This window comes from Marinobacter sp. B-21, assembly GCF_056857895.1.
The window spans coordinates 1-57,671 of record NZ_JBSXNZ010000087.1; the positions used below are offsets into that span (position 1 = coordinate 1).

Consider the following 57,671-nt stretch of genomic DNA (forward strand, 5'->3'; position numbering starts at 1 on the left):
TCTGACGTAACGGTGTCATGACGGATTCTCCTCTTCTGAAAAGCCCACCTGGGCTCATCAAAAGTATCCGTCAATCCACCTGATCTCGCGGGAAACTCCCCGGCTTACTCGCTACCGCGAAGCGGTTTAGTTCAACAGCAATTAGGCAGCGCGCTTTATCATTGAAGAAATTTGACTGGGTCATTATTACTGCCGGTAAACCATCAATCACGCCACACATAAATCAATGAAACAATAGCTTAGCCAAGCATGGCCATCTCTGCCATGTAATCATTGAGCGCCCGCGATTTGCTCCGCCAATCATACTGGATCAAATGGATGTATGTAAATCAGCAAGTACAGAATAGAGCCGGCCCATCCAATGGCTCAATGTAGCGGTGTCTTTTCGGCCCAGTCTTGATTGGATGTTTTGTTGATGAGGAACTCGACGAAACCCGGCAGGAAAGTCCTTTTCAAGCCTCTTATTGGTGGGCCAACGTAAGGAAGTCTTCACCAACGACCAGCCCATAGCCGAAAGCTTTGAGTGCCAATCGTATTTTTCAGATGGTTGCTTCAGAAGCAGTGTCGAGAGTCTTGCTTCAGAGCCTACGGTATCAACCTCCACCAATGCATAATTCTGGTTTTGATATCTGAACACACGGTAAAGCAAGTATCTTGGGTTGCCATCTGGCAGTCGATATTTCGAGTGACCTTTCAGCGCCGGTAGCGGAATCATTCTTCAGCCACGATTCGGCAACCTTTGATTTCCAACAGGTCGCTCATGGCAATAAATGCTTCAAATTTGTGGGTGAATAGATGTGAATCCTCACTCTGGTCATCAATGCCATCAGAAACACCCGCTGGCAGCTCTCCTCGAACGGTTGGCTCATCAGTACTGACATCCGTTGTGCCGTCAGCCAGATCAACAACGCCTCCCTCTGATTTTCCCTTTCTGGCAGCAGACTTACGTCTGCCATCCGAAGGCTTGCGGGTAGTGTAAGCAGGCTCGGAGAACTCCAATTCTACTTCCGGGACCTCCAGCACGTACTCATCTGCACCGGTAGTTGGCAGCTCGTCATCATTAATCTCCGGTGGGCCATCCGTTCCCCCTCTTTCTGTGGTACTGCCTTTTTTCCCTGCTTTTTGCTCCTTGAATTTCGGATCGAAGAACTCTATCTCTTTCGGGATCTGGCTGCTCAGGTTTGTAAGACTGTGTATTTCATACACGAAAAAAAGCTCAGACTCTTTGGCGTATTGACCTCGCACCTTCATTTTCACGTTTTCTAAAGGCGGGGGATCGAAACGGAACGGCCAGTACCGGCGACCATTTCTAACTTCGCCCTCTGTCAGTTGGTATTGGGCGATGCTTTGAAACGAGTTCCGAACCTTTTTATCCAACAGAAGCCACGCCAGCATTCTGCGTTGGCTGGGGTTACCTCGCACTACCCTAGGCAGTGAGCTACTTGGCAAGATATGGATCTCTGCCCTATTCGGGTTCTCACCCATCTGAACGTCGAATTCCTCGTCTAATCCATTCGGGTTCATTGCTAGGCGAGTCAGGTAGGCAGAATGGAAAAAAAGGGCCCGGGCCATTTCTATTTGTGGCAGGAAAAACTGTGTATCGCCGGCTTCAAAGCTAAAACACCATTGCTGCCGGTCTCCCTGCCTGCGAATGTTTACTATTGGACAGTCGGCTATCCGGCAAGACGACCAGGTGCTGGTACTGTTTATCTTTAAGTCCTTTTCATAACCGGCAACTTTGGAGCCTCCGGCCTTTGTCACATTTAACGCACGCCGCCTCGGTATCAGGCCCAGCTGGGATATGCCAAACTTTTCCTTTTCTTGGGCCGGATCCAGCTTCACCTCGATGTACCAGTTTGGAGTTCGCAGATCACGAACCATTGAGCCAATTTCTTTAACCTGGCTGTTGTCCTTGATTCCCTTGATCGTTGGTGTCTTCTTCGTTCTCTTCGAGGCCATGCAAGTAATCCCGTGCTTGGTCGGTAAGCCGTGTTTCACTTAGCCCGGCGATACGGATCAAACGCCAACGTGGTGGGTACTGAAACTCCTGCTTTAATTCCCACCAAGCGTTTCTCAGCCGCCGTACCTGGTATTCGGGAACGCTTTCGGTATAACGTGCCAGCAGTCGCCGGGTTCGCGGCAACCGATCGAGTGTCTTTTCCAGCGTGGAGAGCTTACCCAGTTGTTTCAGCAAATACGTTTGTGAATGCCGGGGGCCGCGTGGGGCCGCACGCAAAAACCTGAGAATTTCCCGCAGTTTGGTTAAATAATGCCGGTCCCGCTGCCGCCAATCAATTCTCGGTTTTCTTTTAAGAACCTGTGTTCGTGGTTGAGCTTGATTGACCTGCTTCAGCCACAATCGATCGTACCGATACAACCGGGCGTAAAGTGCCGGGGCCGCCACACGGGCCTTTTTCGGTGACCGGTCTGCCAGCATTTTAATCCAGTCGTTCTGATCTGGCGTCAAACCATCTTTAGACCCAATGTGTGCCTTTCCGGTTGACTCTAATGATTCTGGAGGTACGGGCAAGGGCAACTCTCTGACACCCTCAATAACATCGGTAATAGACCAGCACTCAGGGATCAACGCTTGGTGAACAACGATGTGCTGCAGATAGCTAAAGGATTTCCGGTGCTTCCGGAAAATCGCTCGTAGCCAGCAGTAATCCGAATTCCGATCTATTCCCAAACCATATCGGCGCAAAAACCTCGCAGGCCAGTGATCTGAAACAGACTTGGCAATGGCGGCATGGTCAATGTGAGCCTGGCCGCGAATAAAACCAGACTGTTGAGCCAATCGGTGGTAGTGAGAAGACCACTGGTCATAACTCGGTGAAATGGCCGGTCGCTGTTCCAATAGCTCCCTAACCTGAGTCAGAACCATCTTTGATTCGTTACGAGCAGGTTTTTGAGGGAATATCGGACAAGTGGCTGGCGAAGCGTCATGGTAGCGGTGCTGATCGACTAAGGGGCGGGTAATGGCCGTATGTAAGAGTTCGCCGTGCTTCTCACAACAGTCCACTCCGGCTATCTGCCACTCCCGCTTCCAGAAATACTCTCCATAGGTACGTTGTTGCTCTTTGAGGCACCCGGGACAATATCGAACACGGCCAGGCACTTTTACAAGCGATGCAGCGACACCCATCGCCAGGTGGGCCGCACCTCGAGATTTTCCAGCCATCCATGCCAGGCACCGTTTTCGGCGTTCTTCCGGGATAAACGGGGCATACAAGGGGAATAGCGTGTGGCAGTAGGCAATCACTTCAACGCTATAATCAGGGGGCAGCCACCGAGAAATCCTCGACAATTGATTGGGCAAATCCAGCGTTGCAATAACATTGCGGTTGCCATAAATTTCGGTCAGTAATTCCTTGGGGCTGGCAATTCCTTTCCGAATACCTGCCTTGGCCACTGTGCTATATATCAGCTCCTCAGGGTACGGAACCGGGAAGTTCAGCATGGCAGCTAAGCCTGGTTACCAAAACCGAGCCACTCGTCGCTGTTAAAAACCAGACCCGATTGACGCGCGGCATCCAGCATTTCGTCCTCGTTCGCCGCCTGGGAGTGCATAAAGCGCAAATCGTCTGACTCAAGGGTGTGCCATTCTTTCATTTTAATCGATTTGATTTTTTGCTTTCCCGTCACCGGTAGCGTCTTCTCGGAAGACTGGTACCAGTTAAGAATGATGGGCATCAGGTCTTTCAGCTGTAGGTCAGGGTACTCCTCGAACGCTCGTTGAATTAACGGTTCCAAAAGGTCTGATTCATGGCCCATATCAACCAGCAGGTTGTGCAGCCGAATTGCCTGATCGTTGCCGTTGTACTGAACGGATTTCCGGATCTGGTCTTTGCTTGAATCCAGGAGGGTACTGAGCTCCAAAATCTTCTTATCCACATCAGGGATCGTGAGGTCTGAGTATTGGGCTATCTTGCTCGGGTCTCCGGAACGCAGAGCTTCCATCATCGGGTGTATCGGCTTCAGTTCGTCGTGATAAACCTTTTTCATGATATTGGGCGTGATTCGTTCCGTGCCTGTTACAACCGCCCGTATCTGGGACAACACGAACAACTTGATGACGACATCCATGATGCCCTGAGACAAGTCGAACCAAAGATCCCTTAAATCATCCGGCATAGTGTCACTGGCTTTGGTCAGCCACTGGTACTTCCAGAGCTTTTTTGTGAATGCGCCCCATTCGGTTCGATCTACATTTTCTTCAGCTGTGGGCTGGCGCAGGGGTTCCCATAATATGGAGCCAAACCCCGCCCCGCGCCGAGCAGACCTCAGGTCGGTTTCAAAGACAGGTCGAGCCTTTGGTGTTCCGACCATTACCACCGGCACGGAGATCTCGTTTACCAACGTTACGAAGAAGTTCAGCATTTTCTCCGCTCCGCCTGAGGCGCGAACATTCAAGTGCTGAATTTCATCAATGACCAGTAAGCCAATCGCATAGGTGTTTGCCAGCTGCGACATCAACGCAATCATTGTTTCTACGCCGTGGCGTTTTTCTCCGTAGCGCCGGACATAATCTGTTCCTAGAATGGAATCGATTTCCCGGAAAAAGTTATGGCATAGGCTCTTGAGAGCACCATCGTGGGGGCAGTCGATTTTCAGGAAGACAATCTGTGTGAAATTGTGTTCCGGGTGGTGAATCATCTGCGGATACGTTGCCAGAATACGGTTCAGAGAGCTGGTTTTCCCGGAGCCCGAGCACCCGATAAACGCCAAGCTTTTCGCAGTCGACTCAACATGGTCAAACCGGAATGCCTTCAAGTCTCCACTCTTGATGCGCTCATAGCCGTTCTGTAAGTGGGCCGAGAGGTCGCCAGTAGCAATGTTTCGACCCACGTACCCCTGGCGCAGCATGATCGAGATTTTTGCTTCCAGCTCAATATGGCGTGCCAGCGGCTGAAAGAAGCCGTCCAGTAGCTGGGAGATGATATGAACCCGTCTCTGACCGTCCAGATATATTTCGGACGGTCGGAGCTCCGTGGTCTCACTGAGCCCGGCTATGAGCTGTTTACGGTCTGGAATTGGCGGTAAAGCCTCAATCAGTGGATTTCCATGGTATGACGGTATTCCCGTGTCCTGGTAAACAGCAGTTACCATGCCGGAAGGTAAGGTCATTCGTCGTCTCCAAACAGCTCATCCAGTAAATCCGGATAGGCGCCATCGTCGGGTTTGCCATGTAGGTAGGTTACATCAGATTTCGGTTTCCTATTGTCGGGCTGCCGGGCTTTTGTCTGTTCGGCCCTTTGAGCATCTCGCTCTTGCTTGCGATTATCTCGTATGCCCCTGACCGTTTCGGCTTTGGATTGCTGTTTATTGATGGTGGGACGGGAACGCTCGGCGTTTTTGATGGTGTTGCTGACCAGATTTTCCAGGTCCCGTTTACTGATTGTCTCGGCCACTTTTGCGGCGCTCGTGGCTTTTCGCTGTTCTTCCTGGCTGGTCCATAACTCCCACATGGACTTGCCGCGAAACTGGCGTGAGCGATCGGTCAGAGAACACACCCAGTATTCCGAACTGTCTTTTTCCGGGAACAGATAAATATGATCAGCCACTGCAGGATCGTAGGCTGCCTGAAGGTCTGTGACTCTGCGTTCTCCGTTACGGTGGAGCCATCCGGAGGCTAACAACTCCTTCGACGTGTAGTAAGCGCCAAAACAACTAACCCCCAGATCAGAAAGATAGACTTTTTGACGCGGCAACAAAGCAATCCGCAGGGCTTGTTCCGATACGTTCTTCAACCGACCAGTTCGATTCTTTATGCCCCAATTCCAGATATTGAGCGGGGTTAACGCCATATCGTTTGGCATATCCGGATCACGGTCGTACTTCGACAACACGGCATATTGATTTCGGTGAAGAATCGAGGCGACCATGATTTGGGTGAAATCGTCCAGAGTTAGCGTTGCATCCAGCCTGTAGTCCTTTCCGCCCTGCTTTCTAACTTTTGTGCCTGTTACCACACCGGGCGTAAACGGCTTGAATTCTGCTTGGAGGGTTCGGAAATAACGCTCGACAATGCCTTTTGCATCTCCCCGGTATGGCGGGGTGGTCTCAATGCGCACGCCAAATGCTTTTTCCAGGGATTCAATCTGGTGCCCCAGTAATTCCCCACGGTCCGCGAGAATCGCATCTGGCACGCCAACGGTTGGCCACTGCTCTGAAGTAATCTCCGCGCCATAACGGGCACAGAGTTCAGACTTGTCTAACATCGACGTAGACAGTGCATTCATTGCTGTCACATAGGATGGGTTTTCCAAACCGATGTAGAAGCCGGTCACCATGCGGCTAAAAACATCAACCACCACATACAGAGTAGGACGACCGATGACTCGTTGCCGGTCGGCCGATAACAGGTAAACATCGGCAATCGTCGCATCAACTTCATACCTTGAGCCTGGCCCCACCACTCCTGCTGTGGCAGTCCCTATTAAGGGCCGAATATCTTTTTGGTAGGAGATTCTGTTTACTCTAAGGCGAATGCGGTCCGCATTCTCATACTCTCGGTGATAGAAATATCTTATTTGAGCAATTGTTGGATAATCTTCGGGCTGCACATTTGGGTTGGCGGCCTCGAACATGTCGATGAATCGTCTATGGGCGTATGGCAGGGAATGGCCTTTGTCGTTCACATAGTAGCGATCAAGTACCAGACGGAACATCTTTTCGATGGAGGCATCAACGGTAATCCCGGTACCCGGTGAGGTTTTCCGGGGTCGACCCAGTTTCTTCTTGGAAACTTTTTTCTGCCCTTTTCCCCCGGATTTTCGGTAATCCGGCAACAGAGCGTTGGGCATTGCACCGCGCTGCCAGTACTGCCGAAGGTTTTTATAAAGCGATTTCCTGGGTGTGCCAGTTTCATCGCTACGCGACTGAACTAACCGGCCCCTGCCACTACGGTAATAAATTTCTTCATCAGCAAGCAGAGGAGCTATTAATTCATATCGCTGATCCCGAATCACCTGGGCTTTACTGCCTTGTTCGACGATCAGTGCGGCAAGCTCCTGATAGGGATCTTCTACCCGGCGCAGTGATTCATCAAGTATCCATTGTTCGATCTCAGCGGTTCTTACCAACTCCGGCCATGCTTTATCTGAGTCAATATTTATCCAGAGCACATGTTGGTCCGCCAGTGCCAATATGCGATGCCGTTCCTGCTCCAGCTGGAAGACGTCATTGATTCGCAGCATAACTTGCCCTCAGCAGCGCGATGTCCTCAACCACCTGTAAGTCTTGTGATACCAGCTTGATCCAGGGAATGGATATATCAAACGTCAATGCCCTTAAAGCTGCCAGCGCCCGTAATCTTGCGAGCGATGTGCCTGGCTCCAGTGAATAGGAATGGTCAACCATCATGCCGACATCGGATAGCCTGGCATTAGGATTGTTTGCCAACACCTCGACATAGATTGGCAAACTCTGGAATAGGATCTCCAGGCTCTCACTTTGGACCCGGGCCGAGTAAAACAGATCCAGATTTGCCATTACGATAGGAGGCATCTGCTTCTCGGTTATCAGATACCAGGGGATGCCTTTACGTTTCCAATACCGGCGCTCAATTTCCAGTTTTTCGACTGTGCGCGAATCCATGAGGTCGGGCGAGGTTTTCACCTGAACGGCGAATCTCTTTGGCCCGGAAGGCGTGGAAAGGTCAACCACAAAATCGCTGGACATGATCTGATGGTATCCGCCTGCTTCGGGGTGGCGAATATTGGCTTGCTCAGCCACTGAGAGGGTGTCTTCTATTCGGAGAGGAAATTGTTCACGGATGTCGGTGACATCCGGGTTCCATTCAAGTAGCAGGAACGCGGCTAACTCTGTATCTGAGAAGAAATGATGAGTTCGTCCTGTCAGGTGGCCCATCACTCGATGCGAGCGCCCCCTGGAAGATAGATCTCTGACGGTCAGCCATGGATGGTAATCCTTACCGCTGCCTTTACCACGTTCTTCTTTGATCCACTTCTGGGTTTTCTTGTCGAGTTTGTAGTTGGCCATTCCCTATCACTCCCGAGGAGAATAGCCTAACTTTGCCACATAGGCCGCTAGTTACCAACTTTATTATAAAGTTACCAACTCTTTTATGGTGTTACCAACTTTATTATGACCCCACAGGTTGCGCGGGGTGATTACCTGGTGTGTGCAATACCGCAAAACCGTCGTTTTTATCACGTTGGGTTTGCTGGTGATCAGTGCTTTCGGTATGGCAACCCAGGTGCAGAAGCAGTTTTTTCCCAGTTCTGATCGCCCCGAAGTTCTGATCAGCGTCTTTGCTCCACAGGGAAGCGCTATCGCCACCACAGATGAAACTGTCAAACGCCTGGAAGCGATATTGATGGACATGCCGGAGGTGAAAAGCCTTTCCGCTTACATCGGTGCCGGTGCCCCCCGGTTTTTCGTATCTGCCAACCCCGAGCAGCCGGACCCGGCATTTGCCAAGCTGATTGCCATCGGGCAGGACGTTGAAGGGCGCGATCGCATCATCTCGGCGCTGGAAACCAGAATCGCGGTGGGTGAGTTTCCGGAGGCACGAGTGCGGGTAACGCGTTTGCTGTATGGTCCCCCGGTGGCCTGGCCGGTCAGTTTTCGAGTGTTGGGCCCGGAACCCGATCAACTCAGAGAGATCGCGCACCAGATCCGGACTCTTATGACCGGGCATCCGAATATCGTCATGCCGCATCTCGAATGGGATGAGCGCGTACCCACTCTCTATCTTGAGTTGGACCCGGAAAACCTGGGTTGGATCGGCCTGACCCCGGCAGAAGTTGCCCGGCAACTGCAGTTCCAACTTCGCGGAGTGGCCGTCACCGAGCTACGTCAGGGAATAAGGAGCGTTCAACTGGTGGCGCGTAATGCCCGTGGCGAAGTGATGATGCCCGAAGATCTTGAAATCAAGACCCGCGACGGCCGCAAACTTTCCGCACAGCAACTGGGCAAGTGGCAGGTTCGCTATGAGGAGCCCGTTATAAAGCGTTACAACCGTGACCTCTTCCTGGCCGTTCAGGCCGATGTAGAAGGTGCCCAGCCACCGGATGTCACCAAGGAGATCTGGAGTGCGATGACTGGCCTGCGTGAACAGTTGCCGGAGGGTTACCGTATTGAAATCGGCGGTACGGTGGAGCAATCAGCCAAAGCCAATGCGTCCATCCAGACATTACAACCGGTGATGTTGGCGTTGATGCTGATCTTCATCATGCTTCAGATGCGTTCCTTTATCGGCACATTGACCGTTCTGGCCACCGCGCCACTGGGGCTGATTGGCGCTGTGCTGGCTTTGCTGCTGTTTAACCAACCCTTTGGCTTTACCGCGTTGCTGGGACTGATTGGCCTGGGCGGCATCCTGATGCGAAATACCATGATTCTGACCCAACAGGTGCAGGACAACTTCAAAGCAGGGATGGTTGCCCGGGAAGCCGTGGTCGAGGCGGCAGTCCAACGCGCCCGCCCCGTGGTGCTCACTGCCCTGGCGGCCGTTCTGGCGTTTGTACCTCTGACCTTTGACCTGTTCTGGGGGCCGCTGGCTTATGTCCTTATAGGGGGCGTGGCGGTCGGCACTCTGATCACGCTGTTGTTTGTTCCGGCGCTTTATGCACTCTGGTTTCGCTTACAGATAGAAGATTGAAGTAGTCACGGACGTTTACGTGTTGACAGCATAGGCCACTTCTCAAGTTGAGCGGCTGCGCCGCCGGGGCGCAGCGCGATGTGAAGAATCAGGACTCAGTAGAGTCCCTATACCCGGCCATCATTTTCATCATCCAGCCCGGATACTCCTCCGGTATACGGCTCACCTCGTCGAGCGTATTAAGTTCCTCGCCAGACAACCGGATCTGCGCTGCCTGGATATTGGCTTTCAGCTGCTCCGGCCGCTTGGCGCCAACGATAATACTGGATACAGGCTTCTGGTGTAGCAGCCACGCCAGGGCTATTTGGGCTACGGTAACCGGCTCGCCGTCGATCTGCTTTCCGCCGGCAATCTCCCGCATCACCTTGATGACGTCGCTGCCCCGCTCACGGTCGACAGGCGGAAAGTCAAACTTGGCACGCCGGTTTTCCTCGGACACGTCCGGCCCCTCGTATTTACCGGACAGATAACCGCCTGCCAGCGGGCTCCACACCATCAGACCGACGTTCTCAGATTCCAGCATCGGAATAATATCCCGCTCCAGGTCGCGACCTACGAGGGTATAGTGGGCCTGCAGGGATATGATCGGGCACAGGTTGCGGGCCTGGCTGATGCCGATGGCTTTCATCACCTGCCAGGCGGCCCAGTTGGACAGACCCACGTACCGCACATGGCCCTGTCGCACCAGGGTGTTCAGTGCCTCCAGGGTTTCCTCGATCGGGGTGGCCGGGTCAAAACCGTGGATCTGGTACAGGTCGATATAATCCGTTTGCAGGCGCGCCAGGCTCGCCTTGCATTCATTCATGATGTGGCCGCGGGAAGCGCCACGGGCATTGGGGCCCTCGCCCATCGGGCCGAGCACCTTGGTGGCCAGCACGACATCTTCCCGGCGAACGCCGAGGTTCTTCAGGGACTGGCCGACGATGCGCTCGCTGGCGCCGAAACCATAGATGTTGGCGGTATCGATAAAGTTAATCCCCGCTTCCAGGGCGATCTTCACCAGTTCGTCGGCCTGTTCCTGCTGCAACTGGCCGATCAGCCCCCAGATGTCCTCATCACCGCCGAAGGTCATGGTGCCCAGGCACAGTTCGGAGACGAACAGACCCGAGTTGCCCAGCGACTTGTAGCCTGGACGATTGTCATCATTGAACCGCGGTAAACTCTCAGTTGCCATGTTGCACCTCCTCATGCTTTTCGGTTGATGTTCCAGAATTCACTGTAAATACTGCCGGTTTCGGTTTTTTTGCATTCGCTTGTGTTACTCGGCGAAGATGGCCTTATAGAAACGCATGGTGCCATCCCAGGAGCGGGCGGCAGCCGCTTCGTCATAACCCACCGGCATGCCGAACTCCTCGGCGATCCTGTCGGCACCCGGGTTGGTAAATGAGTGCAGCACTCCGGGGAAGCTCACCAGTGTCAGATCGACTTCGGCATCCTGCATCTCTTTGACCAGGCTCGCCACCTGATCCGAGGGGACCAGCTTGTCGGCACCGCCGGTATACACCTGGACCCTGGCTTTTACGGACCCGGGTTCAGCCTGGAGGGGGCTGCCGAGCGCACCGTGGAAGCTGACAACGCCGTCCAGATCGACACCCATGCGCGCCATGTTGAGAACAACGGCACCGCCAAAGCAGTAACCTTGTGCTGCAATTCGGGACCCATCAACACTTTCGTGGTTCTTCAGGATGTCCATCGCCTTCATGAAGCGTGCCTTAACCTGGTCCATGTCCCTGGTGGCTTCCTGCATGAATTTCTGGGCAGTATCGGGATGGTCGGCTTGTTTGCCAGAGCCATACATATCCAGCGCAAACGCTGTATAGCCGGCGGAAGCAAGCCGTTCCGCCTGATTCCGGGCGAATTCATTGTGCCCCCACCATTCATGGACCACCAGAACCCCCGGGCGCTTTTGCCCGAATTCATCATCCCAGGCCATGTAGCCGGTAAAGGTCTCGTCGCCGACTTGATACTCAATGGTTCTGGTTTGCGTTTCTGCCAGTACCTGCGTACTGGCAACAGTGAGTGACAGCGTGGCTGCTGCCAGTGCTGTTTTCAGGGTGCTCATCATCTGTTTGCTCCTTTTCGCTCGTTATGAGTCAATTTGCGTAGCGATTATGTACGGGTAGACATCGACCAAAGCTCACAGGAAATGTCGCCACGTGAGCGAACACGAATTTAATCGCTCGCTCAAAGCGCGATTCCTGTCCCGTCGTTACTGGCAGCGGGCGCGCAGCAGTCGCGTTGCGGCATCAAACACGGCGAGGTCTTCTTCGGTGCGCGCGGCAAGGTGGGCTCCTTCCAGCATCGCCAGGGTCGCCTGCGCTTCATCGGCGGGACCCAGGATGGCCGAGACGGATCCATCCCTGTGCCCCAGCTCAAACGTTGCTGTAATCCACTGCAAGACCATTGCGCGAATGGCGCCGACTCTGGCAATGACAGTGTCGGACAGGCTTTCGCGGCAGGTCGAAAAGGCAACACACAGACACACGGTCTGGCCATCATGTAAGGCCCCGCGGTACAGGGCAATGAGTGCCTTGAGGCGCGCGCCGGCGCTGGCATGGGCTGCATCTATCTCGGTCAGACCCTGCTGCAGACTGGTCTGATAGCGCTCGATCAAGGCTTCGGAGAGCTTCGCCTTGGTGGGGAAATGATAATGGATCGAGGCCTTTCGAATGCCGATGGCCTCAGCCAGATCCGCATAGCTGAACCCGTCAAAGCCCCGTGACCGAACGGTGTGCTCGGCAAGGTCCATCAGGGCTGTTCTGGTATCACGGTTCATGGTTATTCACCTGTTTGCCTTTGCAATCCCGCTATTGCCGGGCCTTATACCCTCGGTGCCCCGGCAAATCGCAGGTGCCCCGTTTTCATCCAGATCTTGGCGCCGCCGTCCCCGGCCGCCACGGACAACCTGTGTCCTTCAGGGAGGCGCAGCCAGTCATGCCTGGCCAGCATCTCGCCATCCCTGGTGACCGAACCTTCGATCACCAGCAGCTCGATTCCGCCGGGCGCCTCAGAGGTCAGTGTCGCCCCCGCATCGAGCTGGCTGTAGGTCACGATCTCACGATCGTCCTCATGCAGCTTTGTGGTGGCAACGCCGCCCACCGGGACCCCCAGCCCGGCCTCCATATTCTTGCTCAACTGGGTCCGGTCGGCCAGGTCGAACTGCCACAGTTTCACAAATATCGTGCAGCCCGTTTCAGAGCCCGGAATATGTGACGTGGTTGGGGGGTTGCGCACATAGCTGCCCGCTGGGAAGTCACCGTGCTCGTCCTGGAACACGCCATCGAGTACGATGAATTCTTCTCCACCGGTGTGGGTATGTGCCGAGAAATGACTCCCCGGCGCATAACGAACGATGGTCGTGGCGCGGGCAACTTCCTCCCCGATCCGGTCCAGCATGCGCCGCTCCACGCCTTTCATGGGCGAGGGCTGCCATTCAATCTGGTCGGAATGCATAACCACCGGTTTGGAGAAATCTGCATTAATCTCCATGATATTCCTCCCTTTTTGGCCTTCATGTTTTCCGCGCTTGCATGAAACCCGAGGGTATCGGATCACCCGGCAATTGAAGGACGGGCTGCGACTTTTGCGCGCCAGGCCTGGAGATTGGTCAGGGACTCGGGAATGTCAACCTTCGCGAAATCCGCAAACCCCAGGCCGGCAAAGGCGGTGATGTCTGCGACCGAGAAGCTGTCGCCTGCGAGAAACTCATTGTCCGCCAGAACGCTGTCAAGGTAGGCCATGGTTGCGCTGGCAATTTCTTTCTGTTTATTACCCCATTCAGCACACTGCCAGGTTTCCAGATCCGGACCAAGCCCCGGGGTCGCGTGATGGAAATAGGCACCCACGGCATTCATCAGACCGTTTTCTGCCCGCAGATTCATCATTGCGATACGGGCACGCTCCGCTGGGGTTGTACCCATAAGGGACGGACCATCAAAGACACCGTCGATATATTCAGTGATGGCATTGCACTGGGCGATGCAGGTGCCGTCGTCAAGTTCCAGCATGGGCACGGTGGCATCCGGGTTTTTCGTCTTGAACGCATCGGAACGGTGCTCCCCGCCCATGACATCGACCGGGACGAATTCCACCTTATTCGTTGCGCCTTTTTCTGCCAGGGCGATGCGAACCCGTAGCGGGTTGGGAAAGCCTTCAGTGTCGTAAATTTTCATTGATTACCTCTGTTGGTCATTAAGCATACGACACGTAATTTACCTATCAGTAGGTAGGTTTGCAAGAGACAAATTGACGAGCCTGCTTTGTTTAGAACCGTTGACAAGGCATTCCAAACGGTGAGAACGGTCCAGGCCCTCCTTTCAGTAACACCGACGGGGGTTGCTCTGACATAGCCAGCGTTTCATTCAGGCCCGGATGAAACCCGAGCCTACTCCTTTGAGTTTATTATGTTTTATTGTCTAGGATTTCAGATTTCAGCTGCTTCAGAAGGTCTCTGGAGCTCTCATAATACAGGGTGTAGAACTGATCCAGATCAGCCAGCTTGGCAAGCGTTTGTTCATTGGTAATGGTTGCCTTGGCTTCGGCAATCACCTCCTTTCTGGCCTCGAGCCGTTTTATCTGCCCTTCCACCAAGGCAGCGTAAGGATGGGGACGAATCGCGAAAAAATCCTGGCGTTCACCCGGCATTGTTCGACGTTCAACAATGCCGAGTCTTTCAAGAAAGCACGTATTCGTACTGACGCTCGCCTTACTGACGCGCAACGTATCCACAAGCTGCGATGAGCTGACGGGACCATCCGACACGATAAGTGTCGCCCAAAGTTGGCCAGCGATGCGGGAAAAGCCTTCAGATTGAGCCTGAAGACCGAGGCGCTCAATAAAACGCCTGTCTGAATCAGTCAGTGTTTGCATAATCAGAAGATTGTAACGAACTCTGCCAACCCCCGCCCAGAGCTCGATACAAATTAACCGTTGACTGCAATTGATCACGCCGCGTTTCCACGAGATCAAGTTCGGTTGTAAACAGGCTTCGTTCAGCGTCCAGCACCTCCAGGTAACTGGACGCGCCCCCCTCAAAGCGCAATCGCGCAAGTTTAGTTGTGCTTCGCAGTGCTGCTACCTGCCGGGCCTGCGCTTCCAAGCGATCTTCGGTACCACGCACCCCGGCCATAGCGTCGAGCACCTCCCGAAACGCCACTTGAATGGCCTGACGATACGCAATCAGGGCCTGGCGTTGACGCGCCTCCGCCTGATTGACCAGTGCCTCGGAACGCCCAAAGTCCAGCAACGGGCCGACTAACGAGCCGCCCAACTGCCAAGTGGATGCGGAGCCCTGGAACAAGTCGCCACCGGAGGCACTTCGCAGGCCCAGCAGGCCCTCAAACGAAATCCTGGGCAGGAACGCCGCCCGGGCAACACCGATTTCGGCGTTGGCCGCTATCAACTCCTGTTCGGCTGCCGCAATGTCAGGTCGGCGGACCATCAGATCCGCCGGCCGGCCGGGACGCTGCCCGGAACATTCATCTCACCAATGGTATCCGCTACGGAAATATCACTCCGTACAATCTGTTGTGGATCTCGCCCCAGAAGCACTGCCAAGGCGTTTCGCTGAAGGGCGTGCTGCTGGCGAAGCCTCGGAAGTTCGGATTCAGCGGCTGCAAGCTCGGCTTCAGCCTGCCGCAGGACCAACTCGCTAACCTCGCCTCCTTCGGACCGGGCCCGTTGCAGGGCGACCGATTCGCGGCGGGATGACACGGTGCGTTCGGTGATGTCGATCTGACGATCAAGCGCACGCAAATTGAAGTAACCATTGGCTACCTCACCAATCACGGCTAGTCGCACGGCCTCGCGATTCGCTGCACTGGCCAGGAGACGTGCCCGGGCTGCTTCGCTGGCATTCGCAAGCCGCCCCCAAAGATCCAGCTCGTACGATAGCACCCCACCGACCTGGATATCGTTGAAGGGTTGACCACCACCAGCGCTGTTGACCACCTCATCACTCGGCCCCTGGCGCACCGCAGAGCCCTCTACCTCCAGAAGCGGATATTGTTCCGCCTGCTGCCCGGTAAGGCGCGCCCGTGCTTCGGCGACCCTGGCAGCAGCAAGTTGCAGGTCGCTGTTGGCACCAAGCGCCTCTTCAACAAGGGTGACAAGCGCCGGATCGCCAAAGCCACGCCACCAATCCAGGGGGAGTTTCTCGTCCGCCGAAAGTCGTGCGGAAGACCAGTTTTCCGGCACCGACGGCTCGGGTTTCTCAACAGTCGGCGCGAGTGAGCAGCCACCAAGTGACAACGCAATCACAGTGGCCAGCAATACCTTAACGATCATCAGCCACACCTCCGTCTGCACGTCCGGGAGCGGCCGCAGCCGAGGCATCCTGGTCTCTGGAGCCACTCAGAAAATCCGTGATACGGCGGACCACCACATAGAACAGTGGAATAAAGAACGTCGCCAGTATCGTTGCCGAAATCATGCCGCCGAGAACCGCCGTTCCTATCGCAATACGCGTGGTTGCCCCGGCTCCACTGGCGAAAGCAAGCGGCAACACACCCATGCCGAAAGCAACCGATGTCATCAGAATCGGCCTCAAGCGCACTCGCGCCGCTTCCTTGGTTGCCTCAATCAGCTTCATTCCCTGCTCCTCGAGTGTTCGGGCGAACTCCACCAGAAGTATAGCGTTGCGCGCAGTCACACCAACGGTGGTCAGAATGCCAACCTGGAAGAAGACGTCGTTAGGAAGCCCGCGAACCATCGCTGCAAGTACCGCCCCGAGTACGCCCAAGGGCACCGCCAGCATCACGGAAATGGGTATGGTCCAACTTTCGTAGAGCGCGGCGAGCGCCAGAAACACCACCAGTGCCGACAGCGCGTAAAGCAGGGATGCCTGGGCACCAGCCTGGCGCTCCTGATAGGACAGGCCGCTCCAGGCGCCGGCCACACCGTCCGGGAGTTGAGCGATCAAACGTTCGACCTCCGCCATGGCCTCACCGGTACTGTACCCCGGTGCCGGCTCACCCTGAATCTGGCGGGACGGAACACCGTTGAAACGCTCAAGGCGCGGTGAGCCATACTCCCAGCGTCCGTTCGTCACTTCGCTCAACGGGGTCATCTCTCCATCAGCGGCTCGCAGATACCACGCCTCAAAATCCTCAGGCAGCATCCGGAAAGGGGCATCACCCTGAACATAGACTCGCTTGACCCGCCCCTCATGGAGAAAATCGTTAACGTATTGCGAGCCCCAGGTCACCGACAGAAGTCGACTGATCTCGGACAACTCTATGCCAAGGGCCTGTGCCTTTTCGTGATCAATGTCCACTTTGTAGCGGGGATTGTCCGCCAAACCGTTGGGACGCACACTCGTCAGCACGGGGCTTTCGGCCGCCAACTGCAGCAATTGACCTTGCGCTGCCATGAGTGCTTCATGCCCGATGGCACCCCGATCCTGTAAACGCAATTCAAAGCCCAGGGCCTGCCCCAATTCCGGTATCGGTGGCAAATTGAAAGCAAAAGCCCGCCCATCACGCACCAGCCCGGCAAGCGCCCGGTTCGCCCGCTGAATGATCGCGTCGGCGCTTTGCGTCTCGGGATCGCGCTCACTCCATGGCTTGAGATTGACGAACGCCAGTCCCGCGTTCTGCGCCCGGCCAGCGAAGCTGAAACCAGCGATTGTGAAGAGGCCCTTCACCTCATCCTGCTCCATGAAGTAATCTTCGATAACCTCAATGGTATCGATTGTGCGCTGCTGGGTCGCACCGGCGGGCAACTGATACTGCACCACGGCGAACCCCTGGTCTTCCGCGGGCAGGAACCCGCCGGGCAACCGCACAAAGAGAACGGCCACCAGGACGACGATGCCCAGGAACGCCAATGTGTAGAGCCAGGCGTGGCGCGCCGTATGGCCAACCAGCCGGACATAGCCCCGGGTCAGTCGCCCCAGGCCTGCCTCAAACCAGCCGAACAGTTTTTGCAGCAAGGTTCTTTCGTGCGTGGGCTTGAGGATCCGACCACACAGCATGGGGCTCAGAATCAGAGCCACCAGCACCGAAAGCACCATGGCACCAGCAATACTCAGGGAAAACTGCCGATAGATTGCCCCGGTGGAGCCCGGAAAGAAGGCCATCGGGATAAACACCGCAGACAACACCACGCCGATGCCAATCAGCGCGCTGGCTATCTGCCCCATGGACTTGCGCGTCGCCTCCATCGGGCTCAGGCCGTCCTCATGCATCACGCGCTCGACGTTCTCCACCACCACGATGGCGTCATCCACCAGAAGGCCGATTGCCAATACGAGACCGAAGAGAGTGAGCATGTTGATGGAAAAGCCGAAGGCCGCCATGATCGCAAAGGTGCCCAGCAGCACCACCGGGATTGCGATCGCTGGTATCAGGGTAGCCCGCCAACTCTGGAGAAATACGAGCATGACCAGGACCACCAGGGCGATTGCCTCGATGATGGTTGTGACCACCGCGTCGATGGAGGCCTCCACGAAAGGGGCCGTCTGGTAGGGGTACCGAATCTCCACCCCTTCGGGAAAATAGGGCTCGAGCTCCTGGAGCCGCGCTTTAACAGCCTCTGTGACCGCAAGCGAGTTGGCACCCGGCGCCAGATTGATGCCAAGGCCGGCAGCCGGCTCGCCATCGTAGAAAGTGTCAATCTGGACTGCACCGCCGCCCAGCTCAACGCGGGCAACATCCCCCAGGCGCACCCGGGACCCGTCGGGCATACTCTTGAGCAGGATGTTGCGGAACTCTTCGGTTGAGGTGAGCAAGGTCTGGGCGGTGACCGTGGCATTGAGCTGCTGGCCCTCGACTGCGGGCAGCCCGCCGAGCTGACCGGCGGTGACCTGGGCGTTTTGCGCCTCGATGGCGGCGCTCACGTCGGCGACGGTCAGGCCGTAATTGGTCAACGCCGAAGGGTCCAGCCAAATCCGCATCGCATATTCAGAGCCGAAAACCTGCACACTGCCGATACCGGTTACCCGTCCGATGGGTTCGGCTAACTCGGAGCTGATAAAATCGGCGATATCCAGCTTGCTGAGACGACCGTCGGTAGAGACGAATGCCATTACCATCAGAAAGCTGGTGCTGGATTTCTCGACGCTGATCCCCTGCTGGCGCACCACTTCCGGGAGTCGGGGTTCCGCCAGTTTGAGCTTGTTCTGTACCTGGACCTGGGCAATGTCCGGATCGGTGCCCGCCGCAAAGGTGAGAGTAACCGTAGCGTGGCCTGAGGAATCCGCTGTCGACCCCATATAGAGCAGATTGTCGAGGCCCGTCATCTCTTGTTCAATGACCTGAACCACCGTATTGGACACGGTGTCCGCCGAGGCGCCAGGATAATCGGCCTGAATTTCCACCGCCGGCGGTGCCACCGACGGATACCGCTGGACCGGCAAAACGAAGATCGCCATGATACCCGCCAGCATGGCGACAATGGCCAGAACCCAGGAAAAAACGGGCCTGGAAATAAAGAAATTAATCATTGCGCGGTGCCCTCGTCGTCGGAGGCGTTCTTCTTCGGATTATTCGTGCCACTGGCTTGCTGGTTTTGGGGGGGATGTAATGGAATATCTGCGGCAACCGGCTTCACCTTGGCTCCTGGCCTAACCTTTTGCAGGCCGGAGACAATGAGGCGATCCCCCGGTTCCAGCCCCTTTTCCACCAGCCAGAAAGCGCCAATGGCCCGCTCTGCCTCTAACTGGCGGGCGACAACTTCACCCTCCGGGTTGACCAGCAACGCGGTGGCCTCTCCTTGCGGGTTACGGCTCACGCCCTGCTGCGGCGCCAGAATGGCGTTCTCCCGAATTCCCTCACTCAGACGAACGCGCACGTACATTCCTGGCAGGAGATCTTCGTCCGGATTGGGAAAAACGGCTCTCACAGTGACGGAACTCGTGCTTTGGTTGACGGTAACATCCGTAACGTCAACGCGACCTCTGTGGGGATAGACGGTACCGTCTTCGCGCAACAAAACAGTCTCGGCTTCATTTGGGCCGGCCTCAGAAGCAGCGCCCTCCTTCAGAGACGACCGAATTCGAGCCAGTTTTTCGACCGGTAGCTGAATATCGACATACATGGGATCAAGCTGCACCACGCGCGCCAGGACCTGGGGCTGATTGGCGGTCACCAGCGCACCCTCCGTGTACAGTGTCGGGCCAATGCGCCCGGCGATGGGAGCCTTGACCTCGGTATACGCCAGCTCGATACCCGCCGTTTCGAGCATCGCCTGGGATCGGGAGACATCCGCCCGGGCTGCCTCCAAGGCCGATAGCGCTTCATCACGTTGACGCTTGCTGACCGCATTCTTCTCAAACAAGTCTGACGTACGTGCCCACTCCCGCTGCGCCTGTCGCAATTCGGCCTGTGCGCGCTCCAGTTCTGCCTGGGCCCGCTGATGGGCAGCACGGTATCGGTTGGGGTCGATCTGGTAGAGGACCTCACCTGCTTTGACCTGGGCGCCCTGTTCAAACAAGCGCTCCTGCAAAATGCCCGTGACTTGCGGCCTCACTTCCGAGATACGGTAAGCGGCGGTTCTGCCCGGCAGTTCCATTGAAAGATTCACACGCTGCGGCTGCACCTCAACAACGCCGACTTCTGGAGGCGGCGGCGCAGACCGTTCAGCCTTTGTCTGACCGGAGGAGTTGTCACAACCAGCCAGCAAAAGAACCGCCAACCACATGGGCAGCATGCGGGCCCCAAATAGACGCACCATCAAATTCTTCTCTGTTTCCATATAACTAACCTCTGAATGGGCCAAAGACTCAAAAACCGTTCGATCCATGCCTTCGTTTATAACCAGGTAGACAGAACGATCGATCCAAACTGATCGACGCCGTCCTTTTCCTCAAATTCTTCGCTTCGCCACAGGTAGGTGTAAGCGATCTGCCAGCGATCCCAGGTCAATGCCGCACCCACCTGGGCGTCGCCAACCCATTCGCGACTATCAACGGAGTGGCTGTCCTCGAAACTGTTGCCGTCGAGCAGCAGGTTGTGTGCCATATAGCGCCCTTCAACGGCAGCGAAGACGTACCAGCTAAAGCCCTGATCCCGCCGAAAAGAGGATTGCCCGCCTTGTGCAGGAGCGACTGACGGAATGCCGAAACTACGATCAAGCCCCTCTCCCAAACGAAACCCCAGGCCGCCGGAAGCGTAGGTATACAGGTTGCCGAGCGCAAACCCGGCAGACGGCCCATATTCAATGGTCAGACCAGAGAAGTTTTGCTTCATAAACCAGGCACGTTCATAACCGAAATTGATAACTGGCTCGTTATCAAGCTGGTTATCCCAACCCCTCGGCTTGTCTGCCGCAATAAGTTCATGGAAATTTCGTTGACCCACCTCAGCGCCGGAGGCCGGGCCTACGATGCCCACGTCGATATGCAGGCTATCTGCCAAACGCAAACCACCGTGTTCCCTTTCGCTTAGTAGCGAAATCCCACCAAACAAAAGGCCGGCATAGGGACGATCATCTTTAATAAGCGCTTCAACCTCTATATCTTCCGGCGTATACATCTGTTGTCCTAGCCGATATGTTGCGCCGGCAAGACTACTGCCAGACCAGCCGGGAATAACGTCCGCAAGACGGCGGCTCCAATGTCGATCAGGGGGCTCAAAAGCCCAGATCACCTCTACGCCGTTGGTATATTGACCATCGCCGCCGGCGGAAAACGCATCGTTTTCTACTTTCAGGGACAGCAGGCCTTCAGCGGAAGCTGATGTCACAAGAGAACCCAGCAACAGACCTGAGCACCAATTCCGGTAACGCTTTCTGCAACATCCAGATTTCACTGAAGATTCCTCTGCCAAAGCTGGGTTGAACCGGATGTAAAAGAACTTGCTCCCGGATGCTGACATACCTTCCGTACGGCGACTTTTTGGTCGCCGGCCAGAAATGATGAGACGGCTGTCCGCACAACTTGTTCAATCTGTTCAGTATAAACTAAACGTAACACAAGTAATGATTGACAGCTAGCCGTGATGGAACTGTCCTGTGCCGGTGGAATGTGCGGAACGCTCCAGTTCTAATCTTGTCGCTCGCGCCTGAAAAATGTTTCGGGTTCAGGTATTTTTGAGGTTGGCAGAATTTTCCATAACCCGCTCAAAAACACGCAGGGCGACTTCCAGGTCGGTATTTTCAATGCCTTTCAGCATCTCCTCTCGCAAGACATTCGCCCGCTCATTCAGTTCGCTCATAAAGCGCTCACCGGCATTGGTGAGATAAAGCCGCCGGGCACGCCGATCAAGCTTGCAGAGCCGGCATTCGATCAGGCCCTGTTCCTCGAGGCCGTCAAGCAGGCGGACTAGTGTTGGGTTCTCAATGGCCATCAGGCGGGCTAGCTCCCGCTGGGTTAGCCCTTCACCACCGCGCTGCAAGTAGACCATGGTAGACCAGCGCGCCTGGGTGACATTCAGGTCTTTCAGGCGCTCATCCAACAACTTGCGCCAGCGTCTTGCTACCCGGGCATTGGCGAAAGGAAACTGTTCTCGAGGAGTTTGCGGGGCCATGTCACTGTCCTGCTATTGATGATTCGATAACAGTAAATCGTAAGCTAAACATATAGACAAGCGTCAGTTACACATTAGCCAAGTTTGCGCCAGATTAATATGCAACATCACGCGGATGCCGAGGCCAGCTAAGGAGCTTCTCCTTCCAGTGAGACAGGTAACTCCTCGCTTCTTCAGAGACAGGAGGCGTTCAACGTATTGTCGCCCTGGCAGACACCCTTGCTGTCTGTCGTGACCGGCGACCGGCTTTTAAAAAGCTGGTGCCGAGCGCCCCACAACACCGTAGCATCTTCACTCGACATCAGCCGGGTCTTCGGCACGGCGTCTTCCAGGCAATCCGCATCCGCTAAGGTCAGTCCCCAGTCGAGTAGAGTCTGCGGGGCCGACAACAAGGCTGAGTTACTTTTATCGGTCAGAATGACATGAACTCGGGTTCGGGTGACCAAAAAAACGGTAGTTCAATAGGTTGGGAGTGTTTTTGGGCTATTTTTCACGTTTGTCTGCCAACCCTCAATATACTCAGTCGTCACTGCCTGCCCTCGGTGGAGCAGCGGATGCGACTGACGCTGTTGCAGCAGCGGTAACGGCAAGCTTGAAGCCAGACCTGGCGGCATGCAATACGATGGGCTCCGGCTTCTTGCGTGTGGGCTCTTCTCCGGTGCACTTGAAGATGGCAAGCTTTGCGGCACAATGGTGCCCGAAGGGTCCGTCAAATTTACGCTGACGGACGAGGAACTGAGCGCGACGAGAGAGGACTATAATAGGCGCAATAGGTAGTCACCAAATTCAGAACAAACTGAGCCGGGCTAGAACCCGGTTCGGCGAGGTTTTAGTCTGGCTATTCGTCTGGGTCCGTTATGGTCTCGAAGCGGGCTAGCGCCTCTGCAACGACTTGGGGTGGGGCCGATTCTGCAAACTTGGCGTTACGGGCTTTCAGATCCAAAGTTCGCACTTGGCTGACAACGGCTACGCCTTGGATTTTGGTTTCGGAGAGGTGTACCGCAAATCCTTTATCTCTTTCGTAGCCACCGCCTTGCGTAATTGGGGCGACGAGAGCTCTTCCGAGTTGGTTGAATTCTTTGCGAGACAGGACAAGGCAGGGACGGGGATTGCCTTTAATTTCTGATCCTTCGGTTGGGTCCAGGGTTACCCAAATAATGTCACCCTGATCGAACGTGCGTTTCGGTGGCATAAATTCATCCTTCTGTTGTGTTTAGGTCATAGCAGTTCCTCCCCAGCTGTGGGTGCGTTGTCCCAGGCTTGAAGGTCGTCTGCAACTGGTGCGTTCGGGTTGCACTGTGCGACCAAGTCCTGAAGTTTGTACTTCCGGCGAGTCTTTGCAGGCTCGATGATTATGCGCATTCCATCCTCTTTGATGGAGACGTCATCGCCCAACCGGAGATGCAGTTTCTTCAGAAGCTGTGCAGGCAGTATCGCGCCGGCGCTGTTTCCGATTTTTCTGATGCTCGTTTTCATGATTTTGGTGCTCATTCAATAAACAATAATTTTCACTTGAGCGGCATGTACTATACAGGCAGTGTGGTTGTGTGTCAACAATGTTATAACCTGAGTGCTAACATTGTTCTAACTTTTCTTGGTCATTATTGCGCGCCCTTTGGGCCGGGCTTCTCCGGGTTCGCTATTCGTTCATTCCGCGTTGCAGGACTGACGCCCTCCATATCTCGGACGCTTTCGACCTCAAGTTTTATTGCGATGAAAACCTAAACCGACTCTGGAAATCAATCATTGAGGCTAGCCTGTCAACTGCAAGTTCACATGCCCTTGCAGCTATTCCATTTCCCAAAACTCTGATCTTATGAAATAGCCGAAATCCGCAACGCCACCTAACTCTTTAACACCGCAGAACCCGATGAACTCATCAGCTTCAGCCTCGGCAACATCGAAGCGGGATGGGTTGGCCAGCGTGTCCTCGAACCACGAATCTGCTTCGTCTTCTGTCAGGGCGCGACGAGGTCCCACAAATCTCATAACTTGAGGATCTCGAAGCATACACCGTGTCACCGTTCTCCGATTTTGTCGAGGAAAGACCATTTTTGACGGGAAAAGGACCGCTTTTATCAATTAGCGGCGATCTAAATTCGTCCGGCGTCTGAAGCGCTTTCATGATGTGATTCCGCAGCCCCATAGTAGGTTCATGAGTTTTCGTAAAACGTCACGTAATGAACCATTTCATGAAACTCAAGGCCTTTCAAGCATTCAAAAACAACGTCTTACACCAAAGTCTAAGATCCATGAACTACTGCACCGCGCATAAGTTAAATTATCAGTGCTATTCGGCTAGTCCAGGGGCATCGTGGCGAGTGCCCGTCGCTAATCGCTGGCCTGCTGATCTGTACCCGGTCAATCTGGTCGGGGTGACGACATTGCGATGCGCAAACAACGTTTCAGGAATCAGAGCGCAGTCGATCATCAAATTGGAAGGTTACCTCAACGGCCTCTTCGATAACCGCTTCTGCGTCGGGGTGTTCCGGATTAAGGATGAGGTTATATTCTTGTGGCACAACACACGAACGGACCGCCAATGCGAGCGCTTCGCCGTCGATGAGGAAGTCGGTTCCGAGCTCTTGAGTGCCTGCTGACACTCTTGTTCCGTTCCAGTCTCTTAGGTAAGCGTCGTCGGCCAGGATCATAACCTGACTGTCGGGCACCTCGATTTGGAAAAGCAGATAATTCTGTAGACTGTCTTCCTCACCCAGATTCACCAGAATTTCTAACTGAGCAAGGGCAATACTCTCGGATAGATACACTGCCGGGTGATTAGGCAGATTCCAGCGACCCCCATATTGGCGCGCACCAAACCCAGAAAACGCAGTGTCCCTGTGTTTTCGTTTTGTGATTCGGTACGCCTTCATGCGTACACGCCGTGCTCAAGCTGCCCGATCAGGTCCCGTACCATGCGAATGCCAGCCTCGGTATCCAGCAGATCAATAGGGCACTGGTGCTCCAAGGCTCGCGCCGGACGCTTAAGCCACCGCCGTGCCTTTTCTCGGTCACCTTCAAACAATTCCACGGCGTCACGCATCACCAGGTGCAAAGTGGCTACCCGATCCAGCTCTGCCTTGTTCACGGTGCCGTCTTCACGTCGGCGTACCAGGGTGCGCGGGGAAATGTCCAACAGTGTGCACAAAATAGCGTCGTCGATGTCGTATAGGGCCTTCAGGGCATCCAGTTCCCTGGCCTTTCCGCCGCGGCGGATCTTTTTCACGCCCTGGACACCGGCAAACACGTACTTTCCTGTGGTGGTTCTGCGATGAGCTTTCACAGCACCACGCCCCTCGTACACGGCTCTAACGTTTGCCTTACCAGGTCCAAAATGCGCTTTAGGGCTTTGCTTTTTCTCGGTGATCGCTGACATAAAACCTCCCGCCATTTGGCAAAAATAGTTTACCACAATGGCGCCGGAATTTCTTGCAGGCTTATTCGACTCTCTGTGACCCCATCGCGACGAATAAGCAGCTTCCCTTTCGTTGCTCCAACAAAAACCGTCCGGGAATAAATTACTCCCCGAAGACGCCCTAAGCGGTAGAGATAGTTTCCGACGGATCTGTCGTTGCCGCGCCGTTGCCAGCACAGGTGTCCAGTCGGGATTCATTCATCGTTTGGGGCTTTTAACATGCAACAAAAAATAAGGCGTTTCATGAAATCGTTCGGCGCAGTCGCCGGAATCGCGCTCAGTGTCAGTTTGCCAGCGACAGCAACTGAAACATCTCGCTCAGCCCCCGGGCTTAGTCTGGAAAAGGCGATCAGCGATCCCCTGTATATCGCGGTCCAGAACAGCGGCATGGTGAAGGTATTACCGTCGAAACAGGCCTGGCCTGGCGTGGCAGGCGCTCACTACGATGCTCTCAACACGGACGCAACCCGGCTCATGGTGTCGGGCTTTAAAACCGGTAAGGTTTACGTATTGAATACCGCCAACGGGAAGGTGTTGGCCAGCATACCGATTGGTGAGGTGGCCCAGGGCGTTAAAATTTCACCAGATGGTCGTTATGGTCTCGCCGTCGCCCCCTCCCAGGGCGATGTCGCTGTTATTGACCTTAACACTCTCGAGTTGGTTAAAAAAATTCCGGTTGGGAAAGTACCTCACAATCTCATTTTCAGTGCCGACGGCAAACGTGCTTACGTCACGCTTCAGGGGGCAGGCGCCGTTGCCGTGGTTGATATGCAGACCCTGGAAAAACAGCACGAGATCCCGACGCCAGGGCTGGAAACGCCCCACAATATCGACATCAGTGCCGATGGACAGCGGTTGTGGTTGCGTGATTTCACGGGCAATGTTGGCGTTCTGGACCTGGCGAGCGAGAAAATCATCAAGACCTTGAAAGTGGCCAGTGGACATGGCGGTATCGACGTGGTGCCTGGCGGGCGCTACGTAGCAACCGGTGCTATCTCTGCATCCGTCGTTACCGTGATCGACCCCGATAGCCTCACCATTGTGAAAACCGTTGAGGTCGGAACCGGTCCTCACGGAGTGCGGGCAAGCCGCGACGGAAGGTTTATTTATGCGTCGGTCACCGCGGACAATCACATTGCCGTCATTGATGCCCAATCCCTGCAGGTAGTCCGCCGGGAGCCTGTCGAGGGCAAATTTCCCTTCTGGATCGCGGTACCCGGTAATCCATGACAAAAATCAACGGGATGGGGAGTAACAAGTGATGATCTCAAATTCAGTGAACATCAACTCGTAACGGGCAGCCAATGCGCAGCGCTGGAAGCAGGCAGCAATTCGATACCCTGGTACGCCCCTGGCGTTACCGGCTGTACGGTATTGCGCTGCGGCAGGCCCCGTCGCCTGAGATGGCGGAGGACTGGACTCAGGAGACCCTGCTAAGGGCCTGGCGGGATTTTGACCAACTGGGCGATCATGTGGCTGTTTATGCCTGGCTGCTTAAAATTCTCAATCGTGTGGTAGCCGATTGCTATCGCCGAGACGGACGTCGCCACCAACTGGCTCCGGTGCTCACAACCGAGGATCCTGTGTTAAATGAGCATCCCTGCGCCGCACCGGGCCCGTTCGATCAGGCCCTGAAAAGTCAGACTGATGCGCACGTGATGGCGGCCATTCAGGCCTTACCGGATACCTTCCGGCAGGTCATTCTGTTGAGGGACTTTGAGGATTTCAGCTATCAGGACATTGGACAGATTCTGGACCTGGCACCAGGAACGGTGATGAGCCGTTTATCAAGGGGGCGCCGCCTGCTCGCCGAACGACTGATCAAGGCGGCACCCGAAGCCCCTGTTGCCAGTAATGCAAAGCACGCATCGGTGAAGCCACATGAGTGACAGCAACAAAACAGAAACCCATGGATTTTCTGACCTGCATGTCCGAATACAGGACTGGTTGGCCGGCTACGCCGATGGTCAGTTGGATGAGCATCATACCGACCTTGTCGAAGCCCATCTCGCTGGGTGTGAGGCCTGCCGTAACGATGTCGTTCGCCAACAGGCCCTGTCCGCCCGGCTACAGCTCATACCCACTCCCCGATTTGCTGCAAGTTTTGATAAACGGCTTGATGACGCGCTAGCAGAAGCCCCGGTGACTGGCAGGCACAAATCAGGTCATCAGCGGGTAGTGAACATAAAGCACTGGCTGAGCCGTCTACACCCGTTGGTTCTTGTTGGCGGTGGGGGTTGGGCTGTTGCCCTGGTACTTGCGGCGGTGCTCCTGATGCCTAACCTGACGCCGGGCAACATTAACCAGATTCCCATGGTCAGTGATGTGCTGATTGATTATCAGCGTGTCGCCCGGGAAGACCTGCCCTCGCAGTCCGGTGGCTCAGGCGTGCCTCCGCCGATGCAGTGGGCAAACAGTCGGGTCCTGGCAACCTGGATGACCAGTGTGGGAGGTGACCCCGCCCAGGCCTACGCCATGCGCCGGGGCAACAGTCTGATCATTCAATACCGCATCTCGGAGCGCGTGTTCTTCCGGAATCCGGACGTCCGGCAAGCAGTCGCTCGTGCTGGAGACTTTCGTACCCGTGACGATCAACTGGAAGTGCTCGGGATACCGATGGAGGAGTCCGGGTTATTGGTTGTCGCGCCCGCAGGGAATCTTCCGGCGATTGGCGAGTTCACAACGGAGGCTTCCTGATCCGGGGTTGGTGGTGATTATTTGACCACCATCTACACTAGACCGACACCGGGTTTGCCTCAAACCAAGGGGTGCGCGGATGCAGCCCAACAAGCAAATGATTCCGGGGCTTTCGTTTCTATTTGTAACCAGACCGACTATGTTGATAGGTGGGATGCACGTGACCCGCTATATCCCGCCGGGTGAAAAATTCACGAACTTAAGTGTCTCACCCCGCCCCGGAGTCACTCAATCCCCTATAAACGACACTGCCTGAAGGCTCCGTTTACCCGGTGCGCTCCAATGTCTGCGCAGTTTGTCTGGGTTAACCAGCAAGGAGAACATCGAATGTCGATGACATCAGAAAAGCAATTACCCGAAGCGATAGAAGCCTGGCTCGATCCGGAGATGGACTCGGTTAAAGGAACTGAAACCCCCAAGGATCCGAACAAAGGCTACATCGCCCTGCTTGGCTGGAGCGTCAATGCGATCAAGGCGGCGCAAAAGTTTGACCGTCGCTACATAGTCGTTGCTCCGGAGTGGGCTGCGGATTTCTGTACCGCAAACAAGATACCTTTCATCCCGTGGGATTTTATCCGGTTGAATGATCGGTCCCTGGAGATTGCCGAAAAGCTGAAGGCGGAAGGCGTCGATGTCGCCATACCGTTATTCGAGGAAACCGTCGAGTGGTCAGGGGCGATTAACTCTGTCCTCCTTAACAACCCTCGCATGTACGGGCAGTCCATTCTGTTTCGTGACAAGGCTCTGATGAAGCGCCGTGCCCAGCTTGGCGGTATTCGCGTCGGGATTTTCGAAGAGGCGCACGAGAAAGAAGACATCGTCCGCTTCATGAAGCGTGTCAACCAGACCCTGCTCAAACTTGATGGTGACCCGGATGACCCGATTCACGTCAAGGCCTTCGACAAGGCCGGTTGTCTCGGTCATAGAATGATCCGCAAGATAGAGGAAATTGACACCATTCCGGCGGAAGAATATCCCCTGCTGATGGAAAGTCACCTGGACGGCTGGGAATTTGCCGTTGAGGCCTGGATCCACGGTGGCAAGATCAAGTTTCTCAACATTTCGGAGTACGTAACGCTGGGCTACTCGGTATTTGTACCCGCTACCGAGCAACTCGAGAGCTGGCGTAACGCGATCACCAAACAGATCGAGTTACTGATCAAAACGTTCGACATACAGTTTGGCCTGATTCATCCGGAGTACTTCGTCACTGCCGACGGCGAAATGTACTTTGGGGAAGTTGCCTATCGTCCGCCCGGGTTCAAGGCTTTCGAGCTTATCGAGCGGGCGTACGGGTTCAATGCCTACCAGGCTTCAATGCTGGTATTCGATCCAAAAAGCACCAAAGAGGAAGTGGATAACTTCTTCCCCCGCGAAGTGGTCGATGCGAAGGGCTACGCAGGTTGCTTCGGTGTGTATCCAAGGCGCCGAGTGGTCAGCAAGCTGGAAATGCCCAAAGAAACGATTGAGCATCCCTACTTCGAGTCACACGAATTGCATGAACCGACAGAAGAGACCGTTCCCGACCGGTCGGCCTTCGGTACTCATTGGGGTCTCATCTTCTTCTTTGGTGATGACCCCATCAGGATGCGGGATCTGCTGAAAGCTCAGGAGGATCTGGACTTCTACGTCTAGAGGCCCGCTGAAGGGATTTAGTAGCAGCAGATACGATGTCCATGATTCTGGAGTCGCTATGACCAGAATCATGGACAGTCTCAAGTCCTACCTTGTGGCCAGTGGGTAAAAATAAAACTATTGCCCCCGCATGGATTTTAATATCTCTTCAGCGATATCCACCCGAATCTTACCGCGATTGACCAGTTCCTTAGCTACTGATTCAACTTCGGCGCCGATTGCACCCGCCATTACGGCAATATTTTTGGCATGCAGCGCCATGTGACCCTTCTGGATTCCGGTGGTTGCCAGAGCTTTAAGCGCAGAAAAATTCTGCGCCAATCCGACAGCGGCAACGGTACGCGCCAGGTGCTCTGCGGAGTCAATACCCATGATGTCCAGTGAAATTCGCGCGGTAGGATGAGATTTGGTCGCGCCGCCCACCAACCCCACGGCCATCGGTATTTCAATCATGCCGGTCAGGTTGCCGTTATGATCCATTTCCCACTGGGTCAGTGAGCGATATCTTCCGGTCCGTGCTGCATAAGCATGGGCGCCAGCCTCTACTGCGCGGGTATCATTCCCCGTCGCCAGCACTACAGCGCTCACCCCGTTCATAATGCCTTTATTGTGCGTGGCAGCCCGGTATGGGTCGATGTCGGCAAAGTCGTAAGCCAAGAGTATGCCGTCACGGACGGACTCGCCCCCGATCGCGTCCAGCGTCCAGGTCGCTCTGGCTCTGGCAAGCCTCCGGTCAGCAAGGTTAGACAGAATACGCAGATAAGTCCGGCCGCCGGTCCATTGGGCAATCATCGGCGCGACCGCTTCCGCCATGGTGTTTACAGCATTGGCTCCCATCGCATCACGAGTATCAACGATCAAATGTGTGATGACCATTGCGCCCTGGTGCCTGTCTTCCAGTACTCTTACTTCAATGTCGCGGAACCCGCCACCGTGTTTGAGAAGCACCGGATCGGTCTCATCACATACTTCTTTGATCTGGCTTTTTTTCTCCAGTATGTGCAGGCGTGCGAACTCTGGATTGGGGACGTCTATCAGTTGAACCTGAGCGATCATCATTGAGCCAGACATAGACGTGATGAAGCCGCCAGAGTCACGACATTGGCGCGCAGCGTTACATACAGCCGCCACTACAGAGGGCTCCTCCGTCGCCATGGGAATCAGCACTTCACGCTGATCCACGATCATGTTGGTGGCAACACCAAGGGGAATATTCATAGTGCCAATGGTGTTTTCGATCATGGAGTTAGCTACTCCGGCCTCCAGGTTTCCGGTGTTGGCCAAGTGGTCTGCTACTTCCCTACTCAGCCCTGCAACTTCAATTACCTTGTCCCGGCGCTCAGTCATCGACAGGTTGTGAAAGCCGGAAATACGCGAACTTTGGATGTGCATGGAATCAATCTCCGTAACGAAAAATCACGATACAAGGCGCTGGGACAATTGGTTGGGTAACCAGGTCACCAGATCCGGGAATAGCATGAACAGCAGCAAAGCCAACAATTGCAGCACCAGGAATGGAACAATGGCTCGATAGACGGTTTCCATACCGATACCAGGAGGCAACACACCCTTGATGTAAAACAGCGTGTAACCAAACGGGGGTGTGATATAGGCCATTTGTGCGGTGATCAGGAACAGCACGCCAAACCAGATAGGATCAAAATCAAACGCGTTGATAATGGGAATAAAGACCGGCACACACAGCAGGATAATGCCAATTTCATCCAGAAACAGACCGAGCAATACCAGGATGCCCATCATCGCCAGTAGCACCATCCAGCGATTCAGCTCCAGACCCTGGATGAACATCAGAAGTGAATCTGCCCCGCCGGTGCCGGTAAAGATGGAAACGAAAATCTTTGCACCGATCGTTATCCACATGATCATCGTGGTCACTCGCAGGGTATCCATAGCGGCATCCCTGAGATTGGCTGCTGTAAGTGTACTCTGGAGGGCTGCCGATACCATCGCTCCGACGACCCCAACCGCAGCTGCCTCAGTCGGCGTGGCAATCCCTGCGTAAATACTGCCCAGTACGCTGAACACAATCAGCGTTGGCAGCATCAGAGATTTCAGCGACCCGAACATTGCCAGCCAACTGATATCGGTTTGCTCCGGAGCCGGCGCAACACTTGGTTTCAACATGGTTTTAATAACCACGTAGGAAATGTACAGGCCGGCCAGAACCATACCCGGGACAATACCCGCTGCAAACATCTTGCCCACCGAGACCTGAGCGGTGGCGGCATAAACAATCGTGATGATGGAAGGCGGAATAAGGATCCCCAGCGTCCCGCCAGCACAGATGGTTCCGAGTGCAAGCTTTTCGTCATAGCCACGCCGAAGCATGGATGGCAGTGCCAGGATACCCATGGCGGCAACGGCGGCTCCCACTATGCCGGTCATGGCTGCCATTACTGTGCAGATTGCAATCGTGCCAACAGCCAGGCCACCGGGAATCTGTCTGAACCAGAGCTCCATCGCTTTGTACAGCGCTTCGATGATGCCTGAGCGCTGAAGGATGCTGGCCATCAAGACATACAGCGGTATTGCCAACAACACATCAGATGTCATCACGTCGTAGGTCTGAAGTACCGTCAAGACCAGAGCATCAGTTCCCCACAGCAAGATAGTGAATACCACCGCCAGGGACATCAGAACAAATGCCAGGGGCATCCCGCTCAGTAACAGCAGCAGCAAGGAGATAAACATCGCAGAAAGCACTAAGGTGGAGTTCATGCTCTGCCCTCCCCCTGGTGTTCAGCACGGTGGCCAACGCGCTGGATAGCAACCAGCATTTCGGCAATCGCTTGCAGTAATAACAGGCTGAAGGCGATTGGTATCAGGGTCTTGACCGGCCAAATGGCCGGATTCCAGGACGAGAAAGACGTTTCGCCGGACTCTATTGAGTTCATTGCTACCGGAATACTTTGGTAAATCAGAACACAAGAAATCAATCCGATGATCGGGTAGATACCGGCATCTACCATCGCCGCCACACGGGGCGACAGCTTGCCATAGAGAATGTCGACGTTGACGTGGCCTGCAGTGTGCAGGATATATGGCCCCGCCAACATAAAATAAGGCCCCAGCAGCAAGGTCGACAACTCGAGCGCCCACACAGTCGGAGCGTCAAAAAAGTAGCGGGCAACGACCTCGTAAGAGATGGCGGCAACCATCACGAAGACCAGTAACGAAGCGAGAATAGCGAACCATCGGTTGATCTGGGTAATGGCGTGGCAATAGCCGTTAACGAATGACATGCATGGTCCTCAAACCGGGAGCCAGCCCCTTGGAGCCGGGCTGGCTTGGAGCTACAACCTGCTGTTTACTCCAGCAGTCCCAGTTCTTTCATGAAATCAACCTGGCTTTTCAATACCTTATTTGCCAGTTCGTCATCTCCTGCGGCTTCCTTCCAGGCTTCCATTGCTGTGGGGCGTCCCTCAGTCACAATGGAGGGGTCGAGATAGATGATCTCAGCGCCCTGCTCCTTGAACTTCTTAAGTGCGACGGCATCCTGAGCCAGAATGTGCTGACGAAGAGCAGATGAGATTTCCCGGGCGGAGGTTACCAGAGCAGCTTTGTAGGAATCCGGTAGTTTGTCATAGGCGCGCTGGTTGGCAACATAGCTGGTGGCGGTGGTGGGCTGATGAAAACCGGGGACAATAACGTATTTGGCAACCTCCCCCAGCCCTGCTTCCAGGTTTGCGGTCAGGTCGCCCCGGTCGGCAAGATCGATCACGCCTTTCTCTAGTGCCTGGTATACCTCAGCTGTTGGAAGTGGTGTAGTGGAGACGCCGAATTTGCTCATCACCGTGCTGGCGAGCCCAACGAAGCGCCCTTTCTTGCCTTTAACATCATCGAGCTTGTTGATCGGAAATTTGGCGTGAATTGGTTCCTGTCCGTAGACAGTGGGAGCAATGTAGAAAAGTCCCGCCTTGGAGTAGGCTTCACGAGCAAACTCCAGGCCTCCTTTTTCATAAAACCAGGCTTCGTATTGGTCAGACTCAGGAAAACCAAAAGGCACAGTACTGGTGAATGCGAAAGCAGGAACTGAACCGGCCTCGTAGCCATCGAACGTTTTCATCATTTCAAAAGCACCACCGCGAACCGCTTCGAATGCCTGTGCCGAAGGGACCAGTTGTCCGCCGCCAAAAAGTCGGATTGAAAACTTGCCATTGGTCAGTTCAGACACTCGATCGACAAACCTCTTTTCAAACTCATAGGGAGTTGTGCCAGCGTCCCAAAGAGCTTGCATGCGCCAACTGACAGATGGTGATTCGGCCGCTGAGGCCATCCCGGAGTACAGGATTACGGCACTGAGGAGGCCGGTAAGGGTGCGACGGATTCCCGCCGAGGCGTTTTGGCTGATCAATTCTTTCATTTTGTTCTCCATCTAACTGGTGGCACATTCCTTGACGATCACCGCCCGAAATACGCCCTGTTGTTTTTGTTAGCATCGCCAGGCCGACATCCATCTGACCAAGAGAACGGCATGCCTGTACAAATTAGGACAGCGGCTTAGAATGGACAAGTGACAATTACACTATCTGTACTGCGGACTGTACCAGCAGTTAAGCTGGGACAATTATGGAGTAATATTGTGGGGAACATCTCGCGTGCACAACAAATTGCCGATAGCCTGATCCAGCAAATTGAATCCGGCTCGTTGCCTCCCGGTACGCGATTACCCTCGATCAGAGTGGCCGCCCAAGGTCACGGGGTATCCAAAAATACAGTTACGGATGCTTATGACCGCCTGGTAGCTACCGGGTATATCAGCCCTCGACGTGGGTCCGGGTTCTACGTTCAATCAGCCAGCTCGTCCCAGCCCGCGTCCGGGTCGGAACACGTCACCGAGGCTGTCGACCTGGTGTCCTTGTTGAGGGAACAGCTGAATCAACATTATGAGGTTCGGGCTGGAGATGGCCGCTTACCCGCCAGCTGGATGGAGAGTTCGGAGATTGGTCGCTATCTGAAACGTACATCAAATGTATCGGACTATGCGGATGACTTTGAATATGGCCGCCCTCAGGGCTTCCAGGCGCTACGGGAAGATGTCGCCCGCGCCCTCGCTGAGCGTTCGATTAATGCCAGTCCGGACCAAGTGCTCATGACCTTTGGTGCCAACCACGCGCTGGATTTGATCGTCCGTCACTTTGTTGATGCTAAAGACATCGTGTTGGTTGAAACCCCCGGCTACTACCCGATGTTTGGCAAGCTGAAGCTTCAGAAGGCAAAAGTAATTGGCATAAACCGGGAAGCGGATGGACCCGATCTCGATTTGCTTGAGGACAAAATCCGACAGTGGCGCCCCAAGCTGTTTTTTGTGCAGCCTATGGCTCACAACCCGACCGGAACATCCATGTCGCTGCAAAAAATGCACCGGCTGCTAATCATCGCCGAGAAATATGATCTGGTGATTATTGAAGACGATCCGTTTGCGGATATTCTGCCCAGGTCTACTCCTCACCTGGCCTCCCTGGATGCACTGAATCGAGTGATTTATGTCGGTACATTCTCCAAAACCCTGTCAGCAAGCCTTCGGTGTGGATATATCGCCGCCAGCCCGGCATTGATTGACTCACTTACGGATATCAAGATGCTTACGGTGGTCAGCAGTTCTGGCATCACAGAACGTATCGTGCATGAAATGATTGTCCGTGGGCGTTACCGGCGACATCTGAAGCGTTTGAGGGATCGAGTTGCCAATGCCAGCATCGACGCGGTGTCTGCCCTGAGGAGCCTTGGGCTGAACGGCATCGACAACCCCACTGGCGGGTACTATCTCTGGTGCCCTTTACCGGAGGGAGTTGACGGTATGGAATTGACCCATCAGGCAGCTAAACAGGGCATCTTCCTCGCGGCCAGCGATCTGTTTCATTTAGCCGAAAGCGGTGGAGCCAGTGCGTTAAGAGTCAATATCGCGCATGCAAACAATCATAAATTCCTCAATTTCATGAGAAGCGCTTTGGCTTCATGAATCGAAGTAGAGCGTAGTCTAAACTTAAGCTTAATCACAGCTTGAGGCACTGCCGATTATGAGGCGCGGATGGTTCTTCGTATTTCTGATTGTGCTTTTTTCCACGGTGCTGCACATTCCGATAACCCGAAGCACGGAAACTGTTCGTATTACGACCGGACACTGGCCCCCATACCTGGATAAAGATCTTCCGGGCGGCGGATTTCTTGCGCGGATCATTCGGGAGTCTTTTGCGCTTGAAGGAATTGAAGTCAGGTTTTCTTACTTCCCCTGGTCCAGAGCGCTGGCCTTGGTTCACTCACCAGATTATGAAGCATCTGCTGTGTGGTCTTGCACTGAAGATAGAAGCCGGGAGTTCGTGTTCTCCGCTGCCCTGATTCCTTACGGATGGTATTTTTATTACCGGGCCGGGCAGCCTTTCGACTGGGAAACCTTGACGGACCTTCAAGGTATGACCGTCGGACTTACTCAGGATTACAGCTATGGGGAGACATTGGCCGACGTCATCAAAAGCGGGCTTGTTTCCGGAGATGTGACAACCTCCGACCTTGCCAATTTAAAGAAGCTACTCCTGGGAAGAATCGATCTGTTCCCGATGGACCCTGTGGTAGGTGAAGTCATGATAGTTCAGCAGTTGGGGCCTGTTGCGGCATCCCGGCTCACTTTTCACCCGAAGCCCGTCAGAACGTCGTTCTTTCGCTTGCCATTCTCAAGGAACGACGAAAAATCCGCCCGTCTGATTCAGGCGTTCAACAAGGGCTTGGCGTCACTACGAGAGAGTGGCCGATACAAAGCCATCATTGATGAGGCTCTGGAGGCATACAGTTCGCCCAAGGCAGAAGCTATCCTTCGGGAAAGGCTCGCGAACTGGGAAGAGGAACCCGGTCCCTGCTCTTGATAACACAGAATTATTTCTCAAGCACTTTTGCCTGATGCTTTTCGGCCAGTTCTTTCAGCGTCATGTACTCGCACTCCCGTTTGGCAAGAAATGCGTCGGCGGAGTCCACCAGAATGTTGTCATCGCGCATGAAGCGCCGGCCCAGGAGTACCGGGTAGGAGAACTTGCCCCGGTCCGTCAGTGAAAACTGTGTTTCATGGGTGGTGCCTGCGATGCAGAATTCCATACGTACCACGTATCGCCTCTGTGAAGGCGCGCCTTTGCGTTTGATGAGGACCGTTCGCTCTACCGGCCGTTCAAGCTCCAGAGTGACATTCTCATGGTCCAGTTCGCCTTCGGTTGGCTGGTCTTCGTGATCGCCCAGTGGAATCTGAAAACTCACCCATTCCTTGCCGTCTTTATCGAACGGTTCGACGTTAACAGCATGGAGAGACGAGGTTTTGGCACCGGTATCCAGGCGGGCTTTAAGGCGAAGGCTGGTATCCTGCATCACCACCCATTCCACAAAGCCAAGGGTTTCCGGTGAGCGTTTTTCACTGTTTGAATCTGACTCAGCGGAAACAACAATCGTCGAGAGGAAAAACAGTGCGGCAGCCGCTCCCGCCTTACTCACAAACTTCATTCAATGTCTCCTGCAAATTCCTGTAAATCGGGAAAAAATGAAAGGAACTTCTGCTCCAGTTCAGCTTCGTTTTCCCGGATCTCTATGATGATGCCAGTGAAGTTGTTCGGGAACCGGATTCGTCCCGCAACCCGGTCCAGGGCATAGCCCACATTCTGCAGATCTCTATAGGCCCCAAACCAGTCATGCCAGACCATTCTGCGAGTTACCCGGGCCATGGGTGAAGGCATCAGATGCTCGTATTCCTGCAACTCCTGGTATATCCGGTGAATAAAGAGCTCAGGTTCAACATCGCTGAATCGGTTCCAGTGTTTAAGTAGGAAATGATCATAAAGGATATCAAGGGCAACACCGGCGAAACGCCGTCGTTGCCTGGAAAAAACCTTTTTGCTGTCCAGAACGTCCGGATGCTGATCGGTAAAACGGTCGACAGCCCGGTGGTGGCGAACGCCCTGCCTCACCGCGTCCGGGAGTGCCGAGAGATCGACACCCCGGGAAAAATCGCCGAGGATGCTGCCCACCCGGGCTTCGGGTGAATCAGGCGCAAGAAATACGTGAGCCAGATGGTTCAAGCGGTCTCCCCGGTGGTCTGGTCTCAGAAGTTGAACTGAATGCCGACGCCCAGGCCATCGATTTCGGTATCGTTGTCCTCATAGTAACGCATATATTCGAGGTTTCCGGACAGATTCGGTGCGAACTCCATATTCATCCCGATGCCGTAGGAAACGTCGGTTTCATCCTCGGTTGCAGTGCCAAGGAAAGAATCCGCTTCGATTTCGACCCGGGTGAAGCCGAGAACGGCATAAGGCGTAATCGGAGACTCGTTGACCAGGTTGAATGTGGCATAGCCGCCGAAGAAGTTGTCCAGCGAAAAATCTGCTCCGCCAATCCGGTCATCATCCACACCGAAACCACCCCGGGCTTCGATACCCAGAAATGGCGTGGCCATCACGCCGACCTTGGCTGAAAGCGTGCCCACATCGGCATCGGCGCTACCGCGTTCAAGGTTGATGAAGGTGTAATTCAGGCCGGTATAGAGGCCGCCAACGCCGGATTTGTACATATCCTGGGCGCTTACAGTGCCGGCAGCCGCCAGACCGGTCGCAAAAAATACGGCAAGTGAACGTGCGTGTTTCATTATGGTTTCTCCTTAACCGAAAAATTCGGTGTAGCAACACTGAACTTGCATCAGACTCACGATATTTGCCATCAGAAAGATCCGCATTTACCCGATATTTACAGTGATTTAATTCGCCGGTAATTCCGGGTTCGGTTCTGCGTTACCTTGCGGAAGGTTGTACCCACAGGTATTCTGACGCCGTCTCCCGGTATCAGCTGGCTCGAGCGTCCATTGAGAAATCTTTACCCCGTTATTTTTATCGTCAGCGTCATGTTTGTGCTTCTCAGCATTTTCATGACATTGCCTGTCATTTTGCTTGCGGGCTCCGAAACGCCAAATGCCATGGCGTTTGCGGAATCGGCGGCTATTGCCTGTGGCCTGGGGATTCTGGGTATGGGCTTCACCTACCGGAAACCGCGGGAGCTGAAGCCAAGGTACATGTTCGTGCTTACGGTTTCGTCCTGGTTCATTATTGCGCTGCTCTCTTCTCTGCCTTTTTACCTGAGTGATCTGAAAATTTCCGCCGCCGATGCGTTTTTTGAGGGCACCTCAGGTATTACCACTACGGGTGCAACCGTGCTCAGTGGTCTGGATACCATGGATAAGGACCTGCTGATCTGGCGTTCGATCCTGCAGTGGATTGGCGGAATCGGGATCATCGGCATGTTCGTTGCGGTTCTGCCGTTTCTCCGTGTAGGCGGTATGCGTCTGTTTGCCACGGAATCTTCGGAGTGGACGGATAAGGCCTTGCCTAGAATGAAGACACTGAGCCGGGGCCTTCTTTTCGTGTATGTGGCGTTCTCGATTATTGCTGTGGTGACTTACCGGTTTTCCGGCATGACGCTGTTCGATGCCTTCAACCATGGGCTTACCAGCATTGCAACGGGCGGTTTCTCTACCTCCGACATGTCCATGGGCAAGTTCAGTGATCTGATCCTGATGGAGGCCACCTTTTTCATGATCATTGGCAGTCTGCCTTTCTTCCTGTTTGTGCGGGAGATGCACGGGCAGCACGGTGTGCTTTTCCGGGATCAGCAGGTTCGTCTGTTTCTGACGATTCTCTTCGTCGTTCCTTTACTGCTGACCCTGTACCGCTGGATGGTCTCTCCTGTGCCGTTCCATCCGGTCCACAACTATGCAGCCACTCTGTTTAACGTAACTTCGGTCGTAACAACCACTGGCTACGCCTCCGAGGATTATTCGGCCTGGGGTCCACTGACGTTCGTGCTGTTTTTCTTCCTGATGTTCGTGGGCGGCTGCTCCGGTTCCACGGCCGGTGGCATGAAGATCTTCCGGTTCCAGCTGTCACTGATCATTCTCCGTGAGCAGTTGATGCGCCTGCTGCACCCCCGCGCGGTGCTTACCCGGAAGTACAATGGCCGCTCGGTGAGTGATGAAATCATCTCTTCGATGATCGCTTACACCTTTATTTTCCTGCTTTGCCTGCTGCTGATAACGGTTGCCCTGGCGGCTATGCAACTGGACTTCGTCACAGCCCTGTCTGGCGCCCTCACAGCATTGACCAATGTGGGGCCGGGTCTCGGAGATATCATTGGTCCGGCAGGGAATTTCGGGCCGCTGCCAGATGCCGCCAAATGGGTGCTATCGGTGGGAATGCTGATGGGTCGTCTGGAAATCCTGAGTGTTGTGATTATGCTTGCGCCAGCGTTCTGGCGCACCTGAGGGTTATTTCAGCCAGAGTATTGCCGGGTTCTCAAGGGGGAGGTTCAGGCGTTCGTCATGCACCCGAAAACGCGGGGTGTAGTGCCCCTCGGGGCGTGACGGCACCGTACATTCGTACCGGTAGCTGTGAGCGGATCCGCTCAACGGGTGCTGCATCGCCATCGTGGTAACCGTTCTTGGCCCGTATTCAGAGGCCTCTGCCACCAGCTCAACAGCAATTCTCTGTTCATCGATACCATCAAGGTATACTTCTACCGTGTAAGTCTGGCTGGCACCCGATTCGGCAACATTGAATGCGCTGAAGCGCAGCCGTGGCCAGTGCCTCCTGATTTGCCGTTGCTCATCCAGAATTTCGGCCGCCGTCTCCGGGCTCCGCAGCTTCCCCTGTTCCGTCATTGGCAAATAGAATCGTTCCACGTATTCGCGAACCATACGGTTGGCCGAATAAGCGGCAGTGAGCTGGTCCATGCTGGCCCGAATCTGTTGCAACCATTTTCTGGGCAGGCCCTGCTCGTCCACATCGTAGAAACCGGGAATCACCTCGTGTTCCAGCAAATCGAAGAGTTCCCGGGCGTCCGAAAGGTCATGCTCGCTCGAACTGCGCAGTTCCTCGAAGGTGGCACCGGGGCGGATAGCCCAGCCCACATCGGCGTTCCAGGCTTCTGCCCACCAGCCATCATACTGGGACAGGTTCAGGCCACCATTGACCAGTACCTTCATGCCGCTGGTGCCGCAGGCTTCCCAGGGATGCCGGGGGCAGTTAAGCCATACATCCACGCCCTGGATCAACTGGTTGGCAACGCCCAGATCGTAGTCTTCGATGAAAACCACTTTGCCTTCCACATCTGGTCGTCTTGAAAAGGCCTTCCATCGCCGGATGATCTCCTTACCCCGGTGGTCATAGGGGTGGGCTTTACCTGCAAGCACAATCTGTAACGGCCGGTCCCGGCTTGCCAGTAGCCTGAGCAAACGTTCCTGGTCCTTCAGAAGCAGATCGGGCCGCTTGTATTCGGTGAAGCGTCGGGCGAAGCCAAGCGTAAGGGTTTCATGATCCAGCAACAGCCCGCACGCGGCAGCGTGGTTGTTGGCCGGGTTCTGCTCGCAATGCTGGCTTGAAAGCCGTCGACGGAGGTAACCAATCAGCCGGTTGCGCTGAAGCCGCCTCATCTCCCATAACTCTTCATCCGTGATTGCTGTCATCGGGCAGGACATCGGCAGCGGGCGGCACCATCGGTCCTGGCCACAGGCCCGTGTCCAGATGGCATCGGATTCCGGTGAATCCCAGCTGGGCGTGTGTACGCCATTGGTCACAAAGTCTGCCGGAATATCCTCAATCGGCCAGCGTCGGAAAAACGGCTGGAAGAGAGTCTGCGAAACCTTCTGATGGATGCGGCTGACCCCGTTTATCCGGCCGCTCATATTTAACGCAAGCAAAGCCATATTCAGGCGCTGGTCGGCGGAGTCCGCCCCGGTCATGGCACGCTCGCTGCCCAGTTCCAGAAGTTGATCCGCGCTCAGATCCCGGCCTTCCAGCCAGGGAGCCAGGTAAAGCCGGAGCAGAGATCCGGAAAAGTGGTCAAAGCCGGCGGCCACCGAGGTGTGGGTAGTGCAGAAATAGGCAATGCCTTGCCCCAGATCGCCTGCACAGTCTTCCGAATACCAGGTGTTGGCGTTAACGAATTTGTGGTGGGCCGCCAGCTGTTCGAGATAGCGTTGCTGGAATAAAGGATCCTGCTCGAGGTCTTCGAGCCTTTCACCAGACACACTGTTCAGAACCAGCCAGGCATTGTGGGTGGCATCCCAGGTTTCTTCATCAAGTGCGCGCCACAACTCGTCACTGCCGTGGTGCCAGGTCCACCGCAGGTCCAGTGCCAGACGAAACAAACCGTTCAGGGATTCCGGTAAGGACCGCGGTGTATAGGCTGCTAGGGTCAAGGCTGACGTCCTGTCAGATCAGAGATAACATCAATGAGTGGTGTAACCGCCATCAATAATCACCAGCTCATTACCTTCGAGTCGTGCCATGAAAATCCTCCTTGATGATTTCAGTAGGCTTGCCGGCGAACCGGAAAATAGTTCATCGGCATAGGGTGTTTTTTCAGCCAGCAGATTAACGAGGAGACGGTAAAGCTGTCGTTCTCAACGCCTTCGAAATCCACGCCAAGCCCTTTGTCTGATTTGCGGACAACATGGGCTTTCAGCCTTCGGCACTGCTTTTCCTGTTTGTCGGGAAAACGAAATTCGAGTTCGACGGTCTGGTTTAACTGCACATCGGTGTAATCTGTCGCAATGAAGAGGCCCCGCTTTGAGGCGTCCCGGATCTGACCGGTTGCTACGGGCATTCCGCGTTTATACACCAGCAGGCGAAGCTTTCCGTGAACGCGTTTACTGAGTCTGTGTTCCATGTACCCTCCCCCGGTGACTCATCAAGAGCGCCAATTGTTGAAGCTGTCTGTGTCTTATATCGGACTCTTGAGGACGCTTCTTTGATGCTGATCAAAAACCAGTCAGCACCACGACAGGCGACCATGTTGTCGCACTGATTCGGTGATCCTGTCTGACAGCTCTTTCTGGCAAAGATTCCAGTCCAGTTGCCATATCCAGTTATTCTCCACGGTTCCCGGTGTGTTGAACCGGGCCTCTGTTCCAAGCCCAAAAAAGTCCTGCATGGGAACGATGGCCAGCGAGCACACCGACCGGAAAGCCGCCTCAATAAGGGGCCACGGCATGCCCTCCCCTGTGGTTCCCAGGTATTCGTTAACGTACCGCCGTGTGTGGTCGTCAAGGTTTTGGTACCACCCAAGGGTGGTGTCGTTATCGTGGGTCCCCGTGTACACAAGATCCCGTGCATGATGGTTGTGTAGCAGGTGCGGATTATCCGGGCTGCCGTCAAAGCCGAATTGCATCACCGTCATCCCTGGTAATCGGAACCGTTTGCGCAGCTCTTCCACATCGTCGCTGATAATGCCCAGGTTTTCGGCCACAAGGGGCAAGTCGGGGAACCGGGTGAAGCAGGCTTCGAGAAAATGGTCGCCGGGGCCGGATACCCAGTAGCCATACCTGGGTTCTGGTGTCGCTGCCGGAATCTCCCAATAGGCCTGCAGGCCACGGAAGTGATCAATTCGGATCAGGTCAAACAGGTGGCGTTGGCTTTCCAGCCGCTTCAGCCACCATTGGTACCCATCGGCCGCCATGGCCTCCCAGTTGTAGAGCGGGTTGCCCCAGTGCTGACCTTCAGACGAGAAATAATCCGGCGGTACGCCGGCAACCACCGTGGATTCACCCCGTTCATCAAGCTTGAACAGATGTCGGTTGGCCCAGACATCGGCACTGTCATGGGCAACGAAGATGGGGATGTCACCAAACAGTAAAACCCCCTTGCTCCGGGCATAGTCGCGCAACGCCTGCCATTGGTGATGGAACAGAAACTGCTCGAACCGGATCCGTGCGAGCCGGGAGCGGTTCTGGTCAATAAAGTCGCGCAAGGCTCCGCTATCCCGGTCTCTCAGAGAGTCCGGCCATTGCAGCCAGTCCGATGAATCCTGAACCTCCCGAATCGCCCAGAACAGGCAGAAATCATCCAGCCAGTAGTCGTTGGTTGCCCGGAAGCGTTGATAGACTGGCCTGTCGAGTCCGTTCCTGCCGCCACCATCGCTGATGAAAAAGCGTTTCGCAGCCAGGGTCAGCAGTTGGTGGCGCACTTCGGGCGCGGGCTGCGACAGTTCCCGGTCTGCCAGAAGACCCGCCTCGACAAGTTCATGCAAGTCTATGAAGTCCGGATTGCCGGCATGGGCACTCAATGACTGGTAGGGCGAGAGGTCCCGATGAGTTGGCCCGATGGGCAGTGTTTGCCAGATGCTCAGGCTGCAGTCCGCCAGGAAATCGGCAAAGGTGCGGGCGCTCGCGCCAAGAACACCCCAGGATCCTGGCAGGCAGGTTGGGTGAAGCAAAACACCGGCCCGCCGGGTACTGAACAGATCATCGGGGTTGCTTGAAGTCATACCGGCTTATCCGCTTCGTGCCCTGGCCGCATGGTGCCTCCCCGTGCCGGTTCCCCACTGCCCTGGCTTAACTGCTGGAATACGGAGGGTGGGGCCGGATAACCGATCATCTCGTACAGGTTCACCAGGTGCCGACGGTACAGGTGTTCAAAGTCACTGACGATCTGGGCCGGGTTATAATCTCCGAACCACCAGAACCAGTCGGAGCCCTCGCAGATCGCCAACTGTTCTTTCGCGGATTCTTTTTGCTCTGCATTGAGGCTGCCGTTATCCATCACCCGGTCGTAATGGATTTTCGCCTCACAGAGCAGATCCCAGGCGCGGTTTTTGTCCGGGTCGCCTATCCAGGTGGAAAAGGTGCCGTAAATCCAGCTTCCGGCCACAAGGTGCGGCAGGCGAATGGATTCAGCGACCGGGTGCGCGACCAGTTCGCTGTAGGTGGTCAGTTTCAGTTTTGGGTGATGCGCAAGTACCCGGTAGAGCTCATCCAGAAAATGAAAGCCATTCTCCGGGTAGTATTCCCATGCATTCTCTCCATCCATGATGACGGAAATAACCGGCCGGGACTTACCCCGGGCTTGCCCGGCGATGTTTTCCATGTGATAGACCAGGTCGCCAACAGCATCTTTGGCGTGCCAGTCGGCGTAGGTGAAGCCGATCAGATCGGACAGGCCATCGTCCCGGAAGTAAACGGTTACCGGGGAGTCACCGAAGGTGTACGGCTGGTGAATGCCGGAATCCGGCAGATCCGGATTTTCTTCCCGTGCCCGGTTGAGGCTGTTGTGAGCCACCGAATCGCCGCTGGCGGTCCAGTGGAATCCCGCGTCATCCAGCAGGCCCAGTGTGGTCTGGCTGAGGCCGCCTTCGGACGCCCAGCAGCCTGCGGGCTCAATGCCAAAAAAGCGCTGGAAAACGGTTTTCGCCTTCTCCAGTTGCCAGCCGGCCCGCTCTTCACCACCCGGATAGTGGCTGTGGTTGGGTAAAGTGATCTCCGGCATGGCCTCCCTGGCGGATTCCAGTTCCAGCAGCAACGGCAGCATGGCGTGGGTATAAGGGCTGACAGACAGTTCAACCTGCCCTTTCTGGGCCAGGTGCCGGTATCTCGGCCCGATGCCGGATAACACATCGAATATCACATTCAGCAGGGCCCGGCGGTCATCCATTGAGAAATTATGGCCCTTTTCCTGAAGGCTCCGAATGCAATGGTTTTCACGGCGTATGGTTTCGCCCACCCAGCCCAGGTGATACCAGACCAGAAGATCCGACAGGAACCGGCTGGAAATATATCGCTGCAGTTCCGGCTTTTTGCGATAGACATCGGCCAGCTCAGCCAGCCGCGCATACGCTGGGTAGCGCCTGATAATACGATCCGGATTGGCCCGCAGGGATTTCTCCATCAGGCCCAGAAACGCCGGTGTGCCGGTTTCGGGCAGTTCCTCTGCTACCAGAGCCGCGAGCAGTGGGTCGCCGATCTCCCCGGCGCCATGGTGCCATCGCTCAATCTGAATGAGGTAGGTTTCAATCTGCTCAAGCAGAACCGGGGCGAAGTTGACCACGGCTTTTGCCTCAGGCTCGCGCTCCAGGTGGGCTGCCATGTCACTGTAATCCTTGATGGTGTGCAGATACACCCAGGGAAACAGGAACTGGCCTGTGCGCATGTCCTGATAGGAAGGCTGGTGCATGTGCCAGCAAAGCACCACCGGAGTTTTGGTGTCAGAGGCCATGGGGGTAATCCTGCCCGAGCATTTCGGGCGTGATCAGCACAATACCTTTGGAAGAAACATGAAACCGCTTGCGGTCCTCTACTTCATCAAAACCGATGCGTGAGCCTTCCGGAATGCGGCAGCCACGGTCAATCAGGGCATTGCGGATGTGGCAGTGGCGGCCAATCTCTACGTCCGGATAGATGACCGAGTCTGAGATGTCACTGTAAGAATGCACCCTAACCTGCGAAAATAGCAGCGAATGTCTCACCATCGCGCCTGAGACAATGCAGCCCCCCGCAACCATGGAATCCACCGCAGCCCCCCGGCGGTCTTCATCATCGAAGATGAACTTCGCCGGCGGCAATTGCTCCTGGTACGTCCATATCGGCCAGTGGGAATCGTAGAGATTCAGTTCAGGACTGATGCCAATCAGTTCCAGGTTGGCCTGCCAGAGGGCATCAATGGTGCCGACATCCCGCCAGTAAGCGGGCTTGTTGTATACCGGATCCCGGAACGGAAAAGCCACCACCCGCAGGCGCTTGATCACAGACGGAATAATATCCTTGCCGAAATCGTGGGATGACTCACCGTTCATCTTGTGATCGCGCATCAGCTCATCGAACAGTACCTGGGTACTGAACACATAGATGCCCATGGAAGCCAGTGCCTTACCAGGCTGGCCGGGCATAGATTTGGGTTGTTCCGGCTTCTCTACGAATTCAGTGACTCTGAGCCCATCGTCTACCGACATCACGCCGAATGCCGAGGCTTCATCAACAGGCACCTCGATACAACCCACGGTGATATCGGCGTCATTCTCAACATGGGCGGCCAGCATGGTGCCATAGTCCATCTTGTAGACATGGTCGCCAGCCAGGATCAGCACGTATTCCGGGCTGTGGCTGCGGATGATGTCGAGGTTTTGCAGAACGGCATCCGCTGTGCCTTCGTACCAGGAGGTCTCGATGCGCTGCTGGGCAGGCAGCAGCTCAACGAATTCGTCCAGTTCACCTCGAAGGAACCCCCAGCCCCGCTGGATATGCCGGATCAGGGAGTGAGATTTGTACTGCGTGATGACACCAACCTGGCCGATGCCTGAGTTGATGCAGTTCGACAGTGGGAAATCGATGATGCGGAACTTTCCACCAAAGGGAACCGCTGGTTTGGCCCGCCAGTTGGTGAGGTCATGGAGGCGGGAGCCCCGACCTCCGGCAAGAACCAGCGCGAGAGTTTGACGAGTAAGGCGACTGACGAAACGCTTGGCCGTTTGCATAGTTGCTTCCCTGAAGAAAAATTTCCCTGTAACCGGTCGTTCAACCGCAAGGGGTTGCTACGTTTTTGACGTCTGTAATCATATTAGAACACTATCATGGAATTATGACGTAAACTTGTTTGGGGTCATTTTTTTAAACAGGCTCAATAACGTCAAATGGAAGCTCCACCTGGTTAGGAAAAACACGGTCTATGGATAGTCCAACGCTCAGCGAATTCGACCTTCATCTCTTTGCCGAAGGCAGGCATTGGCACATTTACAACGTACTGGGCGCTCACGTCTGCAAAAGCCGGGGCGTTGAGGGAGTCCGGTTTGCGGTGTGGGCTCCCCAGGCCAAAGCGGTCAGCGTTGTCGGAGATTTCAATCACTGGGATGCCAGCACCCACGGCATGAGTCTGCATGAAGGCATGGGGGTTTGGTCATGCTTCATTCCGGGTATCGGCACCGGAACCCTCTACAAGTTCGCCATAACCACCGATAAGGGTGGTCAGCTGCTGAAAACCGACCCCTATGGCCAGGCCTTTGAGCTGAGACCCGCCACCGCCGCCGTGGTGACTGAGCGCGGCCACTTTGGCTGGGGAGATGGAGACTGGATCGCCCGGCGCGTTCGCTGGAACTGGCAGGACTCACCGATTTCAATCTACGAGGTACATGCCGCTTCCTGGCGCCACCACGGCTCCGGGCGTTGGCTGACCTACCGCGAGCTCGCCGACCAATTGATTCCTTACGTGCTGGAACTGGGCTTTACCCACATTGAGCTGCTGCCGGTTACCGAGCACCCATTGGACGAGTCCTGGGGCTACCAGACCACCGGCTACTACGCTCCGACCAGCCGGTTCGGCACCCCAGACGACCTGCGCTATCTGGTGGACCAGTGCCATCGTCACAACATCGGCGTTATTCTGGACTGGGTGCCCGGCCACTTTCCCACCGACGAGCATGCCCTCGCCCGTTTTGATGGCAGCGCGCTCTACGAGCACGAAGATCCCCGCAAGGGCCAGCACCAGGACTGGGGCACCCTGATCTACAATTACGGCCGGCATGAGGTCCGGAATTTCCTGATCGGCAGCGCCCTGTTCTGGCTTGACGCCTTCCATGTCGACGGTTTGCGTGTGGATGCCGTGGCCTCAATGCTTTACCTGAATTACTCCCGCAAGGAAGGCGAATGGTTGCCGAACGTCCATGGTGGTCATGAGAATCTGGAAGCCATCGAGTTTCTGCGGGAACTGAACCGCGTTTGCGAGAGCCGTTTTCCGGGAACCCTGGTCTGTGCCGAGGAATCCACCTCCTGGCCACGGGTTACCCGCCCGCCGGAAATCGGCGGCCTCGGCTTCAACCTGAAATGGAACATGGGCTGGATGCACGACACCCTGGATTACCTTCAGCAGGATCCTGTTTACCGCCAGTACCACCACGACAAACTGACCTTCGGCCTGCTCTACGCATTCACCGAGAATTTCCTGCTGCCACTGTCCCACGATGAGGTGGTCCATGGTAAAGGCAGCCTGATCAACAAGATGACGGGAGACGAGTGGCAGCAGCGCGCCTCGTTACGATTGCTGTTCACCTACATGTACGGTTATCCCGGTGCCAAGCTGCTGTTTATGGGCGGCGAATTCGGCCAGCGCCGGGAGTGGAGTGAATCACGGGAACTGGACTGGTCGCTGCTGGCCTATCCGGAGCACCAGGGCCTCAAACGCCTGGTACAGGATCTCAACGGCCTCTATCGCCGGGAAGTATCGCTGCACGGTGAGTGTTTCAGGCCCGAAGGCTTTGAATGGATTGACTGCCACGACTCTCCCCAATCCGTGATCAGCTTTTTGCGCACAGCCAAAGGTGAAACGTCAGTCATTGTGGTCAATTTCACGCCCATGCCCCGGCACCACTACCGCATCGGGCTACCCCAGGGCGGCATCTGGCGGGAAATCTTCAATTCGGATTCCGAATATTATGGTGGCAGTAACCTGGGCAATCCCTACCCCATGCCTGCGGACGAACAACCCTGGATGAACCGCAACTGGTCACTGGAACTGACTCTGCCGCCACTGGGCGCGATTGTCCTGAGGCCGGCCTTATGATCCGGGTTCTGTTCGCCACCAGTGAGGTCTACCCGCTGGTGAAAACCGGCGGTCTTGCTGATGTCTCAGCCAGCCTGCCAGAGGCACTCTGCCGGCTTGAATACGATGTCCAGATTCTGTTGCCGGGGTATCCGGATGCCCTGAAAGCAGCCAGAAAAGCCGGTTCCCGGAGAAAGTCCCGGTTCCAGATCGGGCAATACAGTGTCAGTCTCTGGCAGACCCGGCTCCCTGGCACGGCGGTAACGCTCTGGCTGGTGGATTGTCCGCCGCTGTTTGACCGGCCCGGAGACCCTTACAGAAACGATGAGGGAAAAGACTGGTGGGATAACGCCCATCGATTCGCGCTGTTTGCCAGAGTCGGTGCGATGATGGCCACGGGCGATGCCGGGATAACCTGGAAACCGGATCTGGTCCACTGCAATGACTGGCAGACCGGGCTTATTCCGGTCTTTATGGAATCCTGTCAGGACCGGCCGGGCACCGTTTTCACGATCCACAATCTCGCCTACCAGGGTATTTTCTCCCACGAAACCTTCCGGGCCCTGGGGTTGCCGGATTCACTCTGGCGGCTGGACCAACTGGAATTCTACGGCCAGTTGTCCTTCATCAAGGGCGGCCTGGTGTTCAGTGATCGCATTACCACCGTCAGCCCCGGTTATGCCCGTGAAATCCAGACCCCGGAGTTTGGCTGTGGCCTCGATGGCCTGCTCCGGCATCGGCAGGCGGCGTTAACGGGAATTCTCAACGGCATTGATACCCGGGTATGGAATCCGGAGGAAGATCCCGAGCTTGCCTTTCACTACGGGCGCGAACACCTTAAGAACAAAGCCCAGTGCCAGGCCCTGCTTCAGCAGGAACTGGGCCTTAAGGTCAACGGTGGCCCGCTGCTGGGATTCATTGGCCGGCTGGTGGAGCAAAAAGGTGTGGACTGGCTGATTGCGGTGATGCCCGAATTGCTGGAAAAGGGCTGTCAGTTTGTGATTCTCGGGTCCGGTGAGACCCGCTACGAGGAACCCCTGAAACTGCTGGCGAGGCAATGGCCTGAGCAGATGTCCCTGACCCTCGGTTACGACGAGGGGCTGTCTCACCGAATCACCGGCGGTTGCGATCTGTTCCTGATGCCATCCCGGTTTGAGCCTTGCGGCCTCAACCAGATGTACAGCCTGCGCTACGGCACGGTGCCGGTGGTGCACGGGGTTGGCGGGTTATCAGACACCGTAAACGACCCGCAGGACGTCGGCATCGACCGGGCCAACGGCTTCCGGTTCGGCGAGGCCAGCGCCCCGGCACTTCTGGGAGCAGTCAACCGTGCACTGGAGTATTTCAGGCAGCGCAAACAGTGGCGCCGGCTTCAGCAAAACGGCATGGCAACGGACTATTCCTGGAAGCGGCGGGCCCTCAATTATGGTGACCTCTACCGGAACATTCTGAAAGAACGTCAACATCAACTGCAGGATTAGTGGGAGCGTGTACCCGCCTGGAGACAATCAACATGCATAAAGCGACGGAATTCCGACTTGAGGCCCATCCCATTATTCCCGAGGCGCTGGAGCGTCTTGATGAGCTGGCCAACGATTTGTTTTACAGCTGGGATCACGGCGTTCGCAGCCTGCTCGCCCGGATTGACCTTCGGCTTTGGCTGAAAGTTGAGCATAACCCCAAGCTGTTTCTGCGCCGTGTGGCCCAGGACCGGCTCGATGAGGCTTCGGAAGACCGGGCTTTCCTGGCCGAATACCGCCGGGTACTGAGCAGTTATGATGCCTACCTGGAGGCAGGTCCCGGGCCGGAAGTCACCGAAAAGCTGGATCCGGAAAAGACGTTGGTGGCCTACTTCTGTGCCGAGTTTGGCTTCCATGAGAGCTTTCCCATTTACTCCGGAGGCCTCGGCATTCTCGCGGGCGATCATTGCAAGGCCGCCAGTGATCTGGCGTTGCCCTTTGTCGCCGTTGGCCTACTGTACCAGCAGGGATATTTCATCCAGAGTATCGACGCTCTGGGCCAGCAGATCGCCAGGTACCAGTCCCATTCCAGCGATGAACTGCCGATAACGCCCGTGGAAAAAGACGGCGAAGTGCTCAAGGTTTCCGTGCCCTTCCCCGGCCGCGACGTGGTAGCGCGGGTCTGGGAAGCACGGGTTGGTCATATCCGCTTGTACCTGCTGGACAGCCACACAGAGGAAAACAGCTCCGAAGACCAGGAACTGACCTTACAGCTTTATGGTGGCGACGAGTCCACCCGGATCAGCCAGGAGATGCTGCTGGGCATCGGTGGAACCCGGGTACTGGAGGCGCTGGGCCTGAAACCGACGGTGTGGCACATCAACGAGGGTCATGCGGCGTTCCAGATCCTCGAACGTTGCCGGCACATCATGGCCTCCGGGCTGAATTTTGAAGCCGCACTGGAAGCCGTCGCCGGTGCCACCCTATTTACCACCCACACGCCTGTAGCAGCCGGCCACGACATCTTCCCCAGGGATCTGGTTCACCATGCCCTCGGTCATTACCTGGAGGAATCGGGGCTGGACTTCGAAACGGTATTTGCTCTCGGGGCCAAAGCGGGCGGTGACACTTTCAACATGACTAGCCTGGGCCTGCGGGGCTCACGCTTCCACAACGGTGTCAGCCGCATCCACGGTGGCGTGGCCTCTCATATGGAGGGGGACATCTGGCCCCAGGTCCCGGCGGAAGAAAACCCTCTTGGCTACATCACCAATGGCGTGCATGTTCCCACCTTTCTGGCGCCGGAATGGTCTAGCCTATTCGATATCCAGGCCCCCACGTGGAAGAGTGAGCTGAGAAACCAGCAGTTCTGGGAATTTATCGATCAGATTCCGGATTATCACTACTGGAGTGTGCATAAAGCCCTCAAGCAACAGATGGGCGAGTATATTGTTCGGCGCCTGAGACGCCAGCACAAACGCAACGGAATCGGCCATTCGGTTACCGACAGGATGACCCGACAGCTCATTTCTTCGGAAAAAGACACCCTGGTAATCGGCTTTGCCCGGCGATTTGCCACCTACAAACGCGCCACTCTGATCTTCTCTGACCTTGACCGGCTGGAGCGCATTCTCACCAATCCGGATCGCCCGGTCGTTCTGGTTTTCGCCGGCAAGGCCCACCCCCGGGACAAGCCCGGCCAGCGCCTTATCAAGGTGATTCACGATCTTTCCATGCATCCCTCGCTCATGGGGCATCTGATCCTGCTGGAGGATTACGACCAGGCCATGGCGAGACGCCTGCTCAGTGGCGTGGATGTCTGGCTGAACACGCCGGAATACCCGAAGGAGGCCAGCGGAACCTCCGGTGAAAAGGCCGCCCTCAACGGTGCACTGAATCTCAGCGTGCTTGATGGCTGGTGGGGTGAAGGCTACGACGGCAAGAACGGCTGGGCGATTCCGCCCAGGGACACTGAGCTGGATGCCGGATTCCGTAACGAAGAGGAAGCCCGGGATCTGCTGGATCTACTGGAGTTTGAAGTGGTTCCGCTCTATTACGAGCGGGTCTCCCAGGGCTTCTCGAGGGGCTGGGTAAAACGCTCGAAAGCTTCCATGAAAACGATTACACCCCGATTCAACAGCCAGCGTATGGTGATGGATTACGTCACCAACTATTATCAGCCGGCCTCAAGCCAGGGAGCCCTGCTGATGGCCGATGGTGGCAAGGTGGCCACCGGGCTGGCGGACTGGAAAGCGAAGGTACGGGAGGCGTGGCCGGGTGTTGAATTACACGTGGTGGGCTGTGTTGAGGCTCGCTGCCCCCACAACGACACCGTTGAGCTCCGGGTGGAGGCATTACTCAATGGCTTGAGCGCGGACGATGTGCGGGTCGAGTGCCTGGTCAGCCCGGAGTGCACGGGAACCCACGAGAGCCCGGGGCCAGACAGTTTCTTTCTAGAAAAAGAAAGTGAAGCGGATGGCCGAACGGTATTTGCCACCCGGGTCCAGCCTCCCTACCCCGGACTCCAAACCCTCAGGTTGCGAATGTATCCTCATCACGAGGCGTTAACCCATCCGCTGGAAATGGGCGCCATGCTCTGGGTCTGAGCCCGTGCATGGCCCGTCTTACAGAACGTACCGGCGGATGAAGCGACCGATATCCAGCACTTCCTCAAGGCACACGCTGTGTTCCATGGGGAAGGTCTGGTACGTAGGGGCGTAACCCATGTCTTTCAGCGTTTCGACACTACGCACGCCCAATGATTCCGGAACAATCGGGTCAAAGGTGCCGTGGTAAACGCTGATGGGAACGTCGGCGTTTGCTGCGGAGCGCTGAACGGAAGCCGCCGTGGCGAAATAGGTCGATAGCGCCAGAATGCCACCCAGGCGTTCCGGGTAGCTGAGCCCCAGCTCATAGGCAACCGCCCCGCCCTGGGAGAAACCGGCGATGATAATCCGGTGGGCGGGAATGCCCTTTTCGATTTCCCGTTGCACCAGCTTGCCGACAGCCCTGGCCGACGCCATCAGCTGTTCGGTGTCCACCACCCGGTCGATGTCCATCGCCTTGATGTCATACCAGGCCGGCATGGTCATCCCGCCGTTGATGGTGACCGGCAGGTTGGGGGCGTGAGGGAAAATAAATCGCACCGCCGCACCCTCCGGTAGGCCAAGCTCAGGCACAATCGGTTCGAAATCGTGGCCGCTGGCGCCAAGGCCATGGAGCCATATAACGGCCGCAGTCGGGTTTTCCCCGGTCTCGAGTTCAATATACTGAAGATCTTGCACTGGGCTACCTCTTGTCAGAAAAAATGTAAGGCCGGGTCATTCGGAACCGTTGGCCTTCCCGGTGTTGGCGTCAAGGGCCGTCACCACCGGATTGGCATACATATCCAGCAGGTAGGGTCGAATCGCCGGGTCGCAGGCACCCAGACGTCGCTCCATTTCCGCCTCGGCCGCCTCCATTTCCGCTGGTGACCAGGTTTCCGCGGTTACCACGGCATCGCTCACGGTATCGGGTGTGGCGTGGGCCCCGGGGTGGAGTCCTCGCTGCTGATAAGCCACCAGGTTTGAGGCATGAAGGTGATAATTGGCGTGCATTTCCCGGTCTATCCGGGCTGCAAGGTCCTTTGGATTCTCCGGTGAATCATGGATGGGAGCTCCAAAATGCACGTGCACATGGCCCTTGAAGCCGGTCAGGCCCCTCATGATCTGTTCGGTATCCTCACCTTCCCGCTTGATGTATCCACCGGTGCGGGCCCGGGCTTCCAGTTCCTGAGCCTTGTCGGCATCGCAGGGGTCGTATTCGTAGGCAATAGAGACAGGCACAATGTGCAGCCGGTTCATGGCCTCCGCGAAACCGAGTCCGCTTTTCTTGCGGCTCATGTAGAACATTTTGACGATGGCCGGATCGGTGTAATCAAGTCCATCCTTGGCACGGCCTTCACGTTGTGCAATCCAGATGCTGTGATTAGTATCGATGCTATGGTTGATGAAACTGGAGAGGGTGATGTAGGCGTCCCGCATTTCCCGCGGGCTGGTCATATTACGGCGCACCACAAAACTCTTGTTCAGCCGCATCATTTCCGCAAATACCGGGTTTGCCAACAGGTTGTCGCCAATGGCGATCCGTGTGGTGCGGAAACCATTCTGGAACAACAGATAGTTCACCACCATCGGGTCAAATACAATGTCCCGGTGGTTTGAAATGAATAGGTGGGCGCTGTGTTTGCTGAGATTTTCCAGACCGCTGGTGGTCACCCGTGTGGTGGTGTTGTCCACCAGTTCACCGACGTAGCTGGAGAGCCCTGCCTGCAAGTCGTCGATTCGACTGTAATATCCGAAATGGCTGGCCAGCCAGCGACGGGTAAACACCCGCAATATGGCAGGTGCCCAGCGGGCAAGTGTCGGTGACTTGAAGCGACCGACCATATCCAGAAATTCCTGATCGTTGACCAGGCGGTTAATCGCAGCGCCGGTTTCTTCGTCCGAATAGGGACGGATGGCATCAAATTCCTGCATGGAAGCCCTGTTATTATCAGTGTCTGTCACAGTATGGCGTGAACCGGTGGTTCAAAAGCGCGGTATTGTAGCGTTTCTTCCGCTACTTTGCCTCCATCCGGACACCTGGTTTGCTGGCCAATCGCCAGGGTTATTCTGGTATCATTGGCCACCGCGCGCCGAACAGGGCATTTTACCTGCACCCAAACACCGGCTCCTTGCCGGCTTAACCGGTTACCCTATGTATCTTGATCAGAACTTCGAACAGCTTTCCACCGAGCGCCCCACCTCCTCAGGCCGGGATCCGGAACAGGTTCTGCACGAAGTCTTTGGTTATGAAACCTTCCGGCCGCTGCAGGGTGACATTATCCGGGAAGTTTCGGAAGGCCGGGATGCGCTGGTACTGATGCCTACCGGGGGCGGTAAATCCCTGTGCTATCAGGTGCCGGCCCTGGTACGGTCGGGAACGGCCATCGTCATCTCGCCGCTGATCGCACTGATGCAGGACCAGGTCGCGGCCCTGAAGGAATTGGGCGTAAAAGCCGCATTCCTCAACTCCACCATGGATTTCGAGCAGGCCCGCGCCACCGAATACGCGCTGATGACCGGCGAACTGGATCTGCTTTACTGCGCCCCGGAACGGCTGATTCAGCCACGCACCATCGAGCTGCTGCACAATGCCTCCATCGCCCTGTTTGCCATTGACGAAGCCCACTGTGTTTCCCAGTGGGGCCACGATTTCCGCTCCGATTACCTGCAGCTGAGCCTGCTGGCGGAGGCTTTTCCCGGCATACCACGGATCGCGCTGACAGCAACCGCCGATGAGCGCACCCGCAGGGAGATTGCAGAACGGCTGTCGCTCACCACGGCAAAGCACTTCGTCAGTGGTTTCGATCGCCCGAATATTCAATATCGTATCGCACCAAAGACGAACGCCAACAAACAGTTACTGGATTTTATTAAAGCAGAACACGAAGGGGACTGCGGCATCGTCTACTGCCTTTCCCGCAACAAGGTGGATGCCACGGCAAAAACCCTCGCCCAGAAAGGCTACACCGCTCTGCCCTACCACGCCGGGCTTTCAGGTGAGCAGCGGGCCCATCACCAGGAACGGTTCCTGCGGGAAGACGGTGTCATTATTGTCGCCACCATTGCCTTTGGCATGGGCATTGACAAACCCGACGTACGCTTTGTAGCCCACCTGGACCTGCCGAAAAGCCTGGAGGCTTATTACCAGGAAACCGGCCGGGCCGGACGCGACGGCAAGCCCTCCACCGCCTGGATGGTCTACGGCCTGCAGGATGTGATCAAGTTGCGGCAGATGCTTGAGGGTTCCCAAGGCAACGACCAGTTCAAGCGGGTAGAACGCCAGAAGCTGGACGCCATGCTGGGCCTTTGCGAGGTCACCAGTTGCCGCCGGCAGGTGCTTCTCCGCTACTTCGGCGACCAGCTTGATGAACCTTGCGGTAACTGCGATACCTGCCTGAATCCCCCGGAAACCTGGGACGGAACCGTTGCCGTGCAGAAGGCGCTGTCCTGCGTATTCCGCACTGGCCAGCGGTTTGGTGTGACCTATCTCATCGACGTACTGCGAGGCTCTGAAAACGAGCGCATCCTGCAATCCGGGCACCATCAGGTATCGACCTATGGGATCGGAACCGAGCTCAGTGTTAACGAATGGAAATCGGTATTCAGGCAGTTGGTGGCAAACGGTTACCTGCGGGCAGATCCGGACGGCTACGGCGCGTTGCAGCTAACTGAACAGTGCCGGCCCTTGCTGAAGGGTAAGCAGGCCATCGAATTGCGTAAAGACCCGGTGGTTAAAAAGACCTCAAGCCGCTCCGCAGGTAGCCGTGCCAGTGCACCGATAAAAGACCAGATCACCGACCAGGCCGGCTGGGAAGCCCTGCGAGCCTGCCGCAAGGCCCTCGCGGACAGGCAGGGCGTGCCTCCCTATGTGATCTTCCACGACACCACCCTGCTCGGCATGCTCGAGCGCAAACCACGCACGCTCGAAGAACTTGCGGAAGTCAGTGGTGTCGGTGCCGCAAAGCTCGGGAAATACGGCGAGATTTTCCTGGAAACAATCGCAGGTCTGGATCAGGCCTGAGTTTCAGGCCTCGGCTTTAAAGCCCTTCTTCCTCACCCGGTAGTGCACCATTCAGTCAGACCCGGAAGCGGGACACGTTCTTATTCAGCGTTGTTCCAATGCTCTCAATCTGGCCGCTGTAAACATCGTTCTCACTGGCAGCGGCAGCGGCTTCCTGGCCCTGGTCAGCAATACGGGTGACCGAGGAGTTCAGCTCTTCCGTCACCGAGGTCTGCTGCTCAGAGGCGGTGGCGATCTGGGACGTCATCTGGCTGATGGAAGTAATGGCCTCGGCAATTCGATTCAGTGCCTCCATTGCGTCCTGGGCTTTTTCCATACTGACGTTGGAAACCGCAGTTGATGCCTTCATGACCTCCACGGCATCATTGGCACCCTTCTGCAGGCGCTCGATCATGTTACTGATTTCCTCGGTGCTGGTCTGGG

The 57,671-nt window shown here is 55.7% G+C and carries 49 protein-coding genes and 1 pseudogene (1 of these 50 running past the window's edge); 12 read left to right on the top strand and 38 right to left on the bottom strand.

Annotation, left to right across the window (positions count from 1 at the left end; genetic code table 11):
* Positions 1-310: 310 nt before the first annotated feature.
* The 6 genes from AC13C0_RS17480 to AC13C0_RS17505 are packed head-to-tail and all read right to left on the bottom strand — an operon-like array spanning position 311 to position 8,004.
* Positions 311-715 (bottom strand): Tn7-like element transposition protein TnsE, encoded by a 405-nt coding sequence (locus AC13C0_RS17480; protein ID WP_181049707.1) that lies wholly within the window; start codon positions 713-715, stop codon positions 311-313.
* A complete protein-coding gene (locus tag AC13C0_RS17485; protein ID WP_146082712.1) occupies positions 712-1,959 on the bottom strand; it encodes a transcriptional antiterminator in 1,248 nt (415 codons plus the stop codon). The genes AC13C0_RS17480 and AC13C0_RS17485 overlap by 4 nt, the downstream gene beginning before the upstream one ends.
* Positions 1,895-3,460 (bottom strand): TnsD family Tn7-like transposition protein, encoded by a 1,566-nt coding sequence (locus tag AC13C0_RS17490; protein ID WP_482954779.1) that lies wholly within the window; start codon positions 3,458-3,460, stop codon positions 1,895-1,897. Before AC13C0_RS17490 ends, AC13C0_RS17485 begins: the two co-directional genes overlap by 65 nt.
* A gap of 5 nt (positions 3,461-3,465) precedes the next feature.
* Complete coding sequence (locus AC13C0_RS17495) at positions 3,466-5,127, bottom strand: AAA family ATPase (RefSeq protein ID WP_091704491.1); 1,662 nt, start codon at positions 5,125-5,127, stop codon at positions 3,466-3,468.
* On the bottom strand, positions 5,124-7,199 hold the full coding sequence (locus tag AC13C0_RS17500) for an integrase catalytic domain-containing protein (protein WP_091704494.1): 2,076 nt from the start codon (positions 7,197-7,199) through the stop codon (positions 5,124-5,126). Before AC13C0_RS17500 ends, AC13C0_RS17495 begins: the two co-directional genes overlap by 4 nt.
* Positions 7,183-8,004 (bottom strand): TnsA endonuclease N-terminal domain-containing protein, encoded by an 822-nt coding sequence (locus AC13C0_RS17505; RefSeq protein WP_482954780.1) that lies wholly within the window; start codon positions 8,002-8,004, stop codon positions 7,183-7,185. The genes AC13C0_RS17500 and AC13C0_RS17505 overlap by 17 nt, the downstream gene beginning before the upstream one ends.
* 115 nt (positions 8,005-8,119) lie before the next feature.
* Between AC13C0_RS17505 and AC13C0_RS17510 the strand changes: the two are divergent.
* Positions 8,120-9,628 (top strand): annotated as a pseudogene (locus AC13C0_RS17510) (efflux RND transporter permease subunit); the annotation flags it as partial.
* Positions 9,629-9,716: 88 nt separating this feature from the next.
* On the opposite strand, the gene AC13C0_RS17515 reads toward AC13C0_RS17510, so the two are convergent.
* The 17 genes from AC13C0_RS17515 to parS form a co-directional block, all read right to left on the bottom strand.
* Positions 9,717-10,802 (bottom strand): aldo/keto reductase, encoded by a 1,086-nt coding sequence (locus AC13C0_RS17515; protein WP_104425591.1) that lies wholly within the window; start codon positions 10,800-10,802, stop codon positions 9,717-9,719.
* An 84-nt stretch (positions 10,803-10,886) separates the two neighbouring features.
* Positions 10,887-11,693 carry a dienelactone hydrolase family protein gene (locus AC13C0_RS17520; RefSeq protein WP_482954781.1) on the bottom strand — a complete coding sequence of 269 codons (807 nt, stop codon included), beginning with the start codon at positions 11,691-11,693 and terminating at the stop codon, positions 10,887-10,889.
* Between the two features lie 144 nt (positions 11,694-11,837).
* Entirely contained in the window at positions 11,838-12,404 is a 567-nt protein-coding gene (locus AC13C0_RS17525; protein ID WP_104417608.1) for a TetR/AcrR family transcriptional regulator, read from the bottom strand.
* A gap of 44 nt (positions 12,405-12,448) precedes the next feature.
* Positions 12,449-13,117 carry a cupin domain-containing protein gene (locus tag AC13C0_RS17530; protein ID WP_104417609.1) on the bottom strand — a complete coding sequence of 223 codons (669 nt, stop codon included), beginning with the start codon at positions 13,115-13,117 and terminating at the stop codon, positions 12,449-12,451.
* A 62-nt stretch (positions 13,118-13,179) separates the two neighbouring features.
* Entirely contained in the window at positions 13,180-13,800 is a 621-nt protein-coding gene (locus tag AC13C0_RS17535) for a glutathione S-transferase family protein (RefSeq protein WP_104417610.1), read from the bottom strand.
* A gap of 229 nt (positions 13,801-14,029) precedes the next feature.
* Positions 14,030-14,497: a GbsR/MarR family transcriptional regulator gene (locus tag AC13C0_RS17540; RefSeq protein WP_104417611.1), complete on the bottom strand. Its 468-nt coding sequence runs from the start codon at positions 14,495-14,497 to the stop codon at positions 14,030-14,032.
* Positions 14,481-15,068 (bottom strand): TolC family protein, encoded by a 588-nt coding sequence (locus tag AC13C0_RS17545; protein WP_482954782.1) that lies wholly within the window; start codon positions 15,066-15,068, stop codon positions 14,481-14,483. Before AC13C0_RS17545 ends, AC13C0_RS17540 begins: the two co-directional genes overlap by 17 nt.
* Entirely contained in the window at positions 15,068-15,913 is an 846-nt protein-coding gene (locus AC13C0_RS17550; protein WP_482954783.1) for a TolC family protein, read from the bottom strand. The genes AC13C0_RS17545 and AC13C0_RS17550 overlap by 1 nt, the downstream gene beginning before the upstream one ends.
* Positions 15,903-19,070, bottom strand: a complete 3,168-nt coding sequence (locus tag AC13C0_RS17555) for an efflux RND transporter permease subunit (RefSeq protein ID WP_482954784.1) — start codon at positions 19,068-19,070, stop codon at positions 15,903-15,905. The genes AC13C0_RS17550 and AC13C0_RS17555 overlap by 11 nt, the downstream gene beginning before the upstream one ends.
* On the bottom strand, positions 19,067-20,320 hold the full coding sequence (locus AC13C0_RS17560) for an efflux RND transporter periplasmic adaptor subunit (protein ID WP_482954785.1): 1,254 nt from the start codon (positions 20,318-20,320) through the stop codon (positions 19,067-19,069). Before AC13C0_RS17560 ends, AC13C0_RS17555 begins: the two co-directional genes overlap by 4 nt.
* A 56-nt stretch (positions 20,321-20,376) precedes the next feature.
* The gene (locus AC13C0_RS17565; protein ID WP_482954786.1) at positions 20,377-21,441 is read right to left on the bottom strand and encodes a lipid A deacylase LpxR family protein; all 1,065 of its coding nucleotides are present in this window, start codon (positions 21,439-21,441) and stop codon (positions 20,377-20,379) included.
* Positions 21,442-21,645: 204 nt separating this feature from the next.
* Positions 21,646-22,092: a MarR family transcriptional regulator gene (locus AC13C0_RS17570; protein ID WP_104416572.1), complete on the bottom strand. Its 447-nt coding sequence runs from the start codon at positions 22,090-22,092 to the stop codon at positions 21,646-21,648.
* Positions 22,093-22,930: 838 nt separating this feature from the next.
* Positions 22,931-23,284, bottom strand: coding sequence for a type II toxin-antitoxin system PemK/MazF family toxin (locus AC13C0_RS17575; RefSeq protein WP_117617117.1), 354 nt, complete (start codon positions 23,282-23,284; stop codon positions 22,931-22,933).
* 26 nt (positions 23,285-23,310) lie between these two features.
* Positions 23,311-23,568 carry an AbrB/MazE/SpoVT family DNA-binding domain-containing protein gene (locus AC13C0_RS17580; RefSeq protein ID WP_482954787.1) on the bottom strand — a complete coding sequence of 86 codons (258 nt, stop codon included), beginning with the start codon at positions 23,566-23,568 and terminating at the stop codon, positions 23,311-23,313.
* Between the two features lie 312 nt (positions 23,569-23,880).
* On the bottom strand, positions 23,881-24,102 hold the full coding sequence (locus tag AC13C0_RS17585; protein ID WP_227539409.1) for a GNAT family N-acetyltransferase: 222 nt from the start codon (positions 24,100-24,102) through the stop codon (positions 23,881-23,883).
* Positions 24,103-24,497: 395 nt separating this feature from the next.
* Complete coding sequence (locus tag AC13C0_RS17590; protein WP_341581970.1) at positions 24,498-24,965, bottom strand: RES family NAD+ phosphorylase; 468 nt, start codon at positions 24,963-24,965, stop codon at positions 24,498-24,500.
* Entirely contained in the window at positions 24,962-25,375 is a 414-nt protein-coding gene (parS, locus tag AC13C0_RS17595; RefSeq protein ID WP_162893667.1) for a type II RES/Xre toxin-antitoxin system antitoxin, read from the bottom strand. Before parS ends, AC13C0_RS17590 begins: the two co-directional genes overlap by 4 nt.
* Positions 25,376-25,750: 375 nt before the next feature.
* Between parS and AC13C0_RS17600 the strand changes: the two genes are divergently transcribed.
* The 4 genes from AC13C0_RS17600 (at position 25,751) to AC13C0_RS17615 (ending at position 29,839) form a co-directional block, all read left to right on the top strand.
* Positions 25,751-26,737, top strand: coding sequence for a YncE family protein (locus tag AC13C0_RS17600; RefSeq protein ID WP_341581971.1), 987 nt, complete (start codon positions 25,751-25,753; stop codon positions 26,735-26,737).
* A 74-nt stretch (positions 26,738-26,811) separates the two neighbouring features.
* Positions 26,812-27,396 carry an RNA polymerase sigma factor gene (locus AC13C0_RS17605; RefSeq protein WP_117617122.1) on the top strand — a complete coding sequence of 195 codons (585 nt, stop codon included), beginning with the start codon at positions 26,812-26,814 and terminating at the stop codon, positions 27,394-27,396.
* Complete coding sequence (locus AC13C0_RS17610) at positions 27,389-28,204, top strand: anti-sigma factor family protein (RefSeq protein ID WP_117617123.1); 816 nt, start codon at positions 27,389-27,391, stop codon at positions 28,202-28,204. Before AC13C0_RS17605 ends, AC13C0_RS17610 begins: the two co-directional genes overlap by 8 nt.
* Positions 28,205-28,531: 327 nt before the next feature.
* A complete protein-coding gene (locus tag AC13C0_RS17615; protein WP_482954788.1) occupies positions 28,532-29,839 on the top strand; it encodes an ATP-grasp domain-containing protein in 1,308 nt (435 codons plus the stop codon).
* A gap of 117 nt (positions 29,840-29,956) precedes the next feature.
* On the opposite strand, the gene AC13C0_RS17620 is transcribed toward AC13C0_RS17615, so the two are convergent.
* From AC13C0_RS17620 to dctP, 4 genes are all read right to left on the bottom strand, one after another.
* Positions 29,957-31,231 carry a hydroxymethylglutaryl-CoA reductase, degradative gene (locus AC13C0_RS17620; RefSeq protein ID WP_482954789.1) on the bottom strand — a complete coding sequence of 425 codons (1,275 nt, stop codon included), beginning with the start codon at positions 31,229-31,231 and terminating at the stop codon, positions 29,957-29,959.
* A gap of 24 nt (positions 31,232-31,255) precedes the next feature.
* Complete coding sequence (locus AC13C0_RS17625; RefSeq protein WP_482954790.1) at positions 31,256-32,578, bottom strand: TRAP transporter large permease; 1,323 nt, start codon at positions 32,576-32,578, stop codon at positions 31,256-31,258.
* Complete coding sequence (locus AC13C0_RS17630; RefSeq protein WP_482954791.1) at positions 32,575-33,102, bottom strand: TRAP transporter small permease subunit; 528 nt, start codon at positions 33,100-33,102, stop codon at positions 32,575-32,577. The genes AC13C0_RS17625 and AC13C0_RS17630 overlap by 4 nt, the downstream gene beginning before the upstream one ends.
* A gap of 65 nt (positions 33,103-33,167) precedes the next feature.
* Positions 33,168-34,223 carry a TRAP transporter substrate-binding protein DctP gene (gene dctP / locus AC13C0_RS17635; protein ID WP_482954792.1) on the bottom strand — a complete coding sequence of 352 codons (1,056 nt, stop codon included), beginning with the start codon at positions 34,221-34,223 and terminating at the stop codon, positions 33,168-33,170.
* Positions 34,224-34,442: 219 nt separating this feature from the next.
* Here dctP and AC13C0_RS17640 point away from each other — a divergent pair, with 219 nt between their 5' ends.
* Both AC13C0_RS17640 and AC13C0_RS17645 read left to right on the top strand, forming a co-directional pair.
* Entirely contained in the window at positions 34,443-35,822 is a 1,380-nt protein-coding gene (locus tag AC13C0_RS17640) for an aminotransferase-like domain-containing protein (protein WP_482954793.1), read from the top strand.
* Positions 35,823-35,880: 58 nt separating this feature from the next.
* Positions 35,881-36,720 carry a substrate-binding periplasmic protein gene (locus AC13C0_RS17645; RefSeq protein ID WP_482954794.1) on the top strand — a complete coding sequence of 280 codons (840 nt, stop codon included), beginning with the start codon at positions 35,881-35,883 and terminating at the stop codon, positions 36,718-36,720.
* 10 nt (positions 36,721-36,730) lie between these two features.
* Here AC13C0_RS17645 and AC13C0_RS17650 read toward each other — a convergent pair whose 3' ends face one another.
* From AC13C0_RS17650 to AC13C0_RS17660, 3 genes are read right to left on the bottom strand one after another with little or no spacing between them, the layout of a single operon-like run.
* A complete protein-coding gene (locus tag AC13C0_RS17650) occupies positions 36,731-37,342 on the bottom strand; it encodes an ATP-dependent zinc protease family protein (RefSeq protein WP_117617126.1) in 612 nt (203 codons plus the stop codon).
* Positions 37,339-37,914, bottom strand: coding sequence for an acyl carrier protein phosphodiesterase (locus AC13C0_RS17655; protein WP_482954795.1), 576 nt, complete (start codon positions 37,912-37,914; stop codon positions 37,339-37,341). The genes AC13C0_RS17650 and AC13C0_RS17655 overlap by 4 nt, the downstream gene beginning before the upstream one ends.
* 23 nt (positions 37,915-37,937) lie before the next feature.
* The gene (locus tag AC13C0_RS17660; protein ID WP_482954796.1) at positions 37,938-38,480 is read right to left on the bottom strand and encodes a porin family protein; all 543 of its coding nucleotides are present in this window, start codon (positions 38,478-38,480) and stop codon (positions 37,938-37,940) included.
* Positions 38,481-38,732: 252 nt separating this feature from the next.
* Here AC13C0_RS17660 and AC13C0_RS17665 point away from each other — a divergent pair, with 252 nt between their 5' ends.
* Positions 38,733-40,145 carry a TrkH family potassium uptake protein gene (locus tag AC13C0_RS17665; protein ID WP_482954851.1) on the top strand — a complete coding sequence of 471 codons (1,413 nt, stop codon included), beginning with the start codon at positions 38,733-38,735 and terminating at the stop codon, positions 40,143-40,145.
* Between the two features lie 3 nt (positions 40,146-40,148).
* Here the strand turns inward: AC13C0_RS17665 and glgP (AC13C0_RS17670) are convergent, their stop codons facing one another.
* The 5 genes from glgP (AC13C0_RS17670) to glgC form a co-directional block, all read right to left on the bottom strand.
* Complete coding sequence (gene glgP, locus AC13C0_RS17670) at positions 40,149-42,080, bottom strand: alpha-glucan family phosphorylase (protein ID WP_482954797.1); 1,932 nt, start codon at positions 42,078-42,080, stop codon at positions 40,149-40,151.
* A 110-nt stretch (positions 42,081-42,190) separates the two neighbouring features.
* Positions 42,191-42,550, bottom strand: a complete 360-nt coding sequence (locus AC13C0_RS17675) for a PilZ domain-containing protein (protein ID WP_341581989.1) — start codon at positions 42,548-42,550, stop codon at positions 42,191-42,193.
* A 102-nt stretch (positions 42,551-42,652) separates the two neighbouring features.
* Entirely contained in the window at positions 42,653-44,146 is a 1,494-nt protein-coding gene (gene malQ / locus AC13C0_RS17680) for a 4-alpha-glucanotransferase (RefSeq protein WP_482954798.1), read from the bottom strand.
* Complete coding sequence (locus tag AC13C0_RS17685) at positions 44,143-45,870, bottom strand: glycoside hydrolase family 57 protein (protein WP_482954799.1); 1,728 nt, start codon at positions 45,868-45,870, stop codon at positions 44,143-44,145. Before AC13C0_RS17685 ends, malQ begins: the two co-directional genes overlap by 4 nt.
* On the bottom strand, positions 45,860-47,125 hold the full coding sequence (gene glgC, locus AC13C0_RS17690; protein ID WP_482954800.1) for a glucose-1-phosphate adenylyltransferase: 1,266 nt from the start codon (positions 47,123-47,125) through the stop codon (positions 45,860-45,862). Before glgC ends, AC13C0_RS17685 begins: the two co-directional genes overlap by 11 nt.
* 191 nt (positions 47,126-47,316) lie before the next feature.
* Here glgC and glgB point away from each other — a divergent pair, with 191 nt between their 5' ends.
* Genes glgB through glgP (AC13C0_RS17705) form a run of 3 tightly spaced genes read left to right on the top strand, consistent with a single transcriptional unit; the run spans position 47,317 to position 53,248 of the window.
* On the top strand, positions 47,317-49,203 hold the full coding sequence (glgB, locus tag AC13C0_RS17695) for a 1,4-alpha-glucan branching protein GlgB (RefSeq protein ID WP_482954801.1): 1,887 nt from the start codon (positions 47,317-47,319) through the stop codon (positions 49,201-49,203).
* A complete protein-coding gene (glgA, locus tag AC13C0_RS17700; protein ID WP_482954802.1) occupies positions 49,200-50,663 on the top strand; it encodes a glycogen synthase GlgA in 1,464 nt (487 codons plus the stop codon). Before glgB ends, glgA begins: the two co-directional genes overlap by 4 nt.
* A 32-nt stretch (positions 50,664-50,695) precedes the next feature.
* On the top strand, positions 50,696-53,248 hold the full coding sequence (gene glgP / locus AC13C0_RS17705; RefSeq protein ID WP_482954803.1) for an alpha-glucan family phosphorylase: 2,553 nt from the start codon (positions 50,696-50,698) through the stop codon (positions 53,246-53,248).
* An 18-nt stretch (positions 53,249-53,266) separates the two neighbouring features.
* Here the strand turns inward: glgP (AC13C0_RS17705) and AC13C0_RS17710 are convergent, their stop codons facing one another.
* The gene (locus tag AC13C0_RS17710) at positions 53,267-53,926 is read right to left on the bottom strand and encodes an alpha/beta hydrolase (RefSeq protein WP_482954804.1); all 660 of its coding nucleotides are present in this window, start codon (positions 53,924-53,926) and stop codon (positions 53,267-53,269) included.
* Positions 53,927-53,962: 36 nt separating this feature from the next.
* Positions 53,963-55,159: a lysophospholipid acyltransferase family protein gene (locus tag AC13C0_RS17715; protein WP_482954805.1), complete on the bottom strand. Its 1,197-nt coding sequence runs from the start codon at positions 55,157-55,159 to the stop codon at positions 53,963-53,965.
* Between the two features lie 220 nt (positions 55,160-55,379).
* Between AC13C0_RS17715 and recQ the strand changes: the two genes are divergently transcribed.
* Entirely contained in the window at positions 55,380-57,248 is a 1,869-nt protein-coding gene (recQ, locus tag AC13C0_RS17720; RefSeq protein WP_117617139.1) for a DNA helicase RecQ, read from the top strand.
* Positions 57,249-57,303: 55 nt separating this feature from the next.
* Here recQ and AC13C0_RS17725 read toward each other — a convergent pair whose 3' ends face one another.
* Positions 57,304-57,671, bottom strand: the final stretch of a protein-coding gene (locus tag AC13C0_RS17725; protein ID WP_482954806.1) for a methyl-accepting chemotaxis protein. Its footprint extends 1,519 nt past the window's final position; the window shows 368 of its 1,887 coding nt (coding positions 1,520-1,887); its start codon lies off the right edge, out of view; the stop codon is at positions 57,304-57,306.

Bases quoted from the DNA above. Each gene is read 5' to 3' on its own strand.
- AC13C0_RS17480 (WP_181049707.1), bottom strand. From the start codon at position 715: ATGATTCCGCTACCGGCGCTGAAAGGTCACTCGAAATATCGACTGCCA.
- AC13C0_RS17485 (WP_146082712.1), bottom strand. From the start codon at position 1,959: ATGGCCTCGAAGAGAACGAAGAAGACACCAACGATCAAGGGAATCAAG.
- AC13C0_RS17490 (WP_482954779.1), bottom strand. From the start codon at position 3,460: ATGCTGAACTTCCCGGTTCCGTACCCTGAGGAGCTGATATATAGCACA.
- AC13C0_RS17495 (WP_091704491.1), bottom strand. From the start codon at position 5,127: ATGACCTTACCTTCCGGCATGGTAACTGCTGTTTACCAGGACACGGGA.
- AC13C0_RS17500 (WP_091704494.1), bottom strand. From the start codon at position 7,199: ATGCTGCGAATCAATGACGTCTTCCAGCTGGAGCAGGAACGGCATCGC.
- AC13C0_RS17505 (WP_482954780.1), bottom strand. From the start codon at position 8,004: ATGGCCAACTACAAACTCGACAAGAAAACCCAGAAGTGGATCAAAGAA.
- AC13C0_RS17515 (WP_104425591.1), bottom strand. From the start codon at position 10,802: ATGGCAACTGAGAGTTTACCGCGGTTCAATGATGACAATCGTCCAGGC.
- AC13C0_RS17520 (WP_482954781.1), bottom strand. From the start codon at position 11,693: ATGATGAGCACCCTGAAAACAGCACTGGCAGCAGCCACGCTGTCACTC.
- AC13C0_RS17525 (WP_104417608.1), bottom strand. From the start codon at position 12,404: ATGAACCGTGATACCAGAACAGCCCTGATGGACCTTGCCGAGCACACC.
- AC13C0_RS17530 (WP_104417609.1), bottom strand. From the start codon at position 13,117: ATGGAGATTAATGCAGATTTCTCCAAACCGGTGGTTATGCATTCCGAC.
- AC13C0_RS17535 (WP_104417610.1), bottom strand. From the start codon at position 13,800: ATGAAAATTTACGACACTGAAGGCTTTCCCAACCCGCTACGGGTTCGC.
- AC13C0_RS17540 (WP_104417611.1), bottom strand. From the start codon at position 14,497: ATGCAAACACTGACTGATTCAGACAGGCGTTTTATTGAGCGCCTCGGT.
- AC13C0_RS17545 (WP_482954782.1), bottom strand. From the start codon at position 15,068: ATGGTCCGCCGACCTGACATTGCGGCAGCCGAACAGGAGTTGATAGCG.
- AC13C0_RS17550 (WP_482954783.1), bottom strand. From the start codon at position 15,913: ATGATCGTTAAGGTATTGCTGGCCACTGTGATTGCGTTGTCACTTGGT.
- AC13C0_RS17555 (WP_482954784.1), bottom strand. From the start codon at position 19,070: ATGATTAATTTCTTTATTTCCAGGCCCGTTTTTTCCTGGGTTCTGGCC.
- AC13C0_RS17560 (WP_482954785.1), bottom strand. From the start codon at position 20,320: ATGGAAACAGAGAAGAATTTGATGGTGCGTCTATTTGGGGCCCGCATG.
- AC13C0_RS17565 (WP_482954786.1), bottom strand. From the start codon at position 21,441: ATGTCAGCATCCGGGAGCAAGTTCTTTTACATCCGGTTCAACCCAGCT.
- AC13C0_RS17570 (WP_104416572.1), bottom strand. From the start codon at position 22,092: ATGGCCCCGCAAACTCCTCGAGAACAGTTTCCTTTCGCCAATGCCCGG.
- AC13C0_RS17575 (WP_117617117.1), bottom strand. From the start codon at position 23,284: ATGCCACCGAAACGCACGTTCGATCAGGGTGACATTATTTGGGTAACC.
- AC13C0_RS17580 (WP_482954787.1), bottom strand. From the start codon at position 23,568: ATGAAAACGAGCATCAGAAAAATCGGAAACAGCGCCGGCGCGATACTG.
- AC13C0_RS17585 (WP_227539409.1), bottom strand. From the start codon at position 24,102: ATGCTTCGAGATCCTCAAGTTATGAGATTTGTGGGACCTCGTCGCGCC.
- AC13C0_RS17590 (WP_341581970.1), bottom strand. From the start codon at position 24,965: ATGAAGGCGTACCGAATCACAAAACGAAAACACAGGGACACTGCGTTT.
- AC13C0_RS17600 (WP_341581971.1), top strand. From the start codon at position 25,751: ATGAAATCGTTCGGCGCAGTCGCCGGAATCGCGCTCAGTGTCAGTTTG.
- AC13C0_RS17605 (WP_117617122.1), top strand. From the start codon at position 26,812: ATGCGCAGCGCTGGAAGCAGGCAGCAATTCGATACCCTGGTACGCCCC.
- AC13C0_RS17610 (WP_117617123.1), top strand. From the start codon at position 27,389: ATGAGTGACAGCAACAAAACAGAAACCCATGGATTTTCTGACCTGCAT.
- AC13C0_RS17615 (WP_482954788.1), top strand. From the start codon at position 28,532: ATGTCGATGACATCAGAAAAGCAATTACCCGAAGCGATAGAAGCCTGG.
- AC13C0_RS17620 (WP_482954789.1), bottom strand. From the start codon at position 31,231: ATGCACATCCAAAGTTCGCGTATTTCCGGCTTTCACAACCTGTCGATG.
- AC13C0_RS17625 (WP_482954790.1), bottom strand. From the start codon at position 32,578: ATGAACTCCACCTTAGTGCTTTCTGCGATGTTTATCTCCTTGCTGCTG.
- AC13C0_RS17630 (WP_482954791.1), bottom strand. From the start codon at position 33,102: ATGTCATTCGTTAACGGCTATTGCCACGCCATTACCCAGATCAACCGA.
- dctP (WP_482954792.1), bottom strand. From the start codon at position 34,223: ATGAAAGAATTGATCAGCCAAAACGCCTCGGCGGGAATCCGTCGCACC.
- AC13C0_RS17645 (WP_482954794.1), top strand. From the start codon at position 35,881: ATGAGGCGCGGATGGTTCTTCGTATTTCTGATTGTGCTTTTTTCCACG.
- AC13C0_RS17650 (WP_117617126.1), bottom strand. From the start codon at position 37,342: ATGAAGTTTGTGAGTAAGGCGGGAGCGGCTGCCGCACTGTTTTTCCTC.
- AC13C0_RS17660 (WP_482954796.1), bottom strand. From the start codon at position 38,480: ATGAAACACGCACGTTCACTTGCCGTATTTTTTGCGACCGGTCTGGCG.
- AC13C0_RS17665 (WP_482954851.1), top strand. From the start codon at position 38,733: ATGTTTGTGCTTCTCAGCATTTTCATGACATTGCCTGTCATTTTGCTT.
- AC13C0_RS17675 (WP_341581989.1), bottom strand. From the start codon at position 42,550: ATGGAACACAGACTCAGTAAACGCGTTCACGGAAAGCTTCGCCTGCTG.
- malQ (WP_482954798.1), bottom strand. From the start codon at position 44,146: ATGACTTCAAGCAACCCCGATGATCTGTTCAGTACCCGGCGGGCCGGT.
- AC13C0_RS17685 (WP_482954799.1), bottom strand. From the start codon at position 45,870: ATGGCCTCTGACACCAAAACTCCGGTGGTGCTTTGCTGGCACATGCAC.
- glgC (WP_482954800.1), bottom strand. From the start codon at position 47,125: ATGCAAACGGCCAAGCGTTTCGTCAGTCGCCTTACTCGTCAAACTCTC.
- glgB (WP_482954801.1), top strand. From the start codon at position 47,317: ATGGATAGTCCAACGCTCAGCGAATTCGACCTTCATCTCTTTGCCGAA.
- glgA (WP_482954802.1), top strand. From the start codon at position 49,200: ATGATCCGGGTTCTGTTCGCCACCAGTGAGGTCTACCCGCTGGTGAAA.
- glgP (WP_482954803.1), top strand. From the start codon at position 50,696: ATGCATAAAGCGACGGAATTCCGACTTGAGGCCCATCCCATTATTCCC.
- AC13C0_RS17715 (WP_482954805.1), bottom strand. From the start codon at position 55,159: ATGCAGGAATTTGATGCCATCCGTCCCTATTCGGACGAAGAAACCGGC.
- recQ (WP_117617139.1), top strand. From the start codon at position 55,380: ATGTATCTTGATCAGAACTTCGAACAGCTTTCCACCGAGCGCCCCACC.